This window comes from Citrobacter sp. Cpo015, assembly GCF_030333035.1.
Taxonomy (GTDB): Bacteria; Pseudomonadota; Gammaproteobacteria; order Enterobacterales; family Enterobacteriaceae; genus Citrobacter; species Citrobacter portucalensis.
This window is the reverse complement of sequence record NZ_JAOWGS010000037.1, coordinates 92,997-150,667: the sequence shown is the minus strand read 5'-3', so window position 1 is coordinate 150,667 and position 57,671 is coordinate 92,997. Positions and strand designations below refer to the sequence as shown.

Here is a 57,671-nt window from a genome sequence, read left to right as displayed (position 1 = left end):
TGGCTGGTTGCGTTTGGCTCTAACATTTCGGCCCTGTGGATCCTCAACGCCAACGGCTGGATGCAATATCCAACTGGCGCTCACTTTAATATTGATACTCTGCGCATGGAGATGAGCAGCTTTAGCGAGCTGGTCTTTAACCCCGTCAGCCAGGTGAAATTTGTGCATACCGTGATGTCTGGTTATGTCACCGGCGCCATGTTTGTGATGTCCATCAGCGCCTGGTATTTGCTGCGTGGTCGCAATCGCGAGTTCGCCCGGCGCTCCTTCGCGGTGGGTTCCGTCTTTGGCACGCTGGCTATCCTCGGCACGCTACAACTGGGTGATAGCTCAGCCTATGAGGTCGCCCAGATCCAGCCGGTAAAACTGGCGGCAATGGAGGGCGAATGGCAAACCGAACCGGCCCCCGCGCCCTTTCATGTCATCGCCTGGCCGCAGCAGGAGCAAGAGCGTAACGCCTTTGCCGTGAAAATACCGGCCCTGCTGGGTATTCTGGCGACCCACTCTTTGGATACGCCGGTTCCGGGGCTGAAAAACCTGATGGCGGACGCGCTCCCACGCCTGCAGCGAGGCCGGGAGGCATGGTTACTGATGCAGGAAATTGCCAAAGGTAACCGCACGCCTCAGGTACTGAACGCTTTTCACGCTGTGGAGAAAGATCTGGGTTACGGCATCCTGCTGGCGAACTACGCGCCTGACATGAACCACGTTACGCCAGCGCAATATCAGGCCGCGCAACGCGGCGCCATTCCGCAAGTGGCCCCCGTGTTCTGGAGCTTTCGCATCATGATTGCTTGCGGTTCGCTGCTGCTACTGGTGATGGCGATTGCGTTGATACAGACCTTACGCTGGCGTATCGACCAGCATCGCTGGGTACTGCGCATGACGCTGTGGAGCCTGCCGCTCCCGTGGATTGCCATCGAAGCTGGCTGGTTTATGACGGAGTTTGGCCGCCAGCCGTGGGCGATTCAGGATATTTTGCCGACATGGTACGCCCACTCCGCGCTGAGCGCAGGCCAACTGGCCTTCTCGATGGGGCTAATTCTCACGCTTTACACCCTGTTTTTAATTGCTGAGGTCTACCTGATGCAGAAATACGCGCGCCTTGGTCCAGATGCAATGCATAACCAGCAACCAACGCAACAACAGGGATAAAGGAGACAATCATGTTGGATTATGAAACGTTGCGGCTCATTTGGTGGCTGCTGATTGGCATCATTCTGGTGGCCTTTATGGTCACTGACGGGTTTGATATGGGGGTCGGCTGCCTGTTACCGCTGATCGCGCGAAACGATGATGAGCGTCGGGTGTTGATTAATAGCGTCGGGGCGCACTGGGAAGGTAACCAGGTGTGGCTCATTCTGGCGGGCGGTGCATTATTCGCGGCCTGGCCACGGGTCTATGCCGCCGCATTTTCGGGGTTTTATGTAGCGATGATCCTGGTGCTGTGTGCTCTTTTCTTTCGCCCGTTGGCCTTTGATTATCGCGGCAAAATAGCCAATGCGCACTGGCTTGCTATGTGGGACACCGGGTTGGTTATCGGGAGCCTGGTCCCTCCTGTTATCTTCGGCGTCGCGTTCGGCAACCTGTTCCTGGGCGTGCCTTTTATCTTCACACCACAGCTTCATGTGCAATACCTGGGCACTTTCTGGCAGTTACTCTCACCCTTTGCGCTGCTGTGCGGCGCATTAAGCCTGATGCTGGTTATTCTGCAAGGGGGCGTGTGGCTCCAGTTGAAGACCGACGGCATTCTTCACCAACGCGCGCTCTCTGCTACCCGTCGTAGCGCAATGCTGGTCGTGCTCTGCTTTCTGTTAGCCGGTTACTGGCTATGGACGGGGATCGACGGCTATGTGCTACTTAGCCAGGATCCGAATGGTCCTTCCAACCCGCTATTAAAAATGGTAACGACCTCACCGGGCGCGTGGATGGCGCACTTTTATCAGTCACCACTGCTGTTAATTATTCCGCTGCTTGGCATGATTTTCCCGATGCTCGCGATCTATGCCTGCGGGCAACGTCGGGCCGTATGGGGATTTCTGTGCGCTTCACTGACCCAGGCCTGCGTGATCTTCACCGCCGGAATCACCCTGTTTCCGTTTGTGATGCCTTCAAGCGCGTATCCGCTCTCTAGCCTGACGGTGTGGGACAGTACCTCCAGCCAGATGACGCTCAGTATCATGCTGGTTATTGTGCTGATTTTTCTACCGATCGTTCTGCTTTATACCGTGTGGAGTTATTACAAAATGCTGGGACGAATCAATGTAGAAACGATCCGCCGCCACAATCACGAACTTTACTAGGGAGGACCGTACGATGTGGTATCTGTTTTGGTTTGTCGGCATTCTGCTGATGTGCGCACTCTCCACGCTGGCGCTGGTCTGGCTGGAGTCGCGGCAGAAATAATACTGCGCGTGCGCTACGCTTTCTGGCTCCCCGGTTTATTCGGGGAGCTTTTTTATCCCCTTTCCATCAGTTCGCCAAGGCGCCGAATCTGCCGTCCCTGGCTATCGAAATTACCCTCATCGAGCCACAGATCGTAGGCAGGTCGAAGTGTCGGGTACTCGCCGTCGATGATTGAGTACCATGCGGTATCACGATTTCGTCCACGGGTAACAATAGCCTGCCGAAATATACCTTCAAAACTGAAGCCAAAGCGCTCTGCCGCCCTACGGGAAGGAGCATTGAAGGCATCACATTTCCATTCAAAGCGGCGATAGCCCAGATCCTCAAAAACGTACTTTAAAAGCAATGAGATGACTTCCGTTGAAATTCGCGTGCGTTTCATGCGTACGGAGTAAGAAACATGCCCTACCTCAATCACACCATTTGCGGGATCAATCCGCATAAGAGCAAACGTCCCAACAGGTTTCATACTGGTTAAATCGATCACGGCAAAATGCATCGGATCTGTCTGTTCTTCCATGTTTTTTAAATAAACCAGGAAGGCATCAAAAGTTTCAAAAGGCCCGACCGCCAGATATGTCCAGTCACGACAATCGCTTGCTTCGCAGTACGCTTCATACAACTCTTTTGCATGGCGTTCGGTGTTAATGCGTTCAAGCTTACAATAGCGACCTGTAATTTGCTGAGCCTGTGGAAAGGGTGCGCCTTTCCAGTCAGACAAAGTCATACCTACTGGTTGTTGGAATTGATTAAAGACGCCCGGCATATCTGTACCTCTTACAAAACAGAACTAAACCAGCGCAGGGTATGATCAAACTGAGCGGCCCAAAAGAACCACAATGCGTGTTTTTAACGGATCCACACTCTTTAATTGTACAAAAAACAGGCACTATATTTTTGCCCGTAGCGAAAGAAACGTATTTACTGCATTAATGCTAAGAGCTGAATAAATTATAATTTAAATAACCTGAGCCAAACGGCGAATCCCATCAACAATTGCCTCTACCGGATGATTTGCAAAACCAATCAAAATCCCCTGTCGTGAGACATCGCTCTGGTAATAACGACTTAGTGATAATATTCCCATCCCTAGTAATCTGGCTTGCTCCTCAACTTCATTTCCGGTTAATCCGTTTTGTAGCCAGCACACAATATGGACGCCAGAGTCAGAAGGTTGCACAATCATTTTATCAGCCAGGTATTCTTGAATAGCATTGACCAGCGCAGTTCTTCTTTCATAGCATGCCTTACGAATTCGGCGCACATGACTGGCATAGTGACCATCCTCAATAAAATTCGCCATCACAGCCTGTTCAAGATAACTGGTGCCAAGATCGGAAAAATATTTCGTCACCATAATCTGTTCTTGTAAACCCGGCGGGACAACTAAAAAACCTAAACGGAATTCCGGGTACATCATTTTAGAAAATGTTCCGGCGTAGATTACGCGTTGATTCTGATCTAATCCTTGCAGAGCTTGTAAAGAACGGTCGGCATAACGGAACTCGCTATTATAGTCATCTTCAAATATCCATGCCTGATTCGACTTCGCCCATTCCAGCAACTCAAAACGTCGGGATAAACTCAACGTTCCACTTAATGGATATTGATCCGACGGGACGACATAGGCCAGCTTAGCGTCAGGAAAATGATCAATACCATAGCGGACGTTCATTCCCTCGCTATCTACCGGTACCGGCCTCACCATCGCGCCAACTGACATGAAGGCTCCGCGAGCGCCTTTGTAACCCGGGTCGTCCAGCCAAACATCACTTCCTGCCGACAGCAATGCTCGTGCAGTAATGTTCAATGCCTGTTGAATACCATTTACGATGATTATCTGTTCTTCGTTACAGTTCACTCCACGCGTTGTTTTAATGTAGCGGCAAACCGCTTTTCTCAAAGGAAGGTACCCGCAAGGATGAGTGTGAGCGCCCAGTTGATGCCGGGATTGTCTCCAGACACGTTGCAGTAGCTTTCCCCATAACGCATGCGGGAAGAGATCCGTACACCCGACACCAACCGCAAATAGGCGGTTCATGCCGCGCCCTTCATACTCATTTGACCACAAATCGCGAACAGGATTATTTCGGCTGTGAACCTGTTCATCAGGCGAGACAACGTCCCCCGACGCCATCTTTGGATAGCTATTGCTGATACTCCGATCCGGAATATTATGTGAGACATATGTTCCAGACCCTTTACGGGTCAGGATATACCCTTCATCTAATAGCCTGTCATAACCGGCGATCGCTGAGTTTCGTGAAATTGACATCATCTCGGACAATGCCCTGGTTGACGGCATTTTTGTTCCTGGCGGCAATCGCCCTTCGAGGATGTGATCGCGGAGGATGTGGTAAACCTGCTCCTTAACCGCGCCTTTTCCTAAAACAAATCCTTGAAATAAAGGCGCATTGTTTTTCTTCATTGTATTAACCTTTATACTAAAAGTGGATCCTATCAATATATCGAAAGTGTCTCTTTACGAGAAATTATAAAGTTCTTAGTATCATCATACTAACACATTACTCGTATAAAATATCAGGATATATATGACTAACATGAATACCGTTACTATTGAAAGTGCAGAACAAAAAGACTACGCCAGTTGGCTTCCTTTATGGATAAACTATCAAACATTTTATCGCACTAAAATTTCAGATGAAGTAACAAAATTAACGTGGGAGCGTTTCCTTACCCCGAGCGAACCTGTTTATTGTGCTGTTGCCAAATATGATGGAAAAATAGTGGGACTGGTGCATTATCTCTTTCATCGTTCAACATGGGCAGAATCCAACTATTGCTATCTCGAAGATTTATTTGTTAGTGAAGAGGTACGTGGCCAACATATCGGTAAACAGCTTATCGAGTATGTCCAACAACAAGCCAAAAAACACCACGCGTTAAGATTATACTGGCATACGCATGAAACCAATCTCCGTGGACAACGTCTGTATGACTGGGTGGCCCAAAAGAGCGGGATGATCGAATATCGTATGTAAGGATAATAATACTCAGGATAGTATTTAATTATTCAGTACTAAAAATAAGCCTCTGAGTAGATATACTCAGAGGATGTCTCGGTGACAAATCCCCCCAACCTGAATAAGATAAGGAAAAGACCCAGCGATAAGCAAATTCTTAAGAATTAAAAAGGTAAAGAGCCAGCATGGCAACGATAAAGGATGTTGCAGAGTTAGCGGGAGTGTCCACCGCAACAGTTTCACGTGTTATTAATCAAACCGCATGGGTTGAACCCGTGACGCGTGAGCGTGTTGAAAAAGCCATGCGCGAACTGAACTATCATCGCAATGCCGCCGCTATTGCATTAGCGAAACGCAGCGGTGACATGCTCGGGTTATTGACCGGCAACCTTGCCGATCCCTTTTTTGCCAGGCTTGCCCGAGGCGTGGAAGAAGTATCACGCCAGCAGCAATTTCGGCTGATGGTATGCAGCGGTGGCCACGATGAAGGAATGGAAAAATCAGGACTCGATTTCCTGATAAACCAGGGCTGTGAAGCTATTGTGGTCCATGCCAGTAGGCTGTCGGAAAAGGAACTGTTGCGATATGCCGCTCATTTTCCTGCCATGGTGGTCGTGAACCGCTATATTGCCGGGATGGCCAATCGCTGCGTGTGGCTGGAAAATAGTCAAGCAGCTAAAACAGCCACGCTACATCTCCTGGAACAGGGGCACCGTTGTATTGCCTGCGTGACAAGTGACTTACCGATTATCGATCGCCGTGAGCGACTGGAAGGCTATCGCCAGGCGCTGGCTGAATATGGCATTACGCCAGATAAAAACTGGGTGATTAGCGTGCCCTTTAATGAAGAAGGTGGCGAACGCGCTGCACACCAGCTGCTTAATTGCGGCATTCCTTTCACCGCAGCGGTGACGTTTAATGATGTAATGGCCGCCGGGATTATGCGCATCCTCCATCAGCAGGGAATTACACTTCCGCAGCAGCTTTCGATCGTTGGATTTGATGATGTGGTGATGGCCCGCTATCTCTACCCCGCACTCACAACTATGCATTATCCCGTTGAGCGCATGGCTCGCTGCGCTTCGCAGCTGGCGATACAGCTTTTTAAGGGCGCAACTCAGCGTCCCAGCGTGAATAGTTTCACTGCGGATTTAGTGATCCGCGATTCTGTTCTTCCCCCCTCTCTCTGAAATCAATGCGTAAATCGTCAAGCCCCTGAATTGTGATCGACTTCAAGTTTAACGTCTTCATGTAATCGCTTACATGAGGGCCAATGAGCGATCACAGTCAGGCAAAAGGGTGTTCTCTACTCTTGAGCGACCTTACAGACTGGAGATTCATGAATGAATGCCTCTCAAAATCAGAAAAAAACACTCTCATTTGGACTGGCAGTGATCCCTATTTTAGCCATGCTACTGCTGCTAATTATTGGCTACGGCATCATGGGGCTACGTATTGAGCCCTTGTTGCTATGTTCTGCTGCAGTCGCCGCGGGCATGGCCTGGTGGCAAGGGTATTGCTGGGAAGACATCATTAATTCGGTGGTTGATAAACTCGCCAAAGCAATGCCGGTTATCATGATTCTTATCTGTGTTGGCGGCCTGATTGGTACATGGATGTTCAGCGGCACCATCCCTTACATGGTGTACTGGGGACTTAAACTCATCAGCCCCGAATACATTCTCATCGCCGCCTTCTTTTTGACCAGCGTCGTATCGGTGTGTACCGGAACCTCCTGGGGTTCCGCCGGAACGGTTGGCGTAGCATTGATGGGCGTTGCCGCCGGACTGGATGTTTCGATGGCAGCAGCGGCAGGTGCCGTTGTTTCTGGCGCTTACTTCGGTGACAAGATATCGCCGCTGTCAGACTCCACCAACTTTGCGGCCATTGTTGCAGATACCACCCTTTTCGAGCATATCCAGCACTTATTGTGGACCACTCTTCCCAGCTTTCTGCTTGCCGCCGTGGTTTATCTTATTGCCGGCCACAGCAATATGCTCGGCGAGGTCGCCACGCCGCAACGGGTTACCGATATTGTCAACGCTCTGGAGTCGCTATACCACTTCAATATCATTCTGATTTTGCCGCCAGTTATTGTGTTGTGGGGCGCGATTCGTAAAAAGCCGGTCATTCCTTTAATGCTGAGTGCATGCGTATTAGCCCTGATTCTGGGCGTTGTCATGCAAGGACTCAGCATCAAGCAGGGACTGGATGCCTTTATAGATGGATTTAACATTACTATGTTCCCGCAAGGGAGTGAGGGCATTATTGTTGATGTTCCGCGCCTGCTGAACCGCGGCGGAATGTTCTCAATGATGAGCACTATCCTTCTGGTATTTTGCGCATTCTCTTTTGCCGGTGCCTTAACGTTAACCGGCGCGCTCAACATTATCATTAACCGCTTACTGACGGTCATTCACAGTGTCGGTCAGTTAATTGCGGCAACCATTGGTACCACCCTTCTGGTGACCGGAGCGACAAGCGACGGCAAGCTGGCTCTTCTGGTTCCAGCTGAACTATTTAAAGACGCATATCGTCGTATGGGACTGGATACCAAAAATCTGTCCCGCACTATTGAAGACGCTGGCACCGTTATTGAGCCGTTGTTGCCGTGGACCGCTGCCGGAGTTTATATGGCCACGACATTAGGAGTGAGCACGCTGGATTTATTGCCATGGGCGATTCAGTGCTATGCCGCAATCTTCTTCGCCTTGATTTACGGTTTCACGGGAATCGGTATTGCGAAGGCGCCATCAGTGGCAGAAACAGAAAAAAATATTACGGCAACAGAATAGGGAGAGCATGTAATGGATTTTAATAAGATTATCGATCGTCACGATACCGCCTCGCTGAAATGGGACTTTATGGCGCGATATTTCGGCGAGGATACACATCAACTGTTGCCAATGTGGGTGTCTGATTTTGACTTTACTTGCCCGCCCGCTGTTCAGGAAGCTTTAACTCATCGCGTCGGGCACGGTATTTTTGGTTACAGCGAACGACCACAAAGCTACTTTGATTCATTAATCTCATGGTTCTCAACCCGGCATCAGCTGGAAATCAAGCAAGAGTGGATCTGCAGTATTGAAGGTGTTGTTCCGGGATTATCGCTACTCGTACAAATGCTGAGTCAACCCGGTGAAGGCGTGGTCGTTCAGGGACCTTATTATGGCTCATTCGCTAAAATTATCTCTCTGAACGGCAGACAGCTGCTGGAAAATCCGTTGTATGAGGACCCGGCTACCGGTTATCAAATGGATTTTGCTCACCTGGAAATGTTATTCCGGACTGAACGTCCGCCGTTGATGATTTTATGTAATCCGCATAATCCAACCGGTCGTTGTTGGTCTGCACAGGAGCTGGAACAGCTACTTACGCTATGCGAGACCTATGATGTAACGTTGCTGTCTGATGAGATATGGGCAGATTTATTGCTTCCAGGAGAACAATTTACTTCAGTTCTGCATCTGGGAGAACGCTGGCATTCGCGTGTAATTTCAGCTACTTCAGCCAGTAAAACGTTTGGTTTGTCGACATTGCGTATTGCTAATTTTCTGATACCGGCACCGGCATTGCGTGAACACTTTTTACGCCGTCTGGATGCGCATGGACTGGATGTATTCAATGCGCTATCCGTCGAGGCGAGTACGGCTGCATGGCAACATGGTGCACCATGGTTAGACGATTTACTTGGCTATCTGGCTGAAAATCGACGCTGGTTTATTCAACAAATTGATGAATATCTCCCATGGGCTCGGGTTGTTCCTTCCCAGGCAACGTATCTACTGTGGATAGATTGCAAAGCGCTTGGACTGGATGATGAGCAGCTCAAATGGGTAATGCTTGATGTTGCCGGTATTGCGCCTTCAATGGGAAATGGCTTTGGTCCTGCTGGAAATGGTTTTATCCGCCTGAACATGGGATGTCCACGCGCCTACCTCGAAAAAGCGGTAGAGGGGTTGAAGCGTATTGCATTTACATCCTGTTGAATCTGCTCAGTAAACGAATCGGCCCTGGCGCAGGGCCGCTCGATATTATCAGCCATTTCGACGAGGCCTGATTAACGGCCTCTTAACTACCAACCAAGAATGGCGATACGGAGAACGTGGTGCAGGTTACCCGAAAAATAAGATGTGCGCTGAAAACCGCAGTAAACGGGCTTTTAGTTGATTTCGGTAGACCTGGGAAGATTTTGAAATGGTGCCGATAATAGGAGTCGAACCTACGACCTTCGCATTACGAATGCGCTGCTCTACCAACTGAGCTATATCGGCCCTGATAAGGACATGCCCACGAATGTGAACACGGGGTAGAAGGTTAAAACTAACCGGGCGATGCGTCAATGGCCTTGCGAATCAAACGCCTATTTTTGCATCATCCGGTTTCAATAACGCACGAATCGTGTCGTCACAGGTGTCCTGGTACGCGGCAAGGGAATTCTATAACCAGCGGCGAACACGCTGCTCATAGCGTATCCATTCCGGCCCGAAATGTTTTCGCAGTTGTTCCTCTTCAAAATCAATATGTAATCTGGCAACCACCAGTATAAACAGCGGTGCAGCCAATATTCCAATCAGGCTACCAACGTAGAGAGAAAAAGCTAACTGGAGTCCACTCATTCCAAGATAGATTGGATTGCGGCTCCAGGCATAACATCCGCCAGTAACAAGTGTGGTCGATTTCTCTGCATGCAGTGGGTTTAGCGTCGTACGTTTCTTCCGCATCTGCCACGCGGTATGCAGTATCATCGCCAGACTGACGCTAGCCAACAATGCACTTATTACGATAGTCACCGCGCCAAATGTGAAACGCGGGATCGCCGTCAACGCATCCGCGATGAGGAATAATAACAGGATGAGTGGTGGTGGAAGCCAGACTCTTAATTTTTGCAGGAAATGACGCATGGCTACGGGCAAACCTCAGTACCTGTTTGATTAACGCTGATATCACTATAAATACCCCGTTTAAGATACATAAACAAACGGTGCATACTTCACTGTAGGACTTTTTACTTAACCAGACAGAAAGGCAGCGATGCAAAGACGCCAATACCAGAGGCGTCTGCCCCTGGTGTTCAGGAAAAAATCATGCTGCAGGCCATGTCAGCTCAGAGCACATACTCGTTTAAAGGTTTTACCCTTCATATGTAAAAACCGTGTCAAAAATGAATTACGTAGATAAAGGTGAATCCGACGCTGATTCAAACAAATCTACAGACTGCTGGTAATACCGGATAAAATCATTAAATGTCACTGGCGGTAGAAACTGATACCCCTGCAGATAGTCAACATTATTTTTTCCCAGCCATTGTTGCTGATAGTCATTTTCAACGCCCTCGGCCACCGTACGTAACCCCAGAAGTCCTGAAAGGTGAGTAATTGACTCGAGCATAGGGATATATTGATCAACCTCTTTAATTTCCTTAATGAAGCTTTTATCAATTTTGATTACATCCAGGTCTAACTCATTGAGATAGCAGAGATTAGCGTATCCAGTACCAAAATCATCCAAAGCGAACAAAACACCTTTATTTCGTAACGAACGAATAAGTTCTTTGATTGCAGGAGTGATCGTGAACGTCTGGTTCTCTGTTATCTCTATCATCAATTTTATCGGCAGACCTTGCGTTATCTCCATAAAATTAAGGCATTCCCAATAGAATACAGGATTATTTAAACCTGACGGACTGACATTAAAAGAAACGAACAGTGTTTTATTAATGCTTGCGCCTCCAGAGACCAGATTGCGCGCAACAGCGGTCATTAAATAGCTAGTTAACTCATTGATTAAGCCAATTTTTTCAGCCAATGGAATAAACTCTCGCTGAGAAATAGCATAGTTATGTCCCTGTGGCCAACGAGCCAATACCTCAACGCCACAAACATCGCCCCTGATATTCACGATGGGTTGAAAATAAGGAATGATCTCCTCATTCCTTATTGCCATACTCAGTCTACTAGTATCCGAAACATCATATGAGTCAGTGTAAACTGTATCCCCACTCACATTATTATTGATTATAGAACCTTCATTTAATAAATTATTTCGAGTTAAAAAGATAACAGTTTCATTAAAATTGGAAAAGCCGAGGCGAGCAGTAATTTTATCCCGATATCGATACACTGACTTAATTGTTAGCGAATTAGCAATACAGAAATCATGCAGTTTTTCTTTTGTGAATGATGAATACAGCATTTCTTCTTCAAATTCAGTCAAGTTAAAAGTAAACATCGGTGAATCTTTATTGACTTCCACAACTTTGTTAGGTGCCAATAGACTCTCTTTTAATTGAGCGATCAACTGCTCCGACAATTCCCCCCCATTGATAAAGGAATATTCTTCATATCCCCGATTAACAGGCAGGGTTTCGCACATCCGCAGAACAATACAGTGTATGTTGATGAACTGTGTACTGTTTCTCTGAAGCCATTTTTTGACCAATAATAATGGCAACCGGTTATCGATCACCAGCAAGCAGGACGGATATTGCGACATAACTGACTGCGTGCCAGAAATAAATGTCCGTGCATCGATCAATACCAGATTTGGTAACCATGCTTTTATTCCTGAAAAAAGGAAAGTATCATAACTGAGCAGAAAAATTTTTTTCGTATTCATAGTTATCACCAACTTAAATTTATGGCATAGCAGGTCCCTCGCTCTATTCACGAGAGAATATACAACACCTTCGACCTCCAATAATCATAAGGCGATTCGTGATATAACTTTATCCATAAGCCATATCACGTAAATTCAGAATTTATAATCACAGTTATCCATATGAGTATTCTCATCACACCGTAAGTTCCATTTAAAAATTGAAAAAGAAAAAACTCCATTTCTTAATCAGTACAAATCCCTTTACTCACTTTCACTTCATTACAAAACAAAAAGCTATAAATACAAAATTTACAAAACATATAACTACAATGACCAACAGAATAACATATTACCGTAGTTTATGCTGACCGACAAACTAAGAGAGGATGTCGTAGATCTTGTATTCATAAACATTTCCGACAATATGCACGACATATTGTTTCATCGACTCTAAATTTATTGCTACATTTTCTATAGCGAGTGACAGTATAGGTTCAATATATAATCAGGGCATATTGGTTCAGACCCAACCCCCTTAATGATTAATTTTTGAGCAACTCTGACCCACGGGTAGGTATTTCTGCAACGCTACGATAAATTTCCGGTTTTTTGTTTTCAACTCACTACTATGCCAGGTTTTCCCTGGTAACACATAACGCATGGTGGCTTCATCATCAGTTGAGTGACACCCCTGGTGTACGATAATTTTGAAAAAAGTATTCCCTGTGTTTTTCAACGTCCCGTTTATCTCATCAATGGTGTAGGCCAGGTTCATTTTCCTCGGACGAACGACCAATATGGTATCCATAGCGATCACCGGGAGAGCCTGTCCGCCTTTCCCTTGATTACGCTCGGTAAACAGCGTTATCGGCATTTCACGAAACAGTATTCGGTAATAGCGTTCTTTATCATCCTGCGGGCCACGATAGAAAATCTTAAAAAACTCACTTGCCTGCGATGCCAGTGAAAAACGGAGCGGAGTAAACAAAAGTTCGCCTTCGGCAATAGCACTTCTGTTTTCACCTCCCGGTCCCGGTTTATCTATTTTAACTGCGCTAATACTGTACACGTTCTGTTTCTGGCTATCGTTATAGATTCGTTTACTGATAAATGATTTATCCGATGGCATCTCATAAATAGTCGACTCCAGATAGACTGCCTGTGCGGAGAACACCGCCAGCCCGGAAAGCAAGGCCAATATCCATCTTAGCGCCAAACGACAGTGGCTCATGGCGTCACTCCCACCCAATTCGCCGTCACTTTTATCTCTCCGCTGGCACTGACAACACCTTCCCAATCCGCACCGGAAACGGTCAACATCGAACGCGAATCATTCATTGGGAAAAGCAATTTTAAATCAGTCGCAAAGTAGCTTCCATCATCTGTATTATTTGCGTCCCAGGGCGTCTGTTGCCATTGCGCATCTCTCATGCTGATCGCCGCTTCACTACAGCTATTTCGTTTCTGTACCACGCCACCCGACTGACTGTTGTACTGAAGAAAGGCGGGAATTGGGACAGATAACCCACCTTGCGTAGAAGTGAACAGGCAATAAGGCACATTGTTTATCGTCGTACTTTCCCCAATAACTTGTGCGGTAATGCTATCAGCCTGACGAGGCCCCGAGACCGTCACGGTGTAATCCATCTCAATCGGAGCGGTCTCGCCAATTGTGCCGCTGCCGCTTGCCGAGGTGCTGTTATCCGATGAGATAATACTGATCCCATATTCCTTTGGAACAATATTGAGCTGTAGCGAAGGAGTAAACTGGTAATACCCCGACTCTGGCGTCACGCTATTTGTAAAAGCAAATGTAAATGGTTGGCTGTTGGTGATACTGACGCCACGATCCACCATATTTTTCAGGAATGTTTTCGACAGAAAAACATAGACATACTCACCACTATTACTAAAAATATTATAATAAACCGACGTCGAGCTAAAGTTAGTCCAGGTTTGACCATCACCAGAATATTTTATTGTGGCAGCCGCAGGCGTAAAACCGAGCAAACCGCTATCCGCGTACATACGAATACGTAGTGAAGCCGTCAGATTGCTGGTTTGATTTAAATTGTATGAAATCATCTTACAGATAACGCCATCTTCACGACTGACCACACCCAGCTCACAATAACCACTGTCTTTAGTGATGCTCGGCGTACCATCACTGGCAACCCATAACTCCTGAAATGCATTGGTAGAAACCAAAGATAAATGACCTATTTTATTTAATGTATAAGGTCTGATATACCAATTACCGCTGCTCTGGTCTTTACAACGTTGCCCAGCCGCATAATCATAGTCAATCGTGGTTCGACAAAAATTAAGGTTATATGTCTCTGCGCTTCCGACCGATATATTGCGGAAGTATTCATACGCCGAGTCTGTCAGCGATGCAAAACCATAGTATCCACCGGCGATTCCGGATCCGGTTGCTTTGGTGTGATAAAAACCAAATTGATCGGTTAGCTCGGCAGCAATATAGCCAGATGCAGGGCAATTAGCACCAGTAGTGCAACGAATACCCCGGAATGGTTCACTGATTGGCGAATTATTAATCCACATATCCTTGTAATATGTGGTATTGGCCACCCAGCCAACAATACCTATGTATCCCAGGCTATCCTGGTCGTTTCCATATTTTACCCAGGTGTTCGACCCACTAATGCGAGGATCGAGGGAGGACGGGGTAATAAAGTATTCGTTATCAACATTGTTTTCTATAAACAAATAATTGTTATTGACTGCTGCCTGAGTGGATGCCGAGAGCGCCCAGGCAGATGGGGATAACACGGCAAAGGCACACCCAAAAATAAGAGATAGAGATTTATTCATTATTAATACCTTATCGTTGTGCCATCGTGGTTTGCGTTGCACATTTCACATCGCCAACCCACGCCGCACCGCGTGCTTTTTCCAGATCCAGATCGGCTTCACATACCCTGCCATTGGCAGAAATTAACGTAATAACCGGATACTTTTTATCAATATCGATAGCAAACTCACCTTTTGCATCCGTACGTGTTTTACCGATGTGGTTATGAATATCGGTATTTGCAGCCAACTGTCCATCGGGATAACGAATGCGACCGAATACGGTGACCATGCTTTTCACTTCAGGGTTGATAACGCCAACGTTGCCCGGATAAAGCGTCAGTTCCTGTTTTCGCCCTGAAACAATATCGAAGCTGTCTTCAGAATTTTTATCATTAAGGATCTCCAGCTTGTACTGAGCATAAGGCGGCAACGCAATAAAATTTGATTTACCGCTGAGAAGATAATTGCGGTTATTAATCTTCGCAGCCAGTTTCCCCTCGCCGGTCAAATCTGTTTTTACGATAACGCCAGAACGCTGTCTCTCTTTACTCAGACCGAAGTCTTTACCTGCCCATGCCAGAGAACCTTGGGAAGAGAAGTTCATATTGGTGGAGTTGTCAGCAGAACGTGTTACCGATACGGTGCCAGCGTTATATTTCGTGTCATAACTTAGATTGCCGTTTACCGAATAATTATTGTCGTAATGCTGTTCACCACTCAGACGCGTTGATGCCGATAATCCGACCGATTTAATCGGCCCTTCAGCATACTGTTTTCGTGCACTGAGATTACCCTGGGTGCTGCCATAGCGATCTCGGGAGACGCCCATGCTCAACCAGGTCGCCAACGGCAACGATAAGTCCAGGCTGACATAACGTTCCTGTCGCCCATCGTCATTTCGGTTGTTGTAGTAATAACGCTGAATTCCTGCACGTAACCCAATCGTGGCATACCTTCCAGAATAAAGAGTCGTGTTGTAATCCAGATTACGGTATTTATTGCCTGAGTAACGATTCTCCGTCTGACTAACAGTGAGTGAACCACCATGAGGAATAAACTTTCCGAGGTTAAGAGTTCCGCCAATGGAATAGTTATCACGCTCCTGCATAGGCAAGCGATCGCCAATTTTACTGTCTTCACGAGATGCCCAAAGGGAACCATATCCCTCAGGGACATTGAGATTAATGTTACTGATGTTTCGCCATGATGAATCGTTCGCTACCAACATCTGATTGCCAATACTGACGTATTCATTCACATTCAGCGTGACATCCGTTTCATTAACCGCATTGTTGTCAAAACCGTAGATCGTTGATTTCAGGCCCAGCCCCGACAATATCGCCAGCGTCACCGATGCGGCCCCCCCGGCAATCCAGGTCTGCTCACTACCCAAATCCTGATAGTGGTTACGCTTATAGCTCACCCGATCATAATCCAGCGAACCACCAAAAAACTGCCATGAGAGCTGATGAACTCCGGCAGCTTGTTGGCGAGCAAAGATCTTATTAACCCGGCTGACACGACTATTAATTGTCCGCCCATTGACCACGATATCTACCGTGACGTCGTAAACACCATACGGAAAGCGACTGGTATCAATTTCATAGCTGCCCATATTAAAGTTCTGCACGCTGAGCAAACGTCCATCGCGGAAGACATGAACCTCACCAGCGGCTGGCAAAAATACGGTAATCGGCGTGAGTGAAAGCGCGGTATTCTCAACAACCGTACTTCCTTTGTTCCCGTAGCTCACACCGTAAATTTTCCCACCATTCAGCGCATTCAGGCTGGCAATAGACTGGACATTCCATGTATCAAGCATCCCCAGCGCCAGTCGATACCCTTCATAATCGCGCTCATACATCGCACGATAAAGTTTACTGGTACCATTGCTGTCACCGATGCCGTAAAACGAACCGTTAACATTAATGTGGTGCTCCCGCAGCGATGTTGTATTGTCCATCGTCAGATAGCTGCGGGTACTGCTGCCATTTCGGTAATTGTTATAGTAGGTACCAAAGTTGTAGTTCAGGACGTTAGACAGAGTTTCAACGCTGGAAGGTCCAAGCAAGCTACTGCGCGCGACAATCGCTTCAGTTAACGCATCTTTGCTGACAATCATCTCCAGGTGAAATGATGAGACATTAAGTTGCAGTCGAGCATCATCTGACAGTTCAATATTCGTATTATCGTGAAACTTTACATCACGGATTTTTTCCACTAACGCGCGGGTTTTCTCGGATAACACAGCATTATTGGGCAATTCAGCAAGAGTCAGTGCTTTAACTGTAATATTGCCATCAACAAGCGAAATCACCGCATCGGCAATTTTTTGCTGACTTTTCTCATCAGTCTCGTTGTAACGGATATAAACCGGCACCGTCATTCCCTGCTCCAGTGAACGAGCGAAAGCGCTGGGAATAACGTAATTACCCACTTTTACTGGGGCTGCATGTGAAGTTCCTGGTGTCAGCGCAAGAAAAAGACAAATGCTACCGCCAACAATATATGTTGTTGTCATATGCATCCTTACAATCCGGTATTTTTATTTTTCCCGTACAGATGGCTGCTATTGACCATCACTTCACTGTAATAAACTGCTTACCGTGCCAGATCCCAATGCGTGAGCGGCTATTACTAATGTCGGTGAACTGCAGTTTTATTTTTGTACCTGGCATAATGTAATAACGTTCACGACAGCCCCGACCCTGATCGCGAGCATTATCTTTGCAAGCCCCATAGGCGATTACTCGAAATGAAACATTGCCAGTATTGCTAATAACATCACCATTACGATTATATTCAAAACGCTCTTTTCGCGGCGCAACCACCAGAATAGTGCCAATTTCAGCCGACGCTGTTGCAACCGCCATTTTATTCGCCCGGGTTTCCGCGCTCTCGGTGACCGGCTCATCTATCCATTGCAGACGATAATAACGTTCGAGATCATCTGCAGGCCCTTTATAAAAGAAGCGAAAAACATCCTTTGCCTGACCAGGCAGAATTAGATTGGCAGGCGTAGAGAGTAATTCCCCGGAATTAACGGGTTTTATTTCGACTCCGCCCGCTAAGGGTGATGACAGTTGTTTTACCGATACGCTGACATAACGAGCCGAATCTGTCGTATTAGTAATTTCTTTCGATAATGAACTCTCAGTAGAAGTCATTATCGACGTGATATCACCAACGTTAATTGCCCAGCTGGAAAAAGAGATTACCAACCCTACCAACATTGCTGCCGGTAAATATTTATTCATGACACCATTCCTGATAAATTCGGGAGAATTTCTCCTCCCGAAATTTTATTTCTTAGGTGGACGGAGTCGTCCAGGTTGCATTGAACTGTACTTTTACATCACCAGCCCAATAGCCGTCTGGCAGTGCAGAGTAATCCGTTACCGGCGTGCTACCATCAGAAGTCGCAGACGCAATGGTGAATTTGAAGTTGGATTGATCGCTGACGCGGTCAGCACCGTTGTAAGCGCCATCAGCCATCAGGCTTTCAAGACCAGAAGTCGAGCTGGAATTTACCAGGACAGTATCTGATGAATTAGTCAACGCGGTGCCATTCCATGCCACCCCTACGTTCAGGGTAGACGCATCGCCACTGGCGTTGGTCAGAGTATTGCTAATAATCTGAGCGGTCAGTTCAAAATCAGTTGCCGTTTCCTGGCCCTGAATAGTCACATCAAACGCGCCATCCTGGGAGTTGAAGCCATTCAGACCTTCCGCATACTGGAAAGTCAAAGAGTTCAGCGGAGTGACGACCAACATGCTGGTGGTATCTTTTGTTGCCGTCGCGTCCCACGAGGCCGTTGCAGAAGCAGTGACATCTGCCATTGCATTTGCCGCAACAAATACAGACGCCAGAGAGGTCACTAATAATAATTTTTTCATTTTTATCTTCTCCTAAGAACAAACTCACCACCGAGTCTTATTATTAAGTCACTCCAGCGGTTCCATTAATTGCGAGCCAGAATTGCCGCGCCCAAAAATTATCATTTGAATTAAGTAACATCTCAACAAACCCTGAAACGCAAAAATTACAAAAAGACTAAGAATTTTCCCACTAAAACGATAATCTAAGAAGTTTCCTAAGTTTAATTTACTTAAATAACACCATGAACCAGAACTATCACCCAAATAAATAAGACAAATCAAACAATTCATCTTTTTTATGTTTTTGATAAATATCAAAAAGATCATACAAATACCACGAGAGCAAAACCCTTACAAAACATAAAGATAATTAACACCTCCATAGTTTCTCTATAATGCTTATTATTTGTTGCAATTATGCTAAATTTTTAACGCCGCAAGAAAATTCTCATGATATATCCATTTGCGAGGGAATATTCTTATAAAAAAACATTCACCTACAGAAACTACATTCTAATTGATAATTATTTGACAACATTAAAACCAGGAATTTTCCATATAAAATGAATATTCCTGGCTTATCAGGAGAGATAATGATTATCGTTAAATAGAAAATTAGATAAAACGTTTTAAACCAAGATAACTATTAATAGTTACGGTACGTACCCTATGTAAGGTAATCAAATTCTGCTGTTCAAGTGATTTTAATGAGCGGCTAACGGTTTCAATTTTAAGATCGAGATAACTGGCAATTTCCTCCCGAGAAAATGGCAAGCGAAGCGTCGTTTCTGGCCTGCCGATGCGCAAATGCATCTCGTAAAATTCCACCAGGAAAGCCGCGATCCTGGCCTCAGCATGTTTATTCGCATAGCGCCGCAGTTTTTCAACAATGAATCCATTATCCCTGCAGAGAAACTTGATGACTGCGGCAGCAACCGAAGGCTCCTTCTCTGCTACCTTGAACAACCGCGCAATATCAATGTGGCAAACCTCTGCAGCCGTTGCCGCCTGGATAGTTGTCAGATACTTCCCTCCTTCGACAGCATCCAGCGCCATGATATCTCCCGGAACATAAAAGCGGCTGATATAAACGTTATCGCCACATTCCACGCTGGACTTGCAGTACCCCTCATGGATAACAAAAAGCATCTCCGCGGTTTCATCCTGCCGAGCGAGTATCTCCCCAGCTTTAAACCGCCTTCTTTTGTCTATTAATTTGTATTGATTATCACGGTCAATCGCCGCTCCCTTTGGGCACAGCGAACAATGACGGGGAGGAAACGGGTTGCCAAGCGGCACAACAGGAATACTAAGTTTGTGAATATCCGATTTCACGCAACAACTCCTCATAAAAATGAGATTGATTCTAATAGATCGGGCCATGGGAACAATACGTGAAACGAAGACCAGGAAAATTCATGCAGGCAGGGAAAATTCTGTGATACGCCGCCTTTCTGGCGCCAGAGAATGCATAGGTCAGAACCAGACGGGTGCGGATGATGTTAAAAACGCAGGATAAAAAATGCGGCAACGGGGTGAAGGTTAGAATTAACTGGGTGATGCCTTAATAGCCTTTTAAATCAGATGGCTATTATTGCATCACCCAGTTTTAATTACGCACGAATCGTGTCGTCACCGAAGCCAACCCACTTATATGTGGTCAGTGCTTCCAGTCCCATTGGGCCACGTGCGTGCAGTTTTTGCGTGCTCACCGCCACTTCCGCACCCAGTCCGAACTGGCCGCCATCGGTAAAACGAGTAGAGGCGTTTACATACACGGCGGAAGAGTCCACTTCATTCACGAAACGGTTGGCGTTGCTGAGCGTGCGCGTCAGTATGGCGTCCGAGTGCTGGGTACCGTGTTCGCGAATATGGGCGATAGCACCATCCATATTTTCGACCACCACAACGTTCAGATCCAGAGACAGAAACTCGTTATCCAGCTCTTCCGGTTTTAGTGGCACCAGTTTGGCAGGGCCATGCAGAACTTGCATCACGATTTCATCACCGTGCAACGTAACACCGCTATCCGCCATCTTTTGGCTTAACGCAGGCAGGAAACGCTCAGCAATATCCTGATGCACCAGCAGAGTTTCTACAGTGTTACAGGTGCTTGGACGCTGGGTTTTGGCGTTAACGATAATCTTCAGGGCCGGGGCGATCTCCGCGGTATCATCAACATAAATATGGCATACGCCAATACCGCCGGTGATGACCGGGATGGTCGACTGCTCACGGCACAGCTTATGCAGACCCGCGCCACCACGAGGGATCAGCATATCGATGTACTTATCCATCCGCAGCATTTCAGCGACCAACGCGCGGTCCGGGTTATCAATTGACTGTACGGCAGCCGCGGGTAAACCGCAGGCTTTCAGCGCCTTTTGGATAACAGCCACGGTGGCGGCGTTGGTCCGGTAGGTCTCTTTCCCACCGCGCAGAATCACCGCATTGCCGGTTTTCAGGCACAGGGAGGCAACGTCAACGGTGACGTTTGGACGCGCTTCATAAATCACGCCAATCACGCCCAGCGGGACGCGACGACGCTCCAGACGCAGACCGCTATCCAGCAGGCCGCCGTCAATCACCTGCCCTACCGGGTCGGCAAGATTACAGACCTGGCGCACATCGTCAGCAATCGCTTTCAGACGCGCCGGCGTCAGCGCCAGGCGGTCGAGCATCGCTTCGCTCAGGCCGTTGGCTCGCGCCTGCTCAACATCTTGTATGTTCGCGCTGAGGATGCTTTCCGTTTGCGCTTCCAGCTCATCAGCAATGGTTTCCAGTACGCGATTTTTTTCGCGACTGGAGAGCAGCGCCAGCTTGTATGACGCGGCTTTGGCAGCAATGCCCATTTGTTCCAGCATATGCCTGTTCCTTAACGGGTGATCATGTCGTCGCGATGGACAGCAACCGGACCGTATTCATAGCCCAGGATGGTGTCGATCTGTTGTGAGTGATGTCCGGCAATACGGCGCAGCGCGTCGCTGTTATAGCGGGTGACGCCATGGGCAATATCGCGCCCTTCGAGATTGCAGATGCGGATCACTTCACCACGAGAAAAGTTACCTGTCACGCTTTTAATGCCTTTTGGCAGTAATGAGCTGCCGCGTTCCAGAATTGCTGCGGTCGCGCCCTCATCGACGGTAATCTCCCCGGCAGGCGGCGCGCCAAAGATCCAGCGTTTACGGTTCTCCAGTGGAGAGGCTTGAGCATGAAAACGCGTCCCAACGGAAACGCCTTCCATCACGTCGCCAATCACGCCCGGCTTGCTGCCTGCGGCAATAATGGTGTCGATCCCGGCGCGGCACGCGACATCGGCTGCCTGCAGTTTTGTTCCCATGCCGCCGGTTCCCAGACCCGAGACGCTATCCCCGGCAATGGCGCGCAACGCATCATCAATGCCGTGCACGTCTTTAATCAGCTCAGCCTGCGGGTTGGTGCGTGGATCGGCGGTGAACAGCCCCTGCTGATCGGTCAACAGCAGCAGCTTATCGGCACCGGCCAGAATTGCCGCCAGCGCGGAGAGATTGTCGTTATCGCCGACTTTAATCTCAGCGGTCGCTACGGCGTCATTCTCATTAATGACAGGAACAATGTTGTTATCCAGCAGCGCGCGGAGTGTATCGCGGGCATTGAGGAAGCGCTCTCTGTCTTCCATATCTGCACGCGTCAGCAGCATCTGCCCGATATGAATACCGTAAATCGAGAATAGCTGTTCCCACAGTTGAATCAGTCGGCTCTGCCCGACCGCCGCCAACAGCTGTTTCGAAGCTATCGTTGCCGGGAGCTCCGGGTAACCAAGATGCTCACGTCCGGCGGCAATCGCACCAGAGGTAACGATAACAATACGATGCCCTGCGGCATGGAGCTGCGCGCACTGGCGAACCAGTTCTACGATGTGGGCGCGGTTCAGGCGGCGGGATCCGCCCGTTAACACACTGGTGCCAAGTTTTACCACCAGCGTCTGGCTGTCACTCATGATTCTCTGCCATTCAAAATTGGGGAAAATGATATCAAACGAACGTTTTAGCAGGACTGGCCCCGGTTGCCAACAACCAGCGCACAAAGCATGAAATTTTATTGCGCAGGATCAGCAAGCGTAGCGGCAGATTTTGACGCATTTATTACAGAAACAAAAAAACATCCTTTTTTAAAAATATTCTTACTTTGTCATAAAACGTTCATTGCCAGACGTTAAAAACCCTCCTGTCTTTTAACGGGGATCACACCCAGTGAATATTAGCGCGTACTTTTAATCAGGAATGAAAATGAAAAAGAGCACTCTGGCATTAGTGGTGATGGGAATTGTTGCGTCGGCATCCGTACAGGCAGCGGAAGTGTATAACAAGAACGGTAATAAGCTGGATTTGTACGGCAAAGTAAAAGCCATGCATTACATGACGGATTATGACAGCAAAGATGGTGACCAAAGCTATATCCGTTTAGGTTTTAAAGGTGAAACGCAAATTAACGATCAACTAACCGGTTATGGTCGTTGGGAAGCAGAGTTTGCCGGCAATAAAGCTGAAAGCGACTCTAACCAACAAAAAACACGTCTGGCCTTCGCCGGTGTGAAATTAAAAGATTTTGGCTCGTTTGATTATGGTCGTAACCTGGGTGCGCTGTATGACGTGGAAGCCTGGACCGATATGTTCCCGGAATTTGGTGGCGACTCCTCCGCACAGACCGATAACTTTATGACCAAACGCGCCAGCGGTCTGGCAACTTACCGTAACACCGACTTTTTTGGCGTCGTGGATGGCCTGGATCTGACCCTGCAATACCAGGGTAAAAACCAGGATCGCGATGTGAAAAAACAGAACGGCGACGGTTTTGGTACTTCTGTTACCTATGACTTTGGCGGCAGCGATTTCGCGGTGAGCGGCGCTTATACCAACTCCGATCGAACCAACCAGCAGAATCTGCAAACTCGCGGTACGGGTGATAAAGCTGAAGCCTGGGCAACCGGCTTAAAATATGATGCTAACGATATTTATATTGCGACGTTCTATTCTGAAACACGCAATATGACGCCAATTTCCGGCGGCTTCGCCAATAAAACACAGAACTTCGAAGCGGTTGTTCAGTACCAGTTTGACTTTGGTCTGCGTCCGTCACTGGGTTATGTGCTTTCTAAAGGGAAAGATATTGAAGGCGTCGGCAATGAAGACCTGGTGAATTATATCGACGTGGGCGCAACGTATTATTTCAACAAAAATATGTCCGCGTTCGTTGATTATAAAATCAACCAGTTGGATAGCGATAATAAACTGGGCATCAACGATGATGACATCGTTGCTGTCGGTATGGTCTACCAGTTCTGATATAGCATAAAAAATGCCGGATGGGGTTGCGCCGCCATCCGGCATTTTACTGTTCATTATGCCGTTAACTTAACCGGTTCATCCTTAAAGTCGTCAGCAGGTTCCAGCGCCAGATTCAGCGTCGTTAACAAGCCACGTAATTTTTCATGGAATTCACGTAAGGTGTATTCCAGTCGCTCTACCACTTCAGTCTCTTTCACCGGCACCGCCGTCCAGTTACCGTCTTTATCAAACAAACCAAACTGATAGCTGTACGTGAAACGTTTTTCCTGCGCCTCCAGTTCCATCCACCAGCCCCAGAACTCGCGTTTCTCAGGGGCGGGTTTCACGTTGACGCAAACAGCCAGACAATCGAAAAAAAATCGATTATCTTCGCACTGCCCTTCCCGGATATACGGGCCAAGCGCGGTGAATTTCTTGATCAATCTACTTTTCGGATGCCCACTCGGTAACGTCATTACGATCTCCTTAGGTGAAGCACCTGTTTTACCAAATCGCTAAAATTTAGCAAACTTTTAACACAATCTCTGATTGATCCAACCGGTTATTTCCTGCAACCCTTTGTCAAAATTGCGATACACCGGGTTGAAGGGGATCTCCAGTAGCTTACCGTCTGAAGATGAAGATGTGATTAAACGTGACTCTTCTTCCGGGCTAAACGGATCGTTCTTCCAGAATCCCGAGAGCATTGGCGTCGGGCAGCGTCGCCCCAGCAGGCCCTGCACTTTTAATGAATAGCGATTAAGCTCAACGCGCAGCGCTTCATCGGAGGCGTCATGCATCCCCAGGCGGCTGGCCAGTACATCAAGGTACATTTCCGGGACGCTCGCCTGACGCTGCGGGTCACTAAGCAGCGCATGAACCACTGGCCCCAGACAGGCCACCGCCTTCAGACGCGATGATTCCAGATACGCCAGACGTACCGCTACGTTAGCGCCAAAGCGGAAACCGAAGGCCGCCACGCGGGTGTGATCCACCCAGGGAACATTAGGCAGCGCTTTTAATACATGCTGATGCAGCAGGCTGGAATCCTGAGTCAGTTTCCATTTTGACGAGAACCCAACCGACGGCATATCCAGCGTCAGCATGGCTATACCCCGTGGGGCAAAATAGCGCTCATACAGGGTGTAGTAATCCGTTTGCATGGAATCGAGACCACCACACATCAGCACCGTCGGGAACGGACCGTCACCTTTTGGCATATGTAAGAAGCCGGTGATCGGCGCACCGCCAGCGACGGGAAACTCCATCTCACGCAGCGTGCCCGGCAATCGCTGTGCGGCCTCTTCATAGGCGCGATTCGCCAAAGCCTGTGCCTGCTCTGCCAGCTCATCGCCTTTCAGGTGTGGGTAAGCGGCAATGTTGTACAACGTAGACGCATGCAGCCAGTGGCGTCCGCTCACCTGCGGATCCTCTTCCATAGACGCTTTCTGTTGCCAGTCCATCGCCTGCTTCGCCCACTCATAGATCCAGTTCCCACCGCGATAGCCGATAACCGTATCGTAGAGTTCTTTATCTGTACGCTCGGCTTCGCTCATCACGATACGTGCCTGCACCTCAAGGATTTCGCGCGGGTCGACGCCGCGCCAGATCCACATCAGGCGATTCACCATGCGATACCAGTGCGGAATGGTTTTGCCATCCAGGGCAGATTGTACGGACGGCTGCGCGCCGTGATTAAAACGACGAACCAGTGTTGACGTTTCAGGGTGTTTGAAGCGGGGTTTAAACAGGACTTCGCTGAGGTTAGCCTGTGACATGATTGCAGCCTCCATGAGTACTCACTAAGGCATAGTGTAACCTGACACAGCACAAAAAGAACAACGCCCGGCAGTTGCCAGGCGTTGAAAACTTTTTAGATTAGCGACCAGAGATCGGCGGGACGAACACTACGCCCATATCCCACGGCTGCTCAATCCAGGTATCCTGAGGGATATCAACAACATAATCATTCACCAGCGGGCGACCAGCCGGCTTAGCGAAGATAGTGACGAAATGCGCTTTAGGATACATTTCGCGGATCGCAACGGCGGTACCACCGGTGTCAACCAGGTCATCAATTACGATGAAACCTTCACCGTCGCCTTCGGCACGCTTCAGCACTTTCAGTTCGCGCTGGTTGTCGTGATCGTAGCTGGAGATGCATACGGTATCGACATGACGAATACCCAATTCACGCGCCAGCAATGCGCCCGGCACCAGACCACCACGGCTAACGGCAATAATGCCTTTCCATTGTTCAGAAGGCATCAGGCGGCTTGCCAGTTTACGTGCATGGATCTGCAACATGTCCCAGGTGACGACGTATTTTTCGCTCATGTGAAGTGTCCCAGCCTGTTTATCTACGGCTTAAAAAGTGTTCGAGGGGGAAATAGGTTGCGCGAGATTATAGAGATCTGACGCACTAAAAACCAGTGTTTCGCGGAATCCGCGCCTCTTTTTGCATGCTTTATGCTAGCCGTCAGCGGAGAAAGTGGTATTCTCAATCGCATCGCGCAAGCCTGACTTGTGGTGTTTTTAATTCTGCTAACCCCGTGGCCTGCAAGCAAGTTTTGTAGGACATCGCCAAGGAGACTCAACGTGTCTGAACTGTCTCAATTATCCCCGCAACCGCTATGGGATATTTTTGCCAAAATCTGTTCTATTCCTCATCCGTCCTATCATGAAGAGCAGCTCGCTGAACACATTCTGAGCTGGGCCCAAGAGAAAGGTTTCCACGTCGAGCGCGATCAAGTCGGTAATATCCTGATTCGCAAACCCGCTACCGCAGGCATGGAAAACCGCAAGCCGGTCGTTCTGCAGGCGCACCTGGATATGGTCCCGCAGAAAAACAACGACACCGTGCATGACTTCACTAAAGATCCTATCCAGCCTTATATTGACGGCGAATGGGTGAAAGCCCGTGGCACTACGCTGGGTGCGGATAACGGCATCGGTATGGCGTCTGCGCTGGCCGTTCTGGCTGATGACAGCGTAGTACACGGTCCGCTGGAAGTGCTGCTGACCATGACCGAAGAAGCGGGTATGGATGGCGCGTTTGGTCTGCAGGCTAACTGGCTGCAGGCAGATATCCTGATCAACACCGACTCAGAAGAAGAAGGTGAGATCTACATGGGTTGCGCAGGCGGTATCGACTTTACCTCTAACCTGCCGCTGTCCCGTGAAGCAATCCCGGCTGGATTCCAGAGCTTTAAGCTGACGTTAAAAGGCCTGAAAGGCGGTCACTCCGGCGGCGAAATCCACGTGGGTCTCGGTAACGCGAACAAACTGCTGGTACGCTTCCTGGCGGGCCACGCTGAAGAGCTGGATCTGCGTCTGGTTGATTTCAACGGCGGTACGCTGCGTAACGCGATTCCGCGTGAAGCCTTTGCCACCCTCGCCGTGGCTGCAGATAAAGTTGATGCGTTAAAAGCGCTGGTCAACACCTATCAGGAAATCCTGAAAAACGAACTGGAAGCCAAAGAGAAGAACCTGGCTCTGCTGCTGGATGCCGTAACTCAAGACAAAGCCGCGCTGACCGCTCAGTCTCGCGACAGCTTTGTGCGTCTGCTGAACGCCACCCCGAACGGCGTAATCCGCAACTCTGACGTCGCCAAAGGCGTGGTAGAGACCTCTCTGAACGTCGGCGTTGTCACCATGACTGACGACAACGTTGAAATTCACTGCCTGATCCGTTCCCTGATCGACAGCGGTAAAGACTACGTGGTGAGCATGCTGGATTCACTGGGTAAACTGGCTGGCGCGAAAACCCAGGCAAAAGGCGGATACCCAGGCTGGCAGCCGGATGCTAACTCTCCGGTTATGCACCTGGTTCGTGAAACCTATCAGCGTCTGTTCAACAAAACGCCGAATATCCAGATCATCCACGCTGGTCTGGAATGTGGTCTGTTCAAGAAACCGTATCCAGATATGGACATGGTTTCCATCGGGCCAACTATCACCGGTCCACACTCCCCGGATGAGCAGGTTCATATCGAAAGCGTCGGCCATTACTGGACGCTGCTGACTGAACTGCTGAAGTCTATTCCGGCGAAGTAAGATTCTGCGCTAAATGCCGGATGACGCTACGTTTATCTGGCCTACATGCTGATTTGTAGGCCGGATAAAGTTGTTACGTAGCCATCTGGCCTGCACGCTGATTTGAAGGCTGGATAAAGTTTTTACGCTGCCATCCGGCATGCTCGCTGGTTTGTAGGCCGGATAAGGCGTTTACGCCGACATCCGGCAATTGTTCTGAATCACAGCCCCAATAGCAGTTGTCTTTCCATTTGTGGATCCAGCAGCGTGACGTGTAATCCCACCAGCCTGACGCCTCGCCCTCCCCTACGCTCGTCCCAGGTCTTGCGCGCTGTCGTAATTAAGTCATCTTTATTTAAGCGCGGCCAGACGTGCTCCTGCGTAGTCTGCTGAAAATCATTAAACTTGAGTTTTATCCCCTGGCGAGCGATCAGCAGATCCGGCTTTACCTTTGCCAGACGCCGTTCCAGTTCAGGATAGAGCCGTTCAATTATCGCCTCACACTCCGACCACTCGTGAATATCTTCCGCCAGCGTACGCTCCACGCCGACGGATTTACGCAGCCTGTCGTTGTTGACGTCCCGTTCGTCAATCCCCTGACTGCGCTCCCACAGCACGCGACCAAACTTGCCGAAGCGTTTGAGCAGCATTGCCAGGTCGTATTTTTGAACATCTTCGCAGGTACGTAATCCCATTGATTCCAGCTTAGCGGCGGAGACTTTGCCAACGCCGGGAATTTTGCCTAACGGTAATGTTCTGAGAAATTCAGGAACATCGGCAGGGGTAATCACATATTGCCCATTGGGTTTGTTGAGATCGGAAGCTATTTTTGCCAGAAATTTTACCGGCGCAATTCCGGCAGAGGCGGTTAACTGTAACTCGTTAAAAATTGTCTGGCGGATTTCCTGAGCGATCAGCGTAGCTGAGCCGTGGCAGTGGGTGCTGTCGGTCACATCCAGATAGGCTTCATCCAGCGAAAGAGATTCTATCAGCGAGGTATAACGAGAGAAAATAGCCTGAATCTGGCGGGAGGCTTCTTTATAGGCCTCGTAACGACCAGGTAATAAAGTGAGATGCGGACACAGCTTTAATGCCATTCCCGTTGGCATTGCGCTACGCACGCCAAATTTGCGCGCCGGGTAATTGGCCGTGCTGATGACCCCCCGACGTTCACGACTGCCGCCAATAGCAATGGGAATGTCGCGCAGGGCTGGATTATCACGCATTTCCACTGCCGCGAAAAAGCAGTCCATATCGACATGTATGATTTTACGCATCGTTTGTCTCCCACATCACTGTTTAAGTATACAGTATTTTTATGTTGTGAGAAGTCTGGTTGTACCTAATGCTGGGCCGTTCCTGACCCATTATCCATCCAGCACGATTAAGACCCAATGAAGCGCAGTAACCAGCAAAATACGCCAGTGTCTGACTGCCTTTAAGCGCAATTTTCCGTATAAAGAAAAACTAAAGTGTAAACGCCGCACGAGAGACTTGCGAAAAACTCTCTTGGTGCTAATGTGAGCGCTCCAGATCCAGATTTATCCGATTTGGGGATTCTTTTTGCCGTCCTGGCGTGTGTGATCGTTTTATCAAGGAATAAGCAGTATGCGTAAAATCGCATTTTTTCTTGCGATGCTTTTATTGCCGTGCGTTTCATTTGCCGGTTTGCTGAGCAGCAGCAGCCCGACTACGCCTGTCAGCAAAGAATATAAGCAGCAATTAATGGGCTCCCCCGTTTATATCCAGATCTTCAAAGAAGAGCGAACCTTGGATCTGTACGTCAAGATGGGCGAACAGTATCAATTGCTCGACAGCTATAAGATCTGCAATTATTCCGGCGGCTTAGGGCCGAAACAGCGTCAGGGTGATTTCAAAAGTCCGGAAGGATTTTACAGCGTACAGCGTGGACAGCTGAAACCGGATAGCCGCTTCTATAAAGCGATTAACATTGGTTTCCCTAACGCCTACGACCGCGCACACGGTTATGAAGGTAAGTACCTGATGATCCACGGTGCCTGTGTTTCCGTCGGCTGCTACGCAATGACCGACAACGGCATTGATGAGATTTTCCAGTTTGTGACCGGTGCTCTGGTGTTCGGGCAGTCCAGCGTACAGGTTAGCATTTACCCGTTCCGCATGACCGATGCCAACATGCAGCGCCATAAGTTCTCGTATTACAAAGATTTCTGGGCCCAGTTAAAGCCGGGATACGATTACTTTGAACAAACACGTAAACCACCGACCGTCTCCGTCGTCGATGGTCGTTACGTCGTCAGCAAGCCGTTGAGTCACGAAGTGGTTCAGCCGCAACTGGCATCAAACTACACGCTCCCCGAGACAAAATAATGCCCACTCGCCTGGCATAATCTTTTGCCAGGTTTCATTGCCGGTTAACGGTTGAGTGGCAATCACGGTGACCACATCATTGGGTGTGGTCTCTGAACTAAAATCGATTTCCACATCCTGATCCAGCAATGTCGCCACGCCAAACGGCGCACGACGCGTGATCCAAAACAGGTTGGTCGAACAGAAGGCCATCACATAGCGTCCGTCAGACAACAACATGTTGAAGACGCCCTTCTCCCGCAGCTCTCCTGCCAGCATTGCGATATATTTAAACACCGCCGTCATATTGCCAGGCGTGCGCGGATAACGCTCCGTCAGCTTGTGGAGCAGCCAGCAGAAAGCTTTTTCGCTGTCGGTTTCCCCGACCGGGCGGAAATTTCCGGTTTCCAGCGATTTATAGCCACTGAGCTGTCCATTATGAGCATAGGTCCAGTTGCGTCCCCACAGTTCGCGGGTAAAGGGATGGGTATTTTCCAACGCCACTTCGCCACGGTTCGCCTGACGAATATGGGCAATCACGGAACAGGATTTGATGGGGTAGTCTTGTACCAGTTTGGCGATAGGCGAATTAAAGCTGGGTTGCGGATCTTTAAACGTACGGCAGCCCTTACCTTCATAAAACGTAATACCCCAGCCGTCTTTGTGCGGCCCGGTCCCTCCGCCGCGCTGAACCAGCCCGGTGAAGCTAAAGCAGATATCGGTTGGCACATTGGCGCTCATCCCGAGCAGTTCGCACATACATCACCTACCTTAAAACCGTGAACTGCCTGATGGCGCTGCGCTTATCAGGCCTACGTGGCGCTCATGTAGGCCGGATGAGGCTTCAGCCACCATCCGGCAATCGTCTTCTTATGGTTTAACCATCTCTTTTTCGATCAGCTGGATCAGAATATGGATCACTTTGATATGAATTTCCTGAATACGGTCAGCGTAGCCAAAGTGCGGCACACGAATTTCGATATCCGCGCTGCCCGCCATTTTTCCGCCATCTTTACCGGTCAGGGTGATCACTTTCATCCCTTTCTCACGCGCTGCGGCAATCGCTTTAATTACGTTACCGGAATTACCCGAAGTCGAAATGCCTAACAGGACATCACCTTCACGACCCACGGCTTCTACGTAGCGAGAGAACACATAATCGTAACCAAAATCGTTGCTGACGCAGGAGATATGGCTAACGTCAGAGATAGCGATAGCAGGGTAACCGGGACGGTTTTCACGATAGCGTCCGGTCAGCTCTTCGGCAAAGTGCATCGCGTCGCAATGGGAACCGCCGTTACCGCAAGAAAGCACCTTACCGCCCGCTTTAAAGCTGTCTGCCAACAGGACCGCCGCGCGCTGAATGGCGTGAATATTGGCGTCATCTTTAAGAAAATTAGCCAGCGTTTCCGCCGCTTCGCTCAGTTCGTTACGAATAAGATCCTGGTACATGAGGATATCCTTCAGCATGAATGTAAATGACAAGATGCAGTGTACCGGATAGCGCTACCAGCGAGAAGTCTAAGCCACAGGAATGGTCATAATGACTGCAAGTGAATCATGCAAGGAGAATATTTTATCTTTGAACAGGGTTACGTTCACCTTATGTTCATCGCTACTCTGATATCGCTATTTATGTGAACGTGCAAGGGTGGCTCACCGCCACCACCCTTGCAACCCGGGCTCCCGGCGGGAAAATCGTCGCTATGCGATTCATTCGTCTTATTCCGTCTGCCTTTCGGGTCGGGGCCGAGCCTGCATCCCTGCAGGCCATCCCCTCCGTCCGCATCCCTGCGGACGACCCCGGTCAGCCGTCAACGCCTCATCAATTTTCAGCCGGACCGAGGGTATCGCTTCAACTCTCTTAATTTCAGGTGTTTCTGTTTCGCTGTTTGAAAAAACGGCGGCGATGATCAGGTGTGGGCTGGTCCGGCTGAAAATTGCCGACGTGTTTCCGTAAGGCCGGGAGAGCCAGCATGGATGCTGGCTCAGGGCGCGTTTTGCAGGGACGCTACCTCGCGCCCGGCCCGGTAGCCTGAAGGAATAAGCGGAGGGTATTGCGCAGCAACAATTTTCCCGCCAGGAGCCGGGATTGTTAAGGGTGCAGCGATAGCACCCTTAACACGTTCACAAATATTGGTGCTGCAGAGTGGCGATAAACGCAAAGTGAACGGAACAATTTCTCAGAGTTAACACGTTCATTACCTTGCCAACGCATGTTGATATTTCCTACTACAGAAAATTATCCAGACAGGAATGGCTACGGCTTTTGATTTTTTGTGCCGGTTAAAACAGCAACAATGTGAGCTTTGTTGTAATTATTTTGTAAACACATTGCTAAAAGAATTTACATCCACTACAAACATATCATCACAAGTGGTCAGACCTCCTACAAGCAAGGGAGCTTTTCGTTATGATGATTTTGAGTATTATCGCTACGGTTGTTCTGCTCAGCGTTCTGTTTTATCACCGCGTGAGCTTATTCCTCAGCAGTTTAATTTTGCTCGCCTGGACGGCTGCGCTTGGCGTGGCTGGCCTGTGGTCAGTCTGGCTGCTGGTTCCTCTGGCCATTATCCTCGTGCCGTTTAACTTTACGCCGATGCGCAAATCCATGATCTCTGCGCCGGTGTTCCGCGGCTTCCGTAAAGTCATGCCACCGATGTCGCGTACTGAGAAAGAAGCGATTGATGCCGGTACAACCTGGTGGGAAGGTGACCTGTTCCAGGGCAAGCCTGACTGGAAAAAACTGCATAACTATCCTCAACCGCATCTGACCGCTGAAGAACAGGCGTTTATTGATGGTCCAGTGGAAGAAGCGTGCCGCATGGCGAACGACTTTCAGATCACTCACGAACTCGCGGATCTGCCGCCGGAACTGTGGGCATATCTGAAAGAACACCGCTTCTTCGCGATGATCATTAAGAAAGAGTACGGCGGGCTGGAATTCTCAGCATATGCTCAGGCTCGCGTTCTGCAGAAACTCTCCGGCGTTTCCGGGATCCTGGCGATCACCGTTGGCGTACCTAACTCATTAGGCCCAGGCGAACTGCTGCAACATTACGGCACCGAAGAGCAGAAAAATCATTACCTGCCGCGTCTGGCTCGCGGTCAGGAGATCCCATGCTTTGCTCTGACCAGCCCGGAAGCAGGCTCCGACGCAGGGGCGATCCCTGATACCGGCGTGGTTTGTATGGGTGACTGGCAGGGCCAACAGGTGCTGGGTATGCGCCTGACCTGGAACAAACGTTATATTACGCTGGCGCCTATCGCCACGGTACTGGGTCTGGCATTTAAACTCTCTGACCCGGAAAAACTGCTGGGTGGTGAAGAAGATCTCGGTATTACCTGTGCGCTGATCCCAACCTCAACGCCGGGTGTACAAATTGGGCGTCGTCACTTCCCGCTGAACGTGCCGTTCCAGAACGGTCCGACCCTCGGTAAAGATGTGTTTGTACCGATTGATTACATCATCGGTGGTCCGAAAATGGCCGGTCAGGGCTGGCGCATGCTGGTGGAATGTCTGTCTGTAGGACGTGGTATTACCCTGCCGTCTAACTCGACGGGCGGCGTGAAATCGGTCGCAATGGCCACCGGCGCGTATGCGCACATTCGTCGCCAGTTCAAAATCTCCATCGGCAAGATGGAAGGTATTGAAGAGCCGTTGGCACGTATTGCCGGTAACGCCTACGTGATGGACGCTGCGGCATCACTGATTACCTACGGCATTATGCTGGGTGAAAAACCGGCGGTGCTGTCGGCTATCGTGAAATATCACTGTACCCACCGTGGGCAGCAGTCAATCATCGATGCGATGGATATCACTGGCGGTAAAGGCATTATGCTTGGCGAAAGCAACTTCCTCGCCCGCGCTTATCAAGGTGCGCCAATCGCCATTACCGTTGAAGGTGCCAACATTCTGACCCGTAGCATGATGATCTTCGGTCAGGGTGCGATTCGCTGCCATCCGTATGTTCTGGAAGAGATGGCTGCGGCACAGAGTAACGATGTGAATGCGTTCGACAAGCTGCTGTTCAAACACATCGGTCACGTTGGCAGTAACAAAGTGCGCAGCTTCTGGCTTGGCCTGACACGTGGCTTAACCAGCAGCACGCCAACCGGCGATGCGACCAAACGTTACTACCAGCACCTGAACCGTTTGAGCGCCAACCTGGCCCTGCTTTCAGATGTATCCATGGCCGTACTGGGCGGTAGTCTGAAGCGCCGTGAACGTATCTCCGCGCGTCTGGGCGATGTGTTAAGCCAGCTGTATCTGGCCTCTGCGGTACTGAAACGTTATGACGATGAAGGCCGTAATGAAGCGGACCTGCCGTTGGTTCACTGGGGCGTTCAGGATGCGTTGTACAAAGCGGAACAGGCGATGGACGATCTGCTGAAAAACTTCCCGAACCGTCTGGTCGCGGGCTTGCTGAACGTGGTTATCTTCCCGACCGGTCGCCACTACGACGCGCCGTCTGACAAGCTGGACCATAAAGTCGCGAAGATTTTGCAGGTTCCGAGTGCTACTCGTTCTCGTATTGGTCGCGGTCAATATCTGACGCCAAGCGAGCATAACCCGGTTGGTTTGCTGGAAGAGGCGCTGCTGGATGTCATTGCAGCCGACCCTATCCACCAGCGGATCTGTAAAGAGTTGGGTAAAAACCTGCCATTTACCCGTCTCGACGAACTGGCGCACAATGCGCTGGCGAAAGGGCTGATTGATAAAGATGAAGCCGCGATTCTGGTGAAAGCCGAAGCGAGCCGCCTGCGCAGTATCAACGTGGATGACTTTGAACCCGAGGAGCTGGCGACTCAGCCGGTAAAGCTGCCAGAGAAAGTGCGTAAAGTCGAAGCCGCATAACGATATACGCACAACGTTTAGCCCCGCTTAATGCGGGGCTTTTTATTGCCACATTTTCATTAATGCTCATGCTACAGTGTCAAAATGTTGTTCAACGAGGAGCCTCGATCGTGCCTGGTTTGAAAATTACTCTGCTGCAACAACCCTTGATCTGGATGGATGGCCCGGCCAACCTGCGCCATTTTGACCGACAACTGGAAACCGTCGCCGGACGTGATGTCATCGTGTTGCCCGAGATGTTTACCAGCGGATTTGCCATGGAAGCGGCAAATAAATCGTTGCCGCAAGAAGAAGTCGTAAGCTGGATGCGCGCCAAGGCGCAACAGACCAACGCCCTGATCGCGGGCAGCGCTGCTATCCAGTCTGAACGCGGCCCGGTAAACCGCTTTTTTCTGGTTGAGCCCGAAGGTAATGTGCATTTCTACGACAAGCGCCATCTGTTCCGCATGGCGGACGAGCATCAGCATTACCATGCAGGTGACGCGCGCGTTATTGTTGAATGGCGCGGCTGGCGCATTCTGCCGTTGGTCTGTTATGACCTGCGTTTTCCGGTATGGTCGCGTAATCGCAACGATTACGACCTGGCGTTGTATGTTGCCAATTGGCCTGCGCCGCGTTCGCTGCACTGGCAGCTTCTGCTTGCCGCACGGGCGATTGAGAACCAGGCTTATGTAGCAGGATGTAACCGCGTGGGCACAGACGGTAACGGGCATCATTATCGCGGTGACAGCCGGGTGATTAATCCGCAGGGTGAGATTATTGCCACCGCCGAGCCGCATCAGGCCACACGCATTGACGCCGAGCTGTCACTCTCAGCGCTGCGCGAGTATCGCGAGAAGTTTCCCGCCTGGCAGGACGCCGACCCGTTCACGCTATAACTATCGCCTTCACTCCCGCTGCACTACGTTTCTTGTGGCGGGATTGTTTCACTCCGTAACCAACCGCAAAACAAATTCGCGTGGCGACATGCGGTGAGCATCGTATTCTGCAAAGGATAATCACTCGTAACCAGCGAGTGGCAGACAATGTCGATAATTTCCTTATCAGGATTTCAATAATGAAGAACTTCTTACGCATGACTTTGCTGGCGGCTACCTTAGCGGGCGCTTCTTTTAGTACGCTTGCAGCAAACGTATCCAATGTTCCTGCTCCAGCTCAGGACCCGGTCGTTCAGCATCTTAAGCTGACCAACGACCAGGTGGCGCAGATTAAAAAACTGCACCAGCAGCTTGAAACCAACGTAAGCCAGATTTCGGTGAAAGATGTTAAAGACGGCGCGTTGATTGACGTCATCAAGTCCGGGAAATGGGATGAAGCTGCCGTTCAGAAACAGCTTTCTGCGTTCAGCAACATCGAACAGCAGGCGCGTTATTATCGCGTAAAATACTATTTTGACCTGAACAAAGTGCTGACCCCAGAACAGCGCCAGCAGGTGCAAAAAGATATCGCACAGACGCTGAGCGAGTAATTGTCAGAGCCTGAGTCAGCAATGATTCAGGCTTTTCGGTAAAATTTCCTGCTCAAACAGAAAGCCCTGTACAGCATCTGCGCCGCTCATACGGCAAATGGCATAATCCTGTGGCGTTTCTACTCCCTCAATGACAACCCGCTCACCCAGCCCACGAAATTGATTGACCAGAACCCTCAACTGCCACTCCGATGTTCTGAACTGATGAAACATTCCACTTTCAATTTTGATGGCATCGAAACGGATGCCCGACAGCCGCCAGACAAAAAATAGCTCAGGCGAAACATCATCCAGCCACACGCGAAACCCGTGACGCACCAGCGTTTTTACGGCAATGCATACGGCCTGCTGCTCTGCCTTATCCAGGCGCATCATGGAGCCCGGATCCTGAATTTCAATAACAATCCTCCCCTGATGCACCTGCTTTGTGAGACGTGTGATCCATGACAGACTGGTCAGCATCCTGACGGATAAATTCAGCGAATAGCTTCCAGAGAGGGCCAGCACCCGCTGCATTTGCCATAGAAAAAGCTGCTGTTTTGCCGTGATGGAAAGGTGCTTGAAAAACAAATCCAGTGGGAGCGGTGTGCGTACCTGACTTAACACCTCACAGACATCCAGCGATGCGTCATCAAAAAAATGAATGCGCTGCAAACGGATCCCGGTGATCCGCAGCAGCTCGGCGTTGCGGGGAAGTTCTGGCACATAACGGGCCTGTTCGCTGAAACTGTTCATATCATTCCATTATTTTATTAAAAGGACGTCGTGCATCCTGCAGCCACGGGATACGGCGATCGTTTGGGTATATCAGGCAAAAGTGCGTCGCCAGACGATGCGCCTCGACCAGGTCGCGCTGTTGCAACGCCAGTAAGATTTGCGTGAAGGAGACATTAGGGTCTGGGTGAACGCGCACATAGTCAGGCGCCCAGCGGCGAACCGCTTCCAGCCAACGTGCGTCCCGGGTACGCTGATACCGTTGCAGATACCCCATCTGGACATCAAACCGATAGCGACTGGTAAGAAGCCAGCCTCCTACAGGGAGCTGTTCGGCAAGATGCCACTGCGTTGACTGCCTCTCCGCCAGCGTCAATTGCTGTTGCGTGTGCAGCGTGAGAAGCAGCAATGGCGCGACGGTCAGTAACGAGATAAACCCTGCCGCGCGAATCAGCGACGTCGACGTAAGCGCCAGGCGTATTCCCGTTCGCGCGCTGTCTGCACATCGAAGCAACAGGATCAACAGCAGCCAGTGTGGCGTTGACTGCCTAACGGGGTATTCCGTCAACATATGAATAACCACCGGCAGTGCCGCCACCAGGCAGGCGCGACGCCAGCAATTACCGTGCAGCCAGAGCCATAAACCACCCGCTATAAAACAGAGTGCCCCCGCAAGCCCAACCAGACCGCCCTCCACCAACCACAGCACCAGTTCGTTGTGCGGATGCGAAATGCTGCCCAGCCCCAATGGCCCCGCGCGTTCGAGAAACACGGCAGCAAAACTGCCCACGCCCCACCCCATCCACGGACGTTCGGCAAATAATGCCAGCGACGTTTTCAACACCGTCCAGCGCACTTGAGAAGTCGTCAGATGATCGACCGTGACCACAGACAAAAAATGGCGGGCCGTAGCCCCTATCGCTACGCCTAACGCCAGCGGCAGTAGAAGCAGCAGCAGCGTGCGCCGTTGCGCCGGGAAAACCGCCAGCAGCAGCACTTCACCTATTACCAGAGACAGGTAGCCGGTTTGCGACTGAGATTCATGCAGCACAAATCCCATCATTACCAGGCCTATCCCAATGGCAATTCGATACCCGCGGTGCAGACGTAAAAAGAGCGGCGCTGACAGCAGCACACCGCATGCCGTGAAGCTGGCTATCAGGTTGACCTGCTGAAATATCCCGTAGGGTCGCGTACCGCGCCGCCAGGCAAACTCCCAGTAATCAACGCCCGGCAAATGCCAGTACTGATAGACAAACGCCAGACATTCAATGACGCACGCTCCCCATAACAGAGCCAGCAGTGCCGTTAAGGTGTTTGCCGTGAGCGGAATTTGTAATGTGACCAGATAGACGCTCACCCCGCCCAGTAACGCCCCCGCCACCAGCAGTGCCTCGGCCTGCCAGACATCAGGCGTTAGCAGGCAAAGCAACGTCAGGATGAACGCCCCGACTGTAAAACCCGCAGCGGGCACAGTGATGCGCCAGCGTTGACGAGGCACCAGCATCAATACGCTTGCAGCCAGTACAACAGCGTAGATCCAGCTCGTAATATTAAGCGGCAACGACAGACCGCTGCCGCCGTTGTTCGGCCAGTAGAGATGCATGGCCCCACACCAGAAAAACAGACTAATACCGAGCAATAATTTCTGCGCAGGCAGCGGCGCAATGCGATTCAGTACGTTCATCATGCTACTGGTAGTTCAACGTCCAGGTCCCGCTGGCGCTGAACGGACCGTATTCGAGAGACTGATTTTTTATCGCCGATGGCTCCGCTGCGACCCACGCCAAGAAATTCAGCGTCATCGAGCCTTCTGTTATCTCTTTGACTGACGTGCTCTCATCAAGGCGGATTGCCGTGCCGTCCTCTTCGCTCATCCCAATCCCGATCCCTGACGCACCGCCTTGTTCACTGCTATCCAGCGCCAGATGATCGGTCAGCTCCGCATCCTCACGACCGCTGAAGGTAACCGAGATCCCACGGAAAACCTCAGGGTTGCAGTCGCGTAACTGGATGCTGAATTTTTCCGGCTTACTGCGCCCCGAGAGATAGAGATCCTGTGTCGCGATTTGCTTGAAATCGACCTCGATTTTGTCGCCTCCCGGTGCAAGGCTGCAGGCCAGGGCTCTGATGGTGCCGTGAAAATACATATCGCCGCCGACCAGTTTGGTGTCGGCCTGCGCCATGCCACCTAGCAGTAACATACTGGTCGCGAATAACGCCGAGAATCTCATGACATCCCCCTACTGAAACTGCGCGACAACGGTGGCAGAGGCTTCAAATTCACCTTCTTTCACGCTTCCCACGCCCGGCTTTGCCACCGGCGCGGCGGTGAGATTCCAGTCGCCCTGATTCTGGTAAAATCCCTTCACGTTGTAGAATTGATTGGGCACGACGGTGCCACCACTCTCGTCTTTAAGCATAATGCCGAGATCGTCGCGCTTTTGTCCGCCGCTCAGCGTGCCAAGGAGATTACCGTTAAACCCCGCCGTGCCTGACGCCGTGGTCGTTTGTATACCAAGATTAATGTTCAGCGCGCCCTGATCGAAACTCCCGCCTTCACAGACCACATGTATAGGGACTGACTTGCTGTAGTTAGTGCCGTTGAGCCGGGCAGCGGATCCAGGCAGATCGCCAAACTCAATGCTGATTTTGTCTCCCCGGTTGAAGGTGCATTTGTCCGGGACGGTAATTAGCCCGGATTTAATCACCACGCGAGAAATCGCCGTGGTTGGCGTAGGTCCCGCGCTTCCCATGCGCCCGGCCACCTCCACCAGCGACTGGGAAGTGATATTGATGCCATTGATAATGGGTTTAGTGACAATAAACGTCACTTTCCCTTTTGAACCACTTTCAACGTTAGTCGCTCGCGTGTAGCCCTTACGCTTTTTACAGCTGTTGTTGCTGTTGCGGTTTGAAACATTGGTAAAAGGCGCCTGCACATATTTTTTATAGCCCCCGGCAACCCACACCTGAACTTCCACATCCAGATACTCGTTTAGCCGAAAACGGTTCGCCCCCTGATTTGAAGGCGGCATCGTGGTTGTGGTGGTGTAGTAAATTGGTGCTCGGGAGATGTCAGCCTGTTCGCAATAGAAATTCACCACATACCAGCCGCCCAGATTCCATGGGAACGGCTCCGTTCTGCCACCCACGTGGTTTTTACTGACATCCAGCGAGCTCAGTTCAATATCGTACTGATGCGGCGACCCACCTTCCGGCTCACCTTCTCCCTGTGTAAATGCCTGCCCGGCCAACGGACAACCTGCCAGCACCAACCACAACAGCGTTTTACGTAATACGCTCATAGATACTCCAGCTTAAGTCTGACCAGACCGTTAAATTCTCCGGCGGTCACCTCTCGCCCAAAAGATTCCAGCGCGGCAAGAAAATGAATGGCGTTATCGCCCGGTTTGAGGATCCACATGCGTTGCGGTTGGTTCAGGTGGATTAACTGATTACGTTCAGTCAGTAGTCGGATGCCCGCGCCGCGAACATCGCCACGAATACGCCCCAAATCGCTGTTTTCCGGTGCGCCTTCAGCCATTAGCGTCATCGAAACACCACGCTCCACCGTGCTGTGCGCCAGCTCAGGCATCTCACTGGTCTGCCCAGGGAAATCCCTTAAGGTATGACCGGAGCCCTTTAAACAGCCATTCAGATACAGCGTGACCAATACCGGATCGCTGCGATCGCCGCCCTGGCGAAATCGGCTGGCGGAAATATCACCAAGATCGATAGTCTGATCGCGGGAGGTCATATCCAGCACGCACGGCGAAACGAACACCCGACCATGAAAGCGGACGTTGCCATACTCGCCGGACACATTGCTCATATCCTGGCGACCGCTTGTGGCCTGAACCGAGCAGGCCATGCCCGCCATCAGCAGAGCGCAAAGCATCTTTTTCATTTACGAATCCTGTTACCGGGGCTGTTGCTCCATCGGCAATGCTTTACACACATTGCCTGTGCAGCTGAATTTCAATTCGGGATGACCGCCAAAATCGTTCACATACATCATGCTGAACTGGCTAACGCTGCCGTCGGCCACGCTGAAATCGAGAGAGGACTTTGGTGAAACCATAATCCCAGGGAAGTCAGTCAACCTGTCGCCGCCCTGCGCTTCAGGCTTGCGGCTTAAGCCGATTAAGGTAACGAAGTACGGCGTTGGGTTATCCACACTCCAGCGCTGCCCCTGCTTATGAAAGACCAGTTGGTTTTGCCACACGGCGCCCGGTGTTTCCGGCACGATGGCGGTCGGACGGTAGAACAGTTTGATGCGCGACTGCATCGCCAGTTGCAGCACGTTCGGCTTATCCGGCTTGGGCGGAATTTCACGCACGTTCAGGTAGAACAGACTTTCGCGATCCTGCGGCAAAGCGTTAATACCGCTGGTTTTTGTCACACGCGCAATGCCCTTTTGCCCGCCGTTAATCCGTTGTAGCGGCGGTAAAACCATCAACGGCGAGGTAATTTTTGTTCCATTGGCGTCTTCCACCCACGACTGAGCCAGAAACGGAATGCTCGGACTGGTGTTGGTTAAGTTCGCACTGACAGATCGCGCATCACCGGTGATAATCAGACGGGTACGGTCAAGTGCAATGCCCGCCCATGAGGCGTTGATCTCTGCAATAAAAAGCAGACCGCAGACCACGGGTTTGAGCCAACGCTGCACGGAGTAAAATGCTTGATTTTTCATGACAAAATTCATTCAGGTTATTGATATTATTCACAAGGCAACAGCACGTTACCTTCCGGGTTGATTTGTTGCGGCACCTGTAAGTGACACTGCGCGCGACCGCCCCAGGCAACAGAAAGACGCTCGGCTGGATTCACACCCGCAATCCAGGCCATGCCGTTTTCCATCACCATGGCGACGCTGACACCGTTGGCGTTAAACACTTCGGCACCAAACGGCGGTACCGAACCATCTTTCAGGCGCAGCAGCGCCATCATTTTTTGCCCCTGCGCCACGGCGAAGCGCTGATAACCAATCGCGCCTTCCGTCAGGGTGTTGGTGACGATGGCTTTGGTCGCGGAAATGTCCTCGTCCATTGCGTCCACATCGATACGGGTATCAAAGCTGTGATAGCTGACGACGTCCGGTACGACGGCAATACCGAAGCGGTTTGAGTGCGCCTGTTCGCCGTTCAGCGGTACATTCGCCACACCGTCGGTATCAACCATCACCCTGGCGGTATTCATCGACGCCTGGCTGTTGTGTAGTGCCGCACCATGACGCGTTGCGGTAAAGCCGCCGCGCATCGTGCCGCCAACGGAGAAATAACGTGATTGCTGCCAGCTGACGTTAGATTCCAGTTCCGCCATCATGCTGCGATGCTTGTAGTAGCCATCAAACGCGGTGTGCCCTTCACCGGAAACCCCTGCGCGCAGTCGCCATGGATTGTTACGGTCGCGGTTATCGGAATACGAAACCATCTGACTGGTCTGGCTGCCGCTGTTTTGCACTTCATAATCCATTGAGCGGCCATCGCTCCATGGCACCGAAATGGACAGCGAAAGGCTGTCGTCCCGTTTGCCCTGATACTCAGAGCGGTAAGCGGCAAGGTTAGCGCTGATCCCCTGAATGCCTGCGAACGAAAAGCTGTGCCCCATCGACATCCCGTAACGATCCTGAGAGCCACGATCCCAGTAATTCTGGTGGGTATAGGTCAGGTACAGCGTGGTCGCTAATTGCGGGTCGTCAGCAAAAAAGGTCTTGTTACCGGTGATGGTGTACATCTCTTTTTCGTTGCCGGCGCTGTTGTTATTTTCATACTGCTCGTCGAGGAACTGCGAGAAGGTGCGGAAGTTACGCTGTGAAAAACGGTAACCGGCAAAGGTGATGGCGCTGTTGTATTCATCAAAGGTTTTGGCATAGCTGAGCTTAAAGGACATCCCTTTTTGTTCAGCCTGATGCTTCACTCGGCTCACGGATTGCGTCGCATCAGCCGACAGCGCGCCCAGCCAGCTCAAATCCCGCCCAATCCCCATCGACCAGGCGTTATAGCGATCGCCAGTGAGCAACGCGCCACCGTACAGTGACCACGCATTGCTGACCCCCCATGAAAAATCACCGCTATAAAATGCAGGTCCCTGGACGTCGTGGTTATAACGCGATGGCTTACCGACAGCGGCGTTGTAACGAACATAGCCCGGGCGCGTCAGGTAAGGGATATCTGCCGTATTGACCTGAAAGGTTTGTACGCTGCCATCCTGCTCTTCGACGCGAACATCCAGCGTGCCGCGTACCGAGCCGTGTAGATCCTGAATATTAAATGGCCCCGCAGGAACGGTGGTTTGATAGATAACACGCCCCTGCTGACTGACGGTGACCTTCGCATTACTGCGGGCGATGCCGTGCACTTCAGGCGCGTAGCCCTGCAAATTCGGTGGTAGCATGCGCTCGTCGCTGGCGAGGTTAGCCCCGGTAAATCGCACTGAATCAAACACCTGGGAATTCAGATATATTTCACCGACCGTCAGTTTTGCAGCCTGCATCGGTAACGGGCGATAGGCATAGATCTGATCCCAGTCGATACGCCCACGATTTTCATCTGAAGCATAATTGGCCTGATACTGGCCACGAAAGCGCCACGCGCCGAGGTTAAAGCCCGTCTGTCCGTAACCAGACAGTGAGCGGTAATGATCGCCACCTTGTTCGTAATGTGTGGCCTGGCCCGAAACGCTGTAGTCGAAAATCAGTCCCGCGACGCCGTTATCCCAGCGCTCCGGCGGCGTCCAGTCTGGATCGGTATATTTCATCCATGCCTGAGGCACGGTAATGTCCAGTACGCCTGCGCTATTATTCAGCACCACACCCGGCAGGCGGGAAATGTCATAGCAGGTCGCGCTAATCGGATGAATATAGGTCAGCGCCTCTTCTTTGAGCGCCAGTAATTCGAGCTGTTGCGGCGTCAGGCACGCCATGGATTTATGCGAGTTGGCAGGATCAACGATATAACGGATCGACTGCTGAGGAATCTCCTGGCTGTTAATACGAACATCCAGCAGATATTCTCCGGGAGTCACAAAGTTGCCTTCGGAAAAACGCTGTAAATCGACATTTTGTCTGTCACTGGCATCCAGGACGTCAGTATTAAATTCAATAGACTCATCCGCTTCAGCCCATGAAGAGGCACAGACCAGAGCAATTAAAAGCGCCAGACGTTTTTTATCTGTTTTCAGCGTGATCATTTTCGTTCGCAAACCTTCAGATACCCGAATTGCTGTGCAGCTCAGAGATAATTCACAACAAAATGCGTGACTGCAGTAAATTCACCAGACGTCATTCTTCCGTCGCGGGAGATCAAATAAGCCGTAAAATTGAGCGTGTTTTTCCCTGGGTTAAGCGCATAATCCGGTGATGGCTCACCCAAATGAATTTGCTTGCCTTTGCCGTCATATATTTCTATCGCTAAATTTTCAGTTTCCGATTGCACGCTCAGATAATCAGGATTGTCACTATCCGGTGCGCCGGAAAAGGTAATATTGGCGCGTTGGAACAGATTCCCGGGGTGTTGAGAATCCCCTAATGAACATCCCAGCAAATGAATGCTGAAATCATGCGCAGATACTTTTTCAGGTTTTCCGGAAATATCTCTGGCTGAGAGGTCATCAAATTCAACCAGCAGCGACCGGTCGCGTGGATCGACATAACAGGCAGCCTCAATAATATTTCCCCGCATGCGCATTTTGCCGGGCGTACTGACAAGACGATGGGTGTCAGCCAAAACCCATGCAGGCGATATGAAGATAAAAAGCAGTAAAATACGCCATCCAGGCATCACCGCATTTCCTTTCAGTTATTCGCAGGAAGGGTTAAGCAGGCGCATAATTGCGCCCGCAGCAGATCGTTACTGATAATCGATCTGGAAATTAACGGTAGATTCGAAGTCACCCGGGGTTACGGCTGCGGATGCGTTGTTGGCCTGCAGGTAAGCAACGAAATCAATGTCGGTTTCGCCATCGGTAATGTTGACCTGAGATGCGGCTTCGCCCCATTTCACGTCCTGGTTACCACTGTCAATCATACCGATGCCCGCGCCCTTTGCTGTACCCGAGGTAAATGCAGCCAGCGCATTGTTGTCGGTATCAATCGTTGCCGGGGTGTAGGTTACTGTGGCGGTTTTCGCAACAGTTGTATCGCAGCCCTGCAGAACGATTTTGGCATGCTTAACACCAGCACGTTGGTTGTCTTTTAACTGAGAAGTTGGGATCTCACCAAAATTAACCTGCACCGGGCTGGATTCTGGGGCCAGACCGCATGCGGAATTAACCAGAGAACCAGTGAAGTGAATTTTACCGTTAGTCGGTTCAACATTTTTTGCAGCGAAAGCAGAAGATGCAGTAAAAGTCATTCCCGCCATCAGCGCACAAGCCACAGCCACATTTTTCATTTTCATATTACTACTTAACCTTATATCTGTTTTTTGGTTATTCCGACGATCTATTTCCACAGACAATTTATGCAAGGGAAACCCTGATCTGCAGGTGGCGGAAGTGCATTTCCTTGCAAACAATCCATCTCAAGCCACCCTGTATTTTGAACTTCATTGGTATTCCATCCGAAATACCGCCCACAGTTGTTTACGCTGTTTCGGGGCTTATATTAAGTCGACGAAAAAATGACACAATGCAAAAATCCGGTATTAATCAAACTCAGGGAATCGTGTTGTAACACTGTCTGTAGAGCGATCGTTTACCTAAAAAATAGCCAAAAAACACGCCGACAGCAGTGTTAATGTCTATTATTTATAATTTTTATAGAGTTTTTATCTATCAACTATTTTTTTATTTAGCCAGAAGAACAGGCAAAATGTATTTATGAATGTTTTGTAAAAATGAAATTGGGCATCAAAAGCGAGTAATGACAATAAGATAGTGAAAGAGAGGAAGGAGATTGGAGGATTCTATTAGATATATTAAGAGATTGTTATATAAATATTAATAAAGCGATCTATGGCACAATCATTTTTTATAAATGAATTATGTTATGCTATTGCTTCCCCCACTCGAATGCGAGATATCCTGCTTTAAAGGAGACATCAGTGATTTCTCATATACCAATAAACAAAATTAAATCCGTAATTATTGGTGAAGGCTTAGTTTTCAGACCACATAAAAATACCCTAAAAGACCTGGCATCTGGTGAAATGGCCACATTGAATAATGTGGCAACACAATTACTGCTCTATCTGTTGCAAAATGGTAAAGAGATATCCTCGCGCGATGAAATTCTGCGGAATGTTTTCCAGCATAATGGCGCCAGAGCGACGGATGCTAATCTCAATCAGCACATTTCATTTCTGCGCAAAGCAATAACGTCTACGGGCCATCCTGCAGAACTGATCGTCACAATTCCGCGAATAGGATTTCGGATGAGCGACGCCAGTATCAATATTCAGCAACTGGAGGAATCGCAAGCGCCCACCAGAATAGTCAATGTTGCATTGACGCCCAGGAAAAAGAAACGAAACCTGTGGCCTGTCACGATAACAACGTTAATTACCGGCATCGCCGTGCTGGCGACAGCGTGGTTAACATGGATACCCAATGAAATCGCGATGACGGACGCGGCGATCCTGCGGACTATCGACTACGAGCAATGCCGTGTGCATATATTAGGAAACGCCCTCACCGACACCATAACCGAAAAAAAAGCGCTGGATATTTTCAAGTCCGTGGGTATTAACCCCAACTGTTCGTACCCAAAAGATCTGTATCTCAATACCTGGGCGAGCAACCATAATCTGGTTGAGTGGTCGTTTGCCGCTGAATGCGGGCTAAACCTCGGTTATTACCATTGCATCAGCCAGTATCGCCATCATGAGGAATGATATGAAGCAGGAAAGCGATCACTCTCCTTTACTATGGTCAGTCGTGATTGCCATTTTTGGGCTAGCGGCTATCGCTTTTTTTATTATCGCCGGGAATGCGAAAAAACAAGAAATCAGTTTTTCCTGCTCCTCGGAATTCACGTCGATACTCGACATCCAGAATACAAAAAAGGAACTCCACGGAATAATGCTGATAACCAGCTACAACTCCGGACACCTTTCATTGTCAGTCCAGGGGAAACTCAAAAGTGACGACGGCGAGTTCGCTGTTAACCGAAAACTGTTCTTTCGCTATGCCCGTCCACTCGGCCATACCGCAGGCGTTTTTATGCTCACTCCCGATGGTCGGGAAAAATCCCCCGATGATGACGCAACGGACGCTGTCGACTATCTCTTCTTCGACGCTTACGAACGTGCCAACAAGCTGTATATGCTAAAGCACCTGAATGAGGAAACGGTTCTTATTGGCGATAACTTCTCACCCCGCTTCGCCTGCGTGATGAACCACTTCGCGAGTTAATCGCCTTCTGGATATGCGTCGGGTTAAGGATGACCTGATGTGTTACCCACCCGAAAGCTCGGGCGCGGTCGATAAAGTATGGTAATGAGATTATTATTTTTGGCGGGCTAAAACGACGAAAGCCTGAATCATTTCTGATTCAGGCTTTCTGAATAGTGGCGGAATGGACGGGACTCGAACCCGCGACCCCCTGCGTGACAGGCAGGTATTCTAACCAACTGAACTACCACTCCGCGTTGTGTTCCGCTTGGGAACGAAGCGAATATTACGGATTGCCTCGCGCCTCGTCAACGCTTTTTCTCACGTTTTTAATCGTTTGCTGCAAAAATCACCCGAATGGCCATTTTCATACGGTAAACGTACAAACTATGCCCGCCAGAGGCAACTTCCGCCTTTCTTCTGCACCAGGTCAAGGCGTGACTCATGGGCCGCTAACTCTTCATCAGTAGCGAAAACAACGCGTAGTTTGCTGGACTGTCGCACAATACGCTGGATCCCCGTGTCATTCTGCTGCTGGCTGTCGCCTTCCATTGAGAACGCCATCGTGGTCTGCCCGCCGGTCATCATCAGATAAACGTCGGCCAGAATCTGGGCATCGAGCAATGCGCCGTGCAGGGTTCGTTTACTGTTGTCTATCTCATAGCGCGAGCATAACGCATCAAGGCTGTTTCGCTTGCCAGGAAACATTTTCCTCGCCAGCGCCAGGCTATCGGTTATTTTGCAAAATTCATTCGTCTTCGGAATATCACGCTTGAGCTTCGCGAATTCGTAATCCATAAAGCCGATATCGAACGATGCGTTATGAATGACCAGCTCCGCGCCGCGAATGTAGTCGAGAAACTCGTCGGCTACATCGGCAAACGTAGGTTTATCGAGCAGGAATTCGTCTGCGATTCCGTGTACGCCGAACGCTTCCGGGTCCACCAGCCGATCCGGCTTCAGGTAAACGTGGAAGTTATTGCCGGTCAGGCGGCGGTTCACCACTTCAACCGCACCGATCTCAATGATCTTGTGGCCTTCATAGTGGGCGCCAATCTGGTTCATACCGGTGGTTTCGGTATCGAGGACGATCTGTCGTGTAATTCCAGTGCTCATAACGGTCATTTATGTCAGACTTATCGTTTGATTTCGATTTGCTAAAACAGGAAGTCTACCAGAGATGCTTAAACAGGTAGAAATTTTCACCGATGGTTCTTGCCTGGGAAATCCAGGGCCTGGTGGTTATGGGGCGATTTTACGCTATCGCGGGCGCGAAAAAACCTTTAGCGAGGGCTACAACCTCACCACTAATAATCGCATGGAGCTGATGGCGGCAATCGTTGCGCTGGAAGCCCTGAAAGAACAGTGTGAAGTGATACTCAGCACGGACAGCCAGTATGTGCGCCAGGGCATTACGCAGTGGATCCACAACTGGAAGAAGCGCGGCTGGAAAACAGCAGATAAAAAACCGGTGAAGAACGTCGATCTGTGGAAACGTCTCGATGCCGCACTGGGGCCGCATCAAATCAAATGGGAATGGGTTAAAGGCCATGCGGGCCATCCGGAAAACGAACGCTGCGATGAGCTTGCGCGCACCGCGGCCATGAGCCCGACTCAGGATGATATTGGGTATCAGACTGAGGCTTAAGCGTCCGGTTTACGGTATTGCCGGGTCGCGCCAACGGCATGACGGATAGGCGTTTTGCTTTTATTTTGTTTCATCGGGTTGAGCGTAAGCGGAATGGTTCGCTTGCGCGCAACCACCAGTTGTAAACAGCCCAGCGCGGGGATATGGGCGCTTAACATTTTCCCGCCCTTCTTGTTCCAGGGCAGAACATGAAAACGACTATAGTGCAGCACTTCAAAATTCAGTAATGATAGCCAGTCCAGTTGACGCATGAGGGTAAACATCCGACTGTTATAGGGCGATGTCTTGCGCAATACGGGCACCAGTTTACGCAATCCCATCAAGCTTACCGGGTTAAAGCCGCTCAGAATCAACCAGCCGTCATCAATCAACACGCGATCGGCTTCACGCAGTAGGCGATGCGGATCAGAGCACCACGGCAACGTATGGGCCAATAAACAGACATCCACGGACTTATCGGCAAAGGGAAGATGCAAAGGATCGGCCGTCACCTGCATGGGAGATCCCTGCAAAGAAACATTTACCTGATGAGAAACCGCGCACGCTTCAGAATCGATTTCTGCGCTTAAATTACCAACCTTAAGCAGATGAAAACCGTACATTTTTGCAAACCACGGGTTAAGCTGATGCTCCAGCGCCTCACGATAGTGTTCGCCCCAGGGCAAATCATCCCAGCTAACGGGCGCTACGACAGTTTGAGGGATCCTTGCCGGTTTCATCACAACCTTCCGTTACGCATTGAGAGGTAATATATGAATCTTAACAGTATTCCTGCATTTCAGGACAATTACATCTGGGTCCTGTCAAATAATGACCAGCATTGTCTGATTGTGGACCCGGGTGAAGCGGCTCCTGTTTTGAAAGCCATTGCAGAGCATAACTGGGTGCCGGAAGCCATTCTGCTAACCCACCATCATCAGGATCACGTTGGTGGAGTGAAAGAACTCCTGCAACATTTCCCACAAATAGTGGTATACGGACCGGCTGAAACGCAAGATAAGGGAACGACACACGTAGTCGAAGATGGCGATATTGCACTCGTTTTGGGGCATGAATTTAGGGTAATTGCTACTCCTGGTCACACTTTAGGACATATCTGTTACTTTAGCCATCCTTACTTATTTTGTGGTGACACGCTCTTTTCTGGCGGTTGCGGTCGACTTTTCGAAGGTACAGCAACTCAAATGTATCAATCACTTAAAATAATAAAAGAACTTCCTGACGATACATTAATTTGTTGCGCCCATGAGTACACATTAGCAAACATGAAGTTTGCCTTAAGCATTCTCCCGCATGATTCGTTCATAAATGAATATTATCGTAAAGTTAATGAGTTACGCGTAAAAAAACAAATGACACTACCCGTAATTCTGAAAAATGAGCGGCGAAATAATCTTTTTTTGAGAACGGAAGATATTGATTTAATTAATGAAATCAACAAAGAAACAATATTGCAACAACCTGAAGAGCGTTTTGCCTGGTTAAGGTCAAAGAAAGATACGTTCTGACAATTCCGGGTTGCCTTTTGAAAACTTCGCCGTTATGATCGGTCGTCTTTTAAGCAACTATTGACACACACATGAAGGCAAAAGCGATATTACTCGCCTCTGTCCTGCTTGTTGGGTGCCAGAATACTGGTAACGTCCAACAACACGCACAGAGCCTTTCTGCAGCTGGTCAAGGGGAAGCAGGAAAGTTTACAAGTCAGGCGCGATGGATGGACGACGGAACATCTATCGCTGCTGATCAAGATTTGTGGGCTTTCATTGGTGACGAGCTAAAGATGGGAATTCCGGAAAACAGCCGGATTCGCGAACAGAAACAGAAGTATTTACGCAATAAGAGCTATCTCCACGATGTAACTTTACGGGCAGAGCCGTATATGTACTGGATAGCCGGGCAGGTTAAGAAACGTAACATGCCTATGGAACTGGTACTACTACCCATAGTGGAGAGCGCTTTTGATCCTCACGCAACGTCTGGCGCCAATGCCGCAGGTATTTGGCAGATCATTCCGAGCACGGGGCGCAATTATGGTTTAAAACAGACCCGCAGTTATGATGCACGTCGCGACGTTGTGGCTTCCACCACCGCCGCGCTGGACATGATGCAGCGTCTGAACAAGATGTTTGATGGCGACTGGCTGCTGACCGTTGCTGCTTATAATAGCGGTGAAGGTCGTGTCATGAAGGCAATCAAAACGAACAAAGCTCGTGGTAAACCCACTGACTTCTGGTCGTTGCCATTGCCTCAGGAAACGAAGCTATACGTGCCTAAAATGCTGGCATTGAGCGATATACTCAAAAACAGCAAACGCTATGGCGTACGTCTGCCAACAACAGACGAAAGCCGCGCGTTGGCACGTGTTCGCCTGAGTAGCCCGGTTGAGATGGCTCAGGTTGCTGATATGGCGGGTATTTCCGTCAGCAAGCTGAAGACCTTCAATGCAGGCGTGAAAGGCTCCACATTGGGTGCCAGCGGCCCGCAATATGTGATGGTGCCAAAGAAGCATGCAGAGAAGCTGCGTGAGTCTCTGGCTTCAGGCGAAATTGCAGCCGTGCAGTCAACGTTGGTCGCGGATAACACGCCGCTGAACAGTCGTAGCTACAAAGTTCGCTCTGGCGATACGCTTTCTGGCGTCGCGTCACGCCTTGGCGTGAGCACCAATGACCTTAAGCAGTGGAATAATCTGCGCGGGTCATCCCTGAAAGTGGGTCAAAACCTGACGGTGGGTGCGGGTACCAGCGCACAGCGTCTGGCGAACAACAGCGATAGCATCACCTATCGTGTGCGTAAAGGCGACTCGCTGTCGAGCATTGCCAAACGTCACGGGGTTAACATCAAAGATGTCATGCGCTGGAACAACGATACGGACAATCTACAGCCAGGCGATCAGCTCACGTTGTTTGTGAAAAACAACGGTATGCCGGACTCCTGATAGCATTGTAGAAATGAAGGCACTGGATTCCCCCCAGTGCCTTTTTTATTTATCCCGCTTTATGTGCCTCAACCATTATCGTGTCGCTGGTAAACGAGCCATCTTCCTGTAACGCAAAGTAGGCTTTCACGTCTGCAGAAGCACTTTGTTGGTATGCACGAATCGCGTCGCTCAACGCCGCGGACGTGCGCATCCTCGCGACCCACGAACTGAACTCCAGTGGCAGGCGATCGGTTAACAAAGTATCGGCAATCAAATTGGCATCGTTGATTAACGACAGCCACTCTCCACTGGAATAGTTACGAACGTGCGAGGTATCGCGTAACGCCTCCACGGTTTGCAACCAGATATCACGTACTGGGTGGCCTGGCGACATCACATCCATCACAATCAATACACCACCGGGCTTCAGAACGCGGTTCACTTCCCGCAGCGCACGTCCGACATCATGCCAGTGATGCGCAGAATAGCGGCTAATTACCACGTCAAATTCGCTATCTTCAAATGGCAGACTTTCGGCATAACCCTGGCGTGTGGCGACATTCTCCAGGCCCCTGTCATTTGCCGCCTCAGCGACCACCTCAAGCATCTGCGACGATAAATCATAAGCCACAACCTGCTTTACGTGTTGCGCGGCTACAAAGCTGGCATGCCCCGCTCCACATCCCATATCCAACACACGGGCCTGCGGAGATGCCGACAACCTTTCCCCCAGACGCAGCAAGTCACGGCCAGAGGCGTGCACCGCACTGGTTAAATAGGCATTAGCCTGAGAGCCAAACTGTTTTTCGACGTTGTCATGGTGAGAGCGTGTTGTCATTGTGTTGTCCTTCGGTTGTTGTGAAATAGGAAGGGCAACCATCACAGGCCTGCCCTACGGCAGACCTGACACACCGTTATTGTTCAGGTTTGCCGGGACTGAATTCAACGAGTAGCGGGTTGTGATCGGATGCACGGGTGACCAGCACAGAGGCTTCACTCACGTTCAGACCACGATAGAACACAAAATCGAGAGGGCGACCAAACGCGCGTCGGCGCTGATCGTCGGTAAAACGTACCTGGCGCAGCGACATTTCTCGCGCAAAGCGGTACAGCGCATTCATCCGTCGACGGCTCCAGGCATTGAAATCGCCGGCCATAATAACCGGACCGCTGTGATGAGCAATCTGATCGCCAATGGGAAGTAACTGCTTACTATAAACATCGACGCCGAGGCTAAAGTTAACCGCGTGGATATTCACCACCATTAATAATCGAGAGTCAGGCAGCGGATACACCGTTACCAGAGCCGATTTCGCCAGCCGTAAAATAGGCTCACGCTCGCGCAATGGACAACAGTAAACAGGATGAGCAGCAGAGAGCGTCATGACGCCAGAGGGATGCTGAGGCAGCACAAAGGCAGGAACCTGATCGGCAGCAAGGTAGTTAGCGGTCGCAAACTGCACCAGTTCTGGCGTGGTTTGCGCTTCCTGTAATAATACCAGATGCGCATCTTTGCCAAAATTCTTCAGCACCGACTGCCATTCTGCGCGCTGCTGTTTAAAAATATTCCATACCAGCACGCGAATGCGGTCTTCACTGCTTAACGGAACGCCTGCGGGTAATGCCTGGCCAATATGCGCAAACGACCCCGGCGGTAAAATCCGCTCGGCGGGTTGTCCGGCAACATAACGCATGGCATAGGTGTTTTTTCGCACTTTAGACTTTCAAACCTCTGTAACGTCAACCAGTCCGCAGCCGGACTGGTTCTTCTGTTATAGGGATTTTAGCACTCACTTTCAACGAACAATTGCAGTTTGTTTTGTAAGTGGGCGCTTACATCAATGATTTACCCCAGAGCAACACGCACGGGTTTATCAAGACGACCGCTGACACCCATCAGCAGGAAAGCTACCAGAACAATGAGGGCGCCAATCCACGGCGTCTGCGCTAAACCATAATGCTCGACCGTTTGCCCGCCAATCACTGACCCCAGCGCAATCCCAATGTTAAACGCCGCAATGTTTAACCCTGACGCCACATCTACAGCATTAGGCGTAAATTGCTCAGCTTTCTGTACCACGTAGACCTGCAATCCCGGTACGTTACCAAAGGCAAAGATCCCCATCACCAGAATGGTAGCCAGCGCGGCGTATTGCGTAGAGGCCGTCAGTTGGAAGACCATCAGCAGAACAAACAGCGCGGCGAAAATGAATTTCAGCGCAGGAACCGCACCATGTTTATCCGCCAGCTTACCGCCCCAGATATTACCGATAGCCACTGAAACACCGTAACCCAATAAGATCCAGCTTACTGCTGCCGGGGAGAACCCCGCCAGATCCTGCATCATCGGTGCAAGGAAGGTGAATGCCGTGAATACACCGCCGTAGCCCAGTGCCGTAACGGCGTAAATCAGCAATAGACGGGGATGAGTCAGCACCTTCACCTGGTCGCGAATGCTGGCGGCAGCACGACCGGGAATGTTGGCAGGGATCAGTAACTGGCTACTGATCAGTGCAATCACGCCTAACATTGATACCGCGAGGAAAGTCTCACGCCAGCCAAAGTGCTGACCGATAAATGTTCCCAGCGGCACGCCGGTGACCAGCGCCACCGTTAAGCCACCAAACATAATGGCAATGGCGGAAGCCGCTTTCTCTTTTGGCACCAGACTTGTCGCGATGGTAGAACCAATCGAGAAGAATACGCCGTGTGCCAGCCCAGTCAGCAGACGAGCGACAATGAGTGTCATATACCCGGGTGCCTGCCATGCCAGCAAATTCCCCGCCGTAAACAGAACCATCAGCGCAACCAGTAACTGTTTACGTGGCAGGCGTCCGGTCAGAGCGGTCAGTACCGGTGCGCCAATTGCCACACCCAGCGCATAGATTGAAACCAGCATCCCGGCGGAAGGTAACGAGATCGCCAGCTGTTGAGCGATGGTCGGCACCAGACCAACAATCACAAACTCAGTAGTGCCTATAGCGAAGGCACTTATTGTTAGTGCAAATAAAGCGAGAGGCATAAATAACTCCGTAACATCAGTAATCAGATGACACGCAGTATGCCTGGATGTTTTAATGACAAAAATATTCAAAATCTCAATATAATTTTGCGTCAGGTGCAAAAATGAAAGCAACCTCCGAAGAACTTGCAATTTTTGTGGCGGTAGTGGAAAGCGGCAGCTTTAGCCGGGCGGCAGAACAGCTTGGACAAGCCAATTCTGCGGTCAGCCGGGCAGTAAAAAAGCTGGAGATGAAACTGGGCGTCAGTTTGCTTAATCGCACGACCCGACAGCTAAGCCTGACCGAAGAAGGAGAGCGCTACTTCAGGCGGGTGCAGCAGATACTGCAAGAGATGGCTGCAGCAGAAACTGAAATCATGGAGTCGCGTAATACTCCGCGCGGCCTGCTGCGCATCGACGCAGCAACACCGGTGATGTTGCATTTCCTGATGCCACTAATCAAGCCGTTCCGGGAACGGTATCCCGAGATGACGTTGTCTCTCGTCTCCTCAGAAACGTTCATCAATCTTATTGAACGAAAAGTGGATGTTGCTATACGAGCGGGTACACTGACTGACTCGAGTCTACGTGCGCGTCCGTTATTTACCAGCTATCGTAAGATTATTGCCTCACCGGACTACATTGCCCGTTTTGGCAAGCCAGAGAGCGTCGAGGAGTTAAACCAGCATCTGTGTCTGGGGTTTTCCGAACCAGTTTCACTCAATACCTGGCCGATTGCCTGTAGCGACGGACAGCTGCATGAGGTCGAGTGCGGAATTTCTTCCAACAGTGGAGAAACGCTAAAACAGCTTTGCCTGAATGGCAACGGCATCGCATGTCTTTCAGGTTATATGATAGATAAAGAGATCGCGCGGGGTGAACTGGTGGAGTTATTGGCAGATAAACGTCTGCCGGTAGAGATGCCTTTTAGCGCAGTTTATTACAGCGATCGTGCCGTCAGTACGCGCATCCGGGCATTTATCGACTTTTTAAGTGAATATATAAGAACAGCTCCCGAAGGAGCTGTGAAAGAGGGTTAATGGGTACAGAGGGTCAGGCAATTAATCCCAATCAGGGGCCAGGCCTTCCGGGCTGACCAGACGATCGTTGCAGTCCAGTGCCGCGATCGCTTTTTTATCTTCGGCATCCAGATGCAGTTCCAGCGCCAGCAGGTTGCTTGCCAGGTTTTCACGTTTGGTAGAAGAAGGAATTACGGAGTAACCTTCCCCCATTGCCCATGCCAGAATAACCTGCGCCGGGGTCGCGTTATGTTTAGCGGCAATGTGCGCAATCACTTCATCTTTCAGCGCTTTACCATAAGCCAGCGTCATGTAAGAGGTGATGTGGATACCGTGTGCTTTCGCCCAGTCAACCACCTTACGGCTCTGCAAATACGGAGACAGCTCAATCTGATTGGTCGCAATGTTCTCTGCGCCTACTGCGGCAATGGCTTTTTCCATCAGCGGAATGGTGAAGTTTGAGATACCAATTTCGCGAGTCAGCCCCTGCTGTTTTGCTTCGAGCAGCGCCTGCATGAATTCCTCAACAGATACCGCATCACCTGGAGATGGCCAGTGGATCAGCGTCAGATCGACATAATCTGTACGCAGCTTCTTCAGGCTTTCTTTCAGACTTGGGATCAGTTTTTCTTTGCTGAGATTTTCAATCCAAATCTTGGTGGTGATATACAGCTCGTTACGCGGTACGCCGCTTTCGGCAATCGCCTGACCAACAGCCGCTTCATTATCATAGATTTGCGCAGTGTCGACAGCACGGTAGCCTAGCTCAAGCGCCGTTTTAACAGAAGCGATAACCACGTCGTCTTTCAGGCGGAAAGTACCTAAACCGAATGCAGGGATAGTCATAGAATTCCTCTTTTTAATCACTATGTTCGTTAACTGAGAGGATTATGAGCTTAAGCTCTTTATAGAAAAAGAGTGAAAAATGCAGAGGATTTTTGCGGATTCAGCAATAATTAAATTGCAGACAAAGAAAAAGCCCTGAGCGTTAGCTCAGGGCTCTTAATAAGTGGCGGAACGGACGGGACTCGAACCCGCGACCCCCTGCGTGACAGGCAGGTATTCTAACCAACTGAACTACCGCTCCACCGAATTTCTTTGTCACCACCCGGATTTTCATCCCGGTTTACTGCAATTTGATGCCTGGCAGTTTATGAATCACTTTGTGATTCACCCTTCGGGCCGTTGCTTCGCAACGTTCAAAAGCTTTCGCTTTTGTCCTACTCTCTATCGAGTAGTGAACTGCCTCGAAAGTCAGTGCCATACTTCTAATTTGATGCCTGGCAGTTCCCTACTCTCGCATGGGGAGACCCCACACTACCATCGGCGCTACGGCGTTTCACTTCTGAG

Annotated in this window: 52 protein-coding genes and 3 tRNA genes (1 of these 55 only partly in view); 19 read left to right on the top strand and 36 right to left on the bottom strand. The window is 50.0% G+C overall.

Annotated features, from left to right (window positions below; genetic code table 11):
* The 3 genes in view from appC to cbdX are tightly spaced (at most 13 nt apart) and all read left to right on the top strand, a layout consistent with a single transcriptional unit that may run on beyond the window.
* Positions 1–1,155, top strand: partial view of a cytochrome bd-II oxidase subunit 1 gene (gene appC / locus OGY67_RS16515; RefSeq protein ID WP_286574210.1) — the 3' portion only. 390 nt of this gene lie to the left of the window's left edge; 1,155 of the gene's 1,545 nt are visible here — the last part of the coding sequence; the start codon falls outside the window, past its left edge; its stop codon occupies positions 1,153–1,155.
* 11 nt (positions 1,156–1,166) lie between these two features.
* Positions 1,167–2,303, top strand: a complete 1,137-nt coding sequence (gene appB / locus OGY67_RS16510; RefSeq protein ID WP_286574208.1) for a cytochrome d ubiquinol oxidase subunit II — start codon at positions 1,167–1,169, stop codon at positions 2,301–2,303.
* Positions 2,304–2,316: 13 nt separating this feature from the next.
* Positions 2,317–2,406 (top strand): cytochrome bd-II oxidase subunit CbdX, encoded by a 90-nt coding sequence (gene cbdX, locus OGY67_RS16505; RefSeq protein ID WP_003830863.1) that lies wholly within the window; start codon positions 2,317–2,319, stop codon positions 2,404–2,406.
* Between the two features lie 52 nt (positions 2,407–2,458).
* On the opposite strand, the gene OGY67_RS16500 is transcribed toward cbdX, so the two are convergent.
* Both OGY67_RS16500 and pdxR read right to left on the bottom strand, forming a co-directional pair.
* Complete coding sequence (locus OGY67_RS16500) at positions 2,459–3,172, bottom strand: GNAT family N-acetyltransferase (RefSeq protein WP_032942443.1); 714 nt, start codon at positions 3,170–3,172, stop codon at positions 2,459–2,461.
* 192 nt (positions 3,173–3,364) lie between these two features.
* Positions 3,365–4,834, bottom strand: coding sequence for a MocR-like pyridoxine biosynthesis transcription factor PdxR (gene pdxR / locus OGY67_RS16495; RefSeq protein WP_186413686.1), 1,470 nt, complete (start codon positions 4,832–4,834; stop codon positions 3,365–3,367).
* Between the two features lie 124 nt (positions 4,835–4,958).
* Here pdxR and OGY67_RS16490 point away from each other — a divergent pair, with 124 nt between their 5' ends.
* From OGY67_RS16490 to OGY67_RS16475, 4 genes are all read left to right on the top strand, one after another.
* Positions 4,959–5,408 carry a GNAT family N-acetyltransferase gene (locus OGY67_RS16490; RefSeq protein ID WP_286574205.1) on the top strand — a complete coding sequence of 150 codons (450 nt, stop codon included), beginning with the start codon at positions 4,959–4,961 and terminating at the stop codon, positions 5,406–5,408.
* 167 nt (positions 5,409–5,575) lie between these two features.
* Entirely contained in the window at positions 5,576–6,580 is a 1,005-nt protein-coding gene (locus OGY67_RS16485) for a LacI family DNA-binding transcriptional regulator (protein WP_008783828.1), read from the top strand.
* A gap of 153 nt (positions 6,581–6,733) precedes the next feature.
* Positions 6,734–8,185, top strand: coding sequence for a Na+/H+ antiporter NhaC (nhaC, locus tag OGY67_RS16480; RefSeq protein WP_275260632.1), 1,452 nt, complete (start codon positions 6,734–6,736; stop codon positions 8,183–8,185).
* 12 nt (positions 8,186–8,197) lie between these two features.
* On the top strand, positions 8,198–9,379 hold the full coding sequence (locus OGY67_RS16475; protein ID WP_265640158.1) for a MalY/PatB family protein: 1,182 nt from the start codon (positions 8,198–8,200) through the stop codon (positions 9,377–9,379).
* Positions 9,380–9,588: 209 nt separating this feature from the next.
* Here OGY67_RS16475 and OGY67_RS16470 read toward each other — a convergent pair.
* The 11 genes from OGY67_RS16470 to proB form a co-directional block, all read right to left on the bottom strand.
* Positions 9,589–9,664: transfer RNA gene (locus OGY67_RS16470), tRNA-Thr, on the bottom strand.
* 165 nt (positions 9,665–9,829) lie between these two features.
* The gene (locus OGY67_RS16465) at positions 9,830–10,294 is read right to left on the bottom strand and encodes a methyltransferase family protein (protein ID WP_111466073.1); all 465 of its coding nucleotides are present in this window, start codon (positions 10,292–10,294) and stop codon (positions 9,830–9,832) included.
* 265 nt (positions 10,295–10,559) lie between these two features.
* Positions 10,560–12,008 carry an EAL domain-containing protein gene (locus OGY67_RS16460; RefSeq protein WP_286574196.1) on the bottom strand — a complete coding sequence of 483 codons (1,449 nt, stop codon included), beginning with the start codon at positions 12,006–12,008 and terminating at the stop codon, positions 10,560–10,562.
* 517 nt (positions 12,009–12,525) lie between these two features.
* A complete protein-coding gene (locus tag OGY67_RS16455) occupies positions 12,526–13,221 on the bottom strand; it encodes a fimbrial biogenesis chaperone (RefSeq protein ID WP_286574194.1) in 696 nt (231 codons plus the stop codon).
* A complete protein-coding gene (locus OGY67_RS16450; RefSeq protein ID WP_286574193.1) occupies positions 13,218–14,825 on the bottom strand; it encodes a fimbrial adhesin EcpD family protein in 1,608 nt (535 codons plus the stop codon). Before OGY67_RS16450 ends, OGY67_RS16455 begins: the two co-directional genes overlap by 4 nt.
* A gap of 10 nt (positions 14,826–14,835) precedes the next feature.
* A complete protein-coding gene (locus OGY67_RS16445; RefSeq protein ID WP_286574192.1) occupies positions 14,836–17,328 on the bottom strand; it encodes a CS1-pili formation C-terminal domain-containing protein in 2,493 nt (830 codons plus the stop codon).
* Positions 17,329–17,386: 58 nt separating this feature from the next.
* Complete coding sequence (locus OGY67_RS16440; protein ID WP_286574191.1) at positions 17,387–18,064, bottom strand: EcpB family pilus assembly chaperone; 678 nt, start codon at positions 18,062–18,064, stop codon at positions 17,387–17,389.
* A gap of 52 nt (positions 18,065–18,116) precedes the next feature.
* Positions 18,117–18,704: a common pilus major fimbrillin subunit EcpA gene (gene ecpA, locus OGY67_RS16435; protein WP_286574190.1), complete on the bottom strand. Its 588-nt coding sequence runs from the start codon at positions 18,702–18,704 to the stop codon at positions 18,117–18,119.
* Positions 18,705–19,301: 597 nt separating this feature from the next.
* The gene (locus OGY67_RS16430) at positions 19,302–20,021 is read right to left on the bottom strand and encodes a Crp/Fnr family transcriptional regulator (protein WP_048236043.1); all 720 of its coding nucleotides are present in this window, start codon (positions 20,019–20,021) and stop codon (positions 19,302–19,304) included.
* Positions 20,022–20,299: 278 nt separating this feature from the next.
* A complete protein-coding gene (gene proA, locus OGY67_RS16425; protein WP_279850356.1) occupies positions 20,300–21,550 on the bottom strand; it encodes a glutamate-5-semialdehyde dehydrogenase in 1,251 nt (416 codons plus the stop codon).
* 11 nt (positions 21,551–21,561) lie between these two features.
* Entirely contained in the window at positions 21,562–22,665 is a 1,104-nt protein-coding gene (gene proB, locus OGY67_RS16420) for a glutamate 5-kinase (RefSeq protein WP_003031373.1), read from the bottom strand.
* Positions 22,666–22,954: 289 nt separating this feature from the next.
* On the opposite strand from proB, the gene phoE reads away from it, so the two are divergent.
* The gene (gene phoE / locus OGY67_RS16415; protein ID WP_003830831.1) at positions 22,955–24,010 is read left to right on the top strand and encodes a phosphoporin PhoE; all 1,056 of its coding nucleotides are present in this window, start codon (positions 22,955–22,957) and stop codon (positions 24,008–24,010) included.
* A gap of 56 nt (positions 24,011–24,066) precedes the next feature.
* Here the strand turns inward: phoE and crl are convergent, their stop codons facing one another.
* The 3 genes from crl to gpt form a co-directional block, all read right to left on the bottom strand.
* The gene (gene crl / locus OGY67_RS16410; protein WP_008783790.1) at positions 24,067–24,468 is read right to left on the bottom strand and encodes a sigma factor-binding protein Crl; all 402 of its coding nucleotides are present in this window, start codon (positions 24,466–24,468) and stop codon (positions 24,067–24,069) included.
* 57 nt (positions 24,469–24,525) lie between these two features.
* Positions 24,526–25,770 carry an esterase FrsA gene (frsA, locus tag OGY67_RS16405; RefSeq protein ID WP_048214870.1) on the bottom strand — a complete coding sequence of 415 codons (1,245 nt, stop codon included), beginning with the start codon at positions 25,768–25,770 and terminating at the stop codon, positions 24,526–24,528.
* Positions 25,771–25,870: 100 nt separating this feature from the next.
* Positions 25,871–26,329, bottom strand: a complete 459-nt coding sequence (gene gpt / locus OGY67_RS16400) for a xanthine phosphoribosyltransferase (protein WP_003031380.1) — start codon at positions 26,327–26,329, stop codon at positions 25,871–25,873.
* Positions 26,330–26,590: 261 nt separating this feature from the next.
* Between gpt and pepD the strand changes: the two genes are divergently transcribed.
* A complete protein-coding gene (pepD, locus tag OGY67_RS16395; RefSeq protein ID WP_008783788.1) occupies positions 26,591–28,048 on the top strand; it encodes a cytosol nonspecific dipeptidase in 1,458 nt (485 codons plus the stop codon).
* Positions 28,049–28,248: 200 nt separating this feature from the next.
* On the opposite strand, the gene dinB is transcribed toward pepD, so the two are convergent.
* Entirely contained in the window at positions 28,249–29,304 is a 1,056-nt protein-coding gene (gene dinB, locus OGY67_RS16390; protein ID WP_286574189.1) for a DNA polymerase IV, read from the bottom strand.
* Positions 29,305–29,635: 331 nt separating this feature from the next.
* Between dinB and dpaA the strand changes: the two genes are divergently transcribed.
* Positions 29,636–30,376 carry a peptidoglycan meso-diaminopimelic acid protein amidase gene (dpaA, locus tag OGY67_RS16385; RefSeq protein WP_003830823.1) on the top strand — a complete coding sequence of 247 codons (741 nt, stop codon included), beginning with the start codon at positions 29,636–29,638 and terminating at the stop codon, positions 30,374–30,376.
* On the opposite strand, the gene OGY67_RS16380 is transcribed toward dpaA, so the two are convergent.
* Positions 30,347–31,114: a class II glutamine amidotransferase gene (locus tag OGY67_RS16380; protein WP_003031388.1), complete on the bottom strand. Its 768-nt coding sequence runs from the start codon at positions 31,112–31,114 to the stop codon at positions 30,347–30,349. The genes dpaA and OGY67_RS16380 overlap by 30 nt on opposite strands.
* A gap of 111 nt (positions 31,115–31,225) precedes the next feature.
* A complete protein-coding gene (lpcA, locus tag OGY67_RS16375; protein ID WP_003031390.1) occupies positions 31,226–31,807 on the bottom strand; it encodes a D-sedoheptulose 7-phosphate isomerase in 582 nt (193 codons plus the stop codon).
* A 961-nt stretch (positions 31,808–32,768) separates the two neighbouring features.
* Between lpcA and fadE the strand changes: the two genes are divergently transcribed.
* The 3 genes from fadE to OGY67_RS16360 all read left to right on the top strand — a co-directional run bounded on the left by fadE (position 32,769) and on the right by OGY67_RS16360 (position 36,681).
* Positions 32,769–35,213 (top strand): acyl-CoA dehydrogenase FadE, encoded by a 2,445-nt coding sequence (gene fadE / locus OGY67_RS16370; protein WP_003830821.1) that lies wholly within the window; start codon positions 32,769–32,771, stop codon positions 35,211–35,213.
* 110 nt (positions 35,214–35,323) lie between these two features.
* A complete protein-coding gene (locus OGY67_RS16365; protein WP_048236083.1) occupies positions 35,324–36,091 on the top strand; it encodes an amidohydrolase in 768 nt (255 codons plus the stop codon).
* Positions 36,092–36,270: 179 nt separating this feature from the next.
* Positions 36,271–36,681 (top strand): Spy/CpxP family protein refolding chaperone, encoded by a 411-nt coding sequence (locus tag OGY67_RS16360; protein WP_003830819.1) that lies wholly within the window; start codon positions 36,271–36,273, stop codon positions 36,679–36,681.
* 15 nt (positions 36,682–36,696) lie between these two features.
* Here the strand turns inward: OGY67_RS16360 and OGY67_RS16355 are convergent, their stop codons facing one another.
* The 9 genes from OGY67_RS16355 to OGY67_RS16315 all read right to left on the bottom strand — a co-directional run bounded on the left by OGY67_RS16355 (position 36,697) and on the right by OGY67_RS16315 (position 45,800).
* Positions 36,697–37,416, bottom strand: a complete 720-nt coding sequence (locus OGY67_RS16355; protein ID WP_048236084.1) for an EAL domain-containing protein — start codon at positions 37,414–37,416, stop codon at positions 36,697–36,699.
* A 1-nt stretch (position 37,417) separates the two neighbouring features.
* Positions 37,418–39,085 (bottom strand): O-antigen ligase family protein, encoded by a 1,668-nt coding sequence (locus tag OGY67_RS16350; RefSeq protein WP_286574186.1) that lies wholly within the window; start codon positions 39,083–39,085, stop codon positions 37,418–37,420.
* A 1-nt stretch (position 39,086) separates the two neighbouring features.
* Entirely contained in the window at positions 39,087–39,629 is a 543-nt protein-coding gene (locus OGY67_RS16345; protein WP_003830815.1) for a fimbrial protein, read from the bottom strand.
* A 9-nt stretch (positions 39,630–39,638) separates the two neighbouring features.
* The gene (locus tag OGY67_RS16340; RefSeq protein WP_057068865.1) at positions 39,639–40,703 is read right to left on the bottom strand and encodes a fimbrial protein; all 1,065 of its coding nucleotides are present in this window, start codon (positions 40,701–40,703) and stop codon (positions 39,639–39,641) included.
* The gene (locus OGY67_RS16335) at positions 40,700–41,305 is read right to left on the bottom strand and encodes a fimbrial protein (RefSeq protein WP_008783780.1); all 606 of its coding nucleotides are present in this window, start codon (positions 41,303–41,305) and stop codon (positions 40,700–40,702) included. Before OGY67_RS16335 ends, OGY67_RS16340 begins: the two co-directional genes overlap by 4 nt.
* 12 nt (positions 41,306–41,317) lie before the next feature.
* On the bottom strand, positions 41,318–42,094 hold the full coding sequence (locus OGY67_RS16330) for a fimbrial biogenesis chaperone (protein ID WP_100247262.1): 777 nt from the start codon (positions 42,092–42,094) through the stop codon (positions 41,318–41,320).
* Positions 42,095–42,120: 26 nt separating this feature from the next.
* Complete coding sequence (locus OGY67_RS16325) at positions 42,121–44,592, bottom strand: fimbria/pilus outer membrane usher protein (protein ID WP_048214876.1); 2,472 nt, start codon at positions 44,590–44,592, stop codon at positions 42,121–42,123.
* A gap of 41 nt (positions 44,593–44,633) precedes the next feature.
* Positions 44,634–45,182, bottom strand: a complete 549-nt coding sequence (locus OGY67_RS16320; protein ID WP_020996612.1) for a fimbrial protein — start codon at positions 45,180–45,182, stop codon at positions 44,634–44,636.
* A gap of 69 nt (positions 45,183–45,251) precedes the next feature.
* Complete coding sequence (locus OGY67_RS16315) at positions 45,252–45,800, bottom strand: fimbrial protein (RefSeq protein ID WP_003830808.1); 549 nt, start codon at positions 45,798–45,800, stop codon at positions 45,252–45,254.
* 645 nt (positions 45,801–46,445) lie between these two features.
* Between OGY67_RS16315 and OGY67_RS16310 the strand changes: the two genes are divergently transcribed.
* Positions 46,446–47,234 carry a winged helix-turn-helix domain-containing protein gene (locus OGY67_RS16310; RefSeq protein ID WP_020996613.1) on the top strand — a complete coding sequence of 263 codons (789 nt, stop codon included), beginning with the start codon at positions 46,446–46,448 and terminating at the stop codon, positions 47,232–47,234.
* 1 nt (position 47,235) lies between these two features.
* Positions 47,236–47,754, top strand: coding sequence for a FidL-like protein (locus OGY67_RS16305; protein WP_286574184.1), 519 nt, complete (start codon positions 47,236–47,238; stop codon positions 47,752–47,754).
* Positions 47,755–47,910: 156 nt separating this feature from the next.
* On the opposite strand, the gene OGY67_RS16300 is transcribed toward OGY67_RS16305, so the two are convergent.
* Both OGY67_RS16300 and dnaQ read right to left on the bottom strand, forming a co-directional pair.
* Positions 47,911–47,987, bottom strand: a tRNA-Asp gene (locus OGY67_RS16300).
* Positions 47,988–48,120: 133 nt separating this feature from the next.
* Entirely contained in the window at positions 48,121–48,849 is a 729-nt protein-coding gene (gene dnaQ, locus OGY67_RS16295; RefSeq protein ID WP_095533177.1) for a DNA polymerase III subunit epsilon, read from the bottom strand.
* Between the two features lie 64 nt (positions 48,850–48,913).
* On the opposite strand from dnaQ, the gene rnhA reads away from it, so the two are divergent.
* The gene (rnhA, locus tag OGY67_RS16290) at positions 48,914–49,381 is read left to right on the top strand and encodes a ribonuclease HI (RefSeq protein ID WP_003838896.1); all 468 of its coding nucleotides are present in this window, start codon (positions 48,914–48,916) and stop codon (positions 49,379–49,381) included.
* Here the strand turns inward: rnhA and OGY67_RS16285 are convergent.
* Complete coding sequence (locus tag OGY67_RS16285; protein WP_048214878.1) at positions 49,378–50,100, bottom strand: class I SAM-dependent methyltransferase; 723 nt, start codon at positions 50,098–50,100, stop codon at positions 49,378–49,380. The genes rnhA and OGY67_RS16285 overlap by 4 nt on opposite strands.
* A 33-nt stretch (positions 50,101–50,133) precedes the next feature.
* Between OGY67_RS16285 and gloB the strand changes: the two genes are divergently transcribed.
* The gene (gloB, locus tag OGY67_RS16280) at positions 50,134–50,889 is read left to right on the top strand and encodes a hydroxyacylglutathione hydrolase (RefSeq protein WP_286574182.1); all 756 of its coding nucleotides are present in this window, start codon (positions 50,134–50,136) and stop codon (positions 50,887–50,889) included.
* A 71-nt stretch (positions 50,890–50,960) separates the two neighbouring features.
* Positions 50,961–52,319 carry a murein transglycosylase D gene (mltD, locus tag OGY67_RS16275; protein ID WP_048236093.1) on the top strand — a complete coding sequence of 453 codons (1,359 nt, stop codon included), beginning with the start codon at positions 50,961–50,963 and terminating at the stop codon, positions 52,317–52,319.
* A gap of 49 nt (positions 52,320–52,368) precedes the next feature.
* Here the strand turns inward: mltD and OGY67_RS16270 are convergent, their stop codons facing one another.
* The 3 genes from OGY67_RS16270 to OGY67_RS16260 form a co-directional block, all read right to left on the bottom strand.
* On the bottom strand, positions 52,369–53,139 hold the full coding sequence (locus OGY67_RS16270; protein ID WP_286574180.1) for a class I SAM-dependent methyltransferase: 771 nt from the start codon (positions 53,137–53,139) through the stop codon (positions 52,369–52,371).
* Positions 53,140–53,215: 76 nt separating this feature from the next.
* A complete protein-coding gene (locus tag OGY67_RS16265) occupies positions 53,216–54,016 on the bottom strand; it encodes an endonuclease/exonuclease/phosphatase family protein (RefSeq protein WP_008783770.1) in 801 nt (266 codons plus the stop codon).
* A 131-nt stretch (positions 54,017–54,147) separates the two neighbouring features.
* Positions 54,148–55,323, bottom strand: a complete 1,176-nt coding sequence (locus OGY67_RS16260) for an MFS transporter (protein ID WP_003830796.1) — start codon at positions 55,321–55,323, stop codon at positions 54,148–54,150.
* Between the two features lie 104 nt (positions 55,324–55,427).
* Here OGY67_RS16260 and yafC point away from each other — a divergent pair, with 104 nt between their 5' ends.
* Positions 55,428–56,342, top strand: a complete 915-nt coding sequence (yafC, locus tag OGY67_RS16255; RefSeq protein ID WP_286574178.1) for a DNA-binding transcriptional regulator YafC — start codon at positions 55,428–55,430, stop codon at positions 56,340–56,342.
* 21 nt (positions 56,343–56,363) lie between these two features.
* Here the strand turns inward: yafC and dkgB are convergent, their stop codons facing one another.
* A complete protein-coding gene (gene dkgB, locus OGY67_RS16250) occupies positions 56,364–57,167 on the bottom strand; it encodes a 2,5-didehydrogluconate reductase DkgB (protein ID WP_003830794.1) in 804 nt (267 codons plus the stop codon).
* 164 nt (positions 57,168–57,331) lie between these two features.
* A tRNA-Asp gene (locus tag OGY67_RS16245) sits at positions 57,332–57,408 on the bottom strand.
* Positions 57,409–57,671: the final 263 nt, after the last annotated feature.

Coding starts and splice junctions, on each gene's coding strand:
- appB (WP_286574208.1), top strand. CDS start 1,167: ATGTTGGATTATGAAACGTTGCGGCTCATTTGGTGGCTGCTGATTGGC.
- cbdX (WP_003830863.1), top strand. CDS start 2,317: ATGTGGTATCTGTTTTGGTTTGTCGGCATTCTGCTGATGTGCGCACTC.
- OGY67_RS16500 (WP_032942443.1), bottom strand. CDS start 3,172: ATGCCGGGCGTCTTTAATCAATTCCAACAACCAGTAGGTATGACTTTG.
- pdxR (WP_186413686.1), bottom strand. CDS start 4,834: ATGAAGAAAAACAATGCGCCTTTATTTCAAGGATTTGTTTTAGGAAAA.
- OGY67_RS16490 (WP_286574205.1), top strand. CDS start 4,959: ATGACTAACATGAATACCGTTACTATTGAAAGTGCAGAACAAAAAGAC.
- OGY67_RS16485 (WP_008783828.1), top strand. CDS start 5,576: ATGGCAACGATAAAGGATGTTGCAGAGTTAGCGGGAGTGTCCACCGCA.
- nhaC (WP_275260632.1), top strand. CDS start 6,734: ATGAATGCCTCTCAAAATCAGAAAAAAACACTCTCATTTGGACTGGCA.
- OGY67_RS16475 (WP_265640158.1), top strand. CDS start 8,198: ATGGATTTTAATAAGATTATCGATCGTCACGATACCGCCTCGCTGAAA.
- OGY67_RS16465 (WP_111466073.1), bottom strand. CDS start 10,294: ATGCGTCATTTCCTGCAAAAATTAAGAGTCTGGCTTCCACCACCACTC.
- OGY67_RS16460 (WP_286574196.1), bottom strand. CDS start 12,008: ATGAATACGAAAAAAATTTTTCTGCTCAGTTATGATACTTTCCTTTTT.
- OGY67_RS16455 (WP_286574194.1), bottom strand. CDS start 13,221: ATGAGCCACTGTCGTTTGGCGCTAAGATGGATATTGGCCTTGCTTTCC.
- OGY67_RS16450 (WP_286574193.1), bottom strand. CDS start 14,825: ATGAATAAATCTCTATCTCTTATTTTTGGGTGTGCCTTTGCCGTGTTA.
- OGY67_RS16445 (WP_286574192.1), bottom strand. CDS start 17,328: ATGACAACAACATATATTGTTGGCGGTAGCATTTGTCTTTTTCTTGCG.
- OGY67_RS16440 (WP_286574191.1), bottom strand. CDS start 18,064: ATGAATAAATATTTACCGGCAGCAATGTTGGTAGGGTTGGTAATCTCT.
- ecpA (WP_286574190.1), bottom strand. CDS start 18,704: ATGAAAAAATTATTATTAGTGACCTCTCTGGCGTCTGTATTTGTTGCG.
- proA (WP_279850356.1), bottom strand. CDS start 21,550: ATGCTGGAACAAATGGGCATTGCTGCCAAAGCCGCGTCATACAAGCTG.
- proB (WP_003031373.1), bottom strand. CDS start 22,665: ATGAGTGACAGCCAGACGCTGGTGGTAAAACTTGGCACCAGTGTGTTA.
- phoE (WP_003830831.1), top strand. CDS start 22,955: ATGAAAAAGAGCACTCTGGCATTAGTGGTGATGGGAATTGTTGCGTCG.
- crl (WP_008783790.1), bottom strand. CDS start 24,468: ATGACGTTACCGAGTGGGCATCCGAAAAGTAGATTGATCAAGAAATTC.
- frsA (WP_048214870.1), bottom strand. CDS start 25,770: ATGTCACAGGCTAACCTCAGCGAAGTCCTGTTTAAACCCCGCTTCAAA.
- gpt (WP_003031380.1), bottom strand. CDS start 26,329: ATGAGCGAAAAATACGTCGTCACCTGGGACATGTTGCAGATCCATGCA.
- dinB (WP_286574189.1), bottom strand. CDS start 29,304: ATGCGTAAAATCATACATGTCGATATGGACTGCTTTTTCGCGGCAGTG.
- dpaA (WP_003830823.1), top strand. CDS start 29,636: ATGCGTAAAATCGCATTTTTTCTTGCGATGCTTTTATTGCCGTGCGTT.
- OGY67_RS16380 (WP_003031388.1), bottom strand. CDS start 31,114: ATGTGCGAACTGCTCGGGATGAGCGCCAATGTGCCAACCGATATCTGC.
- lpcA (WP_003031390.1), bottom strand. CDS start 31,807: ATGTACCAGGATCTTATTCGTAACGAACTGAGCGAAGCGGCGGAAACG.
- fadE (WP_003830821.1), top strand. CDS start 32,769: ATGATGATTTTGAGTATTATCGCTACGGTTGTTCTGCTCAGCGTTCTG.
- OGY67_RS16360 (WP_003830819.1), top strand. CDS start 36,271: ATGAAGAACTTCTTACGCATGACTTTGCTGGCGGCTACCTTAGCGGGC.
- OGY67_RS16355 (WP_048236084.1), bottom strand. CDS start 37,416: ATGAACAGTTTCAGCGAACAGGCCCGTTATGTGCCAGAACTTCCCCGC.
- OGY67_RS16350 (WP_286574186.1), bottom strand. CDS start 39,085: ATGATGAACGTACTGAATCGCATTGCGCCGCTGCCTGCGCAGAAATTA.
- OGY67_RS16345 (WP_003830815.1), bottom strand. CDS start 39,629: ATGAGATTCTCGGCGTTATTCGCGACCAGTATGTTACTGCTAGGTGGC.
- OGY67_RS16340 (WP_057068865.1), bottom strand. CDS start 40,703: ATGAGCGTATTACGTAAAACGCTGTTGTGGTTGGTGCTGGCAGGTTGT.
- OGY67_RS16335 (WP_008783780.1), bottom strand. CDS start 41,305: ATGAAAAAGATGCTTTGCGCTCTGCTGATGGCGGGCATGGCCTGCTCG.
- OGY67_RS16330 (WP_100247262.1), bottom strand. CDS start 42,094: ATGAAAAATCAAGCATTTTACTCCGTGCAGCGTTGGCTCAAACCCGTG.
- OGY67_RS16325 (WP_048214876.1), bottom strand. CDS start 44,592: ATGATCACGCTGAAAACAGATAAAAAACGTCTGGCGCTTTTAATTGCT.
- OGY67_RS16320 (WP_020996612.1), bottom strand. CDS start 45,182: ATGCCTGGATGGCGTATTTTACTGCTTTTTATCTTCATATCGCCTGCA.
- OGY67_RS16315 (WP_003830808.1), bottom strand. CDS start 45,800: ATGAAAATGAAAAATGTGGCTGTGGCTTGTGCGCTGATGGCGGGAATG.
- OGY67_RS16305 (WP_286574184.1), top strand. CDS start 47,236: ATGAAGCAGGAAAGCGATCACTCTCCTTTACTATGGTCAGTCGTGATT.
- dnaQ (WP_095533177.1), bottom strand. CDS start 48,849: ATGAGCACTGGAATTACACGACAGATCGTCCTCGATACCGAAACCACC.
- rnhA (WP_003838896.1), top strand. CDS start 48,914: ATGCTTAAACAGGTAGAAATTTTCACCGATGGTTCTTGCCTGGGAAAT.
- OGY67_RS16285 (WP_048214878.1), bottom strand. CDS start 50,100: ATGAAACCGGCAAGGATCCCTCAAACTGTCGTAGCGCCCGTTAGCTGG.
- gloB (WP_286574182.1), top strand. CDS start 50,134: ATGAATCTTAACAGTATTCCTGCATTTCAGGACAATTACATCTGGGTC.
- mltD (WP_048236093.1), top strand. CDS start 50,961: ATGAAGGCAAAAGCGATATTACTCGCCTCTGTCCTGCTTGTTGGGTGC.
- OGY67_RS16270 (WP_286574180.1), bottom strand. CDS start 53,139: ATGACAACACGCTCTCACCATGACAACGTCGAAAAACAGTTTGGCTCT.
- OGY67_RS16260 (WP_003830796.1), bottom strand. CDS start 55,323: ATGCCTCTCGCTTTATTTGCACTAACAATAAGTGCCTTCGCTATAGGC.
- yafC (WP_286574178.1), top strand. CDS start 55,428: ATGAAAGCAACCTCCGAAGAACTTGCAATTTTTGTGGCGGTAGTGGAA.
- dkgB (WP_003830794.1), bottom strand. CDS start 57,167: ATGACTATCCCTGCATTCGGTTTAGGTACTTTCCGCCTGAAAGACGAC.